This is a genomic window from Bradyrhizobium sp. 6(2017) (genome assembly GCF_011058295.2).
Taxonomy (GTDB): Bacteria; Pseudomonadota; Alphaproteobacteria; order Rhizobiales; family Xanthobacteraceae; genus Bradyrhizobium; species Bradyrhizobium septentrionale.
Window position 1 is genome coordinate 8,414,384 of sequence record NZ_CP049289.2, and the last position, 57,671, is coordinate 8,472,054.

50 protein-coding genes and 1 pseudogene (2 of these 51 running past the window's edge) are annotated in these 57,671 nt (G+C 65.7%); 35 read left to right on the plus strand and 16 right to left on the minus strand.

Features of this window, described 5'->3' with window-relative positions:
* Positions 1-2,021, plus strand: the 3' portion of a protein-coding gene (locus G6P99_RS39995) for a TonB-dependent receptor (RefSeq protein ID WP_165129172.1). It extends 169 nt beyond the left edge of the window; 2,021 of the gene's 2,190 nt are visible here — the last part of the coding sequence; the start codon falls outside the window, past its left edge; its stop codon occupies positions 2,019-2,021.
* 158 nt (positions 2,022-2,179) lie between these two features.
* Here G6P99_RS39995 and G6P99_RS40000 read toward each other — a convergent pair whose 3' ends face one another.
* The gene (locus G6P99_RS40000) at positions 2,180-2,953 is read right to left on the minus strand and encodes an SDR family NAD(P)-dependent oxidoreductase (RefSeq protein ID WP_029082776.1); all 774 of its coding nucleotides are present in this window, start codon (positions 2,951-2,953) and stop codon (positions 2,180-2,182) included.
* 88 nt (positions 2,954-3,041) lie between these two features.
* Positions 3,042-3,662, minus strand: a complete 621-nt coding sequence (locus G6P99_RS40005) for a hypothetical protein (RefSeq protein WP_029082775.1) — start codon at positions 3,660-3,662, stop codon at positions 3,042-3,044.
* Positions 3,663-4,024: 362 nt separating this feature from the next.
* Between G6P99_RS40005 and tuf the strand changes: the two genes are divergently transcribed.
* The 8 genes from tuf (at position 4,025) to G6P99_RS40045 (ending at position 14,888) form a co-directional block, all read left to right on the plus strand.
* A complete protein-coding gene (tuf, locus tag G6P99_RS40010) occupies positions 4,025-5,230 on the plus strand; it encodes an elongation factor Tu (protein WP_029082774.1) in 1,206 nt (401 codons plus the stop codon).
* A gap of 232 nt (positions 5,231-5,462) precedes the next feature.
* Positions 5,463-5,834: a DUF2946 family protein gene (locus G6P99_RS40015; protein WP_029082773.1), complete on the plus strand. Its 372-nt coding sequence runs from the start codon at positions 5,463-5,465 to the stop codon at positions 5,832-5,834.
* Between the two features lie 148 nt (positions 5,835-5,982).
* On the plus strand, positions 5,983-8,256 hold the full coding sequence (locus G6P99_RS40020; RefSeq protein WP_165126070.1) for a TonB-dependent receptor: 2,274 nt from the start codon (positions 5,983-5,985) through the stop codon (positions 8,254-8,256).
* Between the two features lie 166 nt (positions 8,257-8,422).
* Positions 8,423-9,358, plus strand: a complete 936-nt coding sequence (locus tag G6P99_RS40025; RefSeq protein WP_029082771.1) for a helix-turn-helix domain-containing protein — start codon at positions 8,423-8,425, stop codon at positions 9,356-9,358.
* 118 nt (positions 9,359-9,476) lie between these two features.
* The gene (locus G6P99_RS40030) at positions 9,477-10,721 is read left to right on the plus strand and encodes an acyl-CoA dehydrogenase family protein (RefSeq protein WP_029082770.1); all 1,245 of its coding nucleotides are present in this window, start codon (positions 9,477-9,479) and stop codon (positions 10,719-10,721) included.
* 108 nt (positions 10,722-10,829) lie between these two features.
* On the plus strand, positions 10,830-11,552 hold the full coding sequence (locus G6P99_RS40035; protein ID WP_029082769.1) for an SDR family NAD(P)-dependent oxidoreductase: 723 nt from the start codon (positions 10,830-10,832) through the stop codon (positions 11,550-11,552).
* A gap of 639 nt (positions 11,553-12,191) precedes the next feature.
* On the plus strand, positions 12,192-13,052 hold the full coding sequence (locus G6P99_RS40040) for a DUF427 domain-containing protein (protein WP_029082767.1): 861 nt from the start codon (positions 12,192-12,194) through the stop codon (positions 13,050-13,052).
* 72 nt (positions 13,053-13,124) lie between these two features.
* The gene (locus G6P99_RS40045; protein WP_165126073.1) at positions 13,125-14,888 is read left to right on the plus strand and encodes an MOSC and FAD-binding oxidoreductase domain-containing protein; all 1,764 of its coding nucleotides are present in this window, start codon (positions 13,125-13,127) and stop codon (positions 14,886-14,888) included.
* 75 nt (positions 14,889-14,963) lie between these two features.
* On the opposite strand, the gene G6P99_RS40050 is transcribed toward G6P99_RS40045, so the two are convergent.
* Positions 14,964-15,863, minus strand: coding sequence for a LysR family transcriptional regulator (locus G6P99_RS40050; RefSeq protein WP_029082765.1), 900 nt, complete (start codon positions 15,861-15,863; stop codon positions 14,964-14,966).
* Positions 15,864-15,973: 110 nt separating this feature from the next.
* On the opposite strand from G6P99_RS40050, the pseudogene G6P99_RS47850 reads away from it, so the two are divergent.
* Positions 15,974-16,231: pseudogene (locus G6P99_RS47850) on the plus strand (alcohol dehydrogenase catalytic domain-containing protein); the annotation flags it as partial.
* Here G6P99_RS47850 and G6P99_RS40055 read toward each other — a convergent pair.
* Positions 16,162-16,344, minus strand: coding sequence for a hypothetical protein (locus G6P99_RS40055; protein WP_198031202.1), 183 nt, complete (start codon positions 16,342-16,344; stop codon positions 16,162-16,164). The pseudogene G6P99_RS47850 and the gene G6P99_RS40055 overlap by 70 nt on opposite strands.
* Before the next feature lie 128 nt (positions 16,345-16,472).
* On the opposite strand from G6P99_RS40055, the gene G6P99_RS40060 reads away from it, so the two are divergent.
* The 22 genes from G6P99_RS40060 to G6P99_RS40165 all read left to right on the plus strand — a co-directional run bounded on the left by G6P99_RS40060 (position 16,473) and on the right by G6P99_RS40165 (position 39,975).
* Entirely contained in the window at positions 16,473-16,943 is a 471-nt protein-coding gene (locus G6P99_RS40060) for a zinc-binding dehydrogenase (RefSeq protein ID WP_198031201.1), read from the plus strand.
* Between the two features lie 10 nt (positions 16,944-16,953).
* Complete coding sequence (locus tag G6P99_RS40065) at positions 16,954-17,223, plus strand: DUF1427 family protein (RefSeq protein ID WP_165126076.1); 270 nt, start codon at positions 16,954-16,956, stop codon at positions 17,221-17,223.
* Positions 17,224-17,741: 518 nt separating this feature from the next.
* Positions 17,742-18,992, plus strand: a complete 1,251-nt coding sequence (locus tag G6P99_RS40070; protein ID WP_029082763.1) for an ABC transporter substrate-binding protein — start codon at positions 17,742-17,744, stop codon at positions 18,990-18,992.
* 136 nt (positions 18,993-19,128) lie between these two features.
* Positions 19,129-19,944, plus strand: coding sequence for a helix-turn-helix transcriptional regulator (locus G6P99_RS40075; RefSeq protein WP_029082762.1), 816 nt, complete (start codon positions 19,129-19,131; stop codon positions 19,942-19,944).
* A 125-nt stretch (positions 19,945-20,069) separates the two neighbouring features.
* Entirely contained in the window at positions 20,070-21,080 is a 1,011-nt protein-coding gene (locus G6P99_RS40080) for a branched-chain amino acid ABC transporter permease (protein WP_029082761.1), read from the plus strand.
* 1 nt (position 21,081) lies between these two features.
* Complete coding sequence (locus tag G6P99_RS40085; protein WP_029082760.1) at positions 21,082-22,167, plus strand: branched-chain amino acid ABC transporter permease; 1,086 nt, start codon at positions 21,082-21,084, stop codon at positions 22,165-22,167.
* Positions 22,160-22,942: an ABC transporter ATP-binding protein gene (locus tag G6P99_RS40090; protein WP_029082759.1), complete on the plus strand. Its 783-nt coding sequence runs from the start codon at positions 22,160-22,162 to the stop codon at positions 22,940-22,942. Before G6P99_RS40085 ends, G6P99_RS40090 begins: the two co-directional genes overlap by 8 nt.
* Positions 22,935-25,145: an ABC transporter permease gene (locus G6P99_RS40095; protein WP_165126079.1), complete on the plus strand. Its 2,211-nt coding sequence runs from the start codon at positions 22,935-22,937 to the stop codon at positions 25,143-25,145. The genes G6P99_RS40090 and G6P99_RS40095 overlap by 8 nt, the downstream gene beginning before the upstream one ends.
* Before the next feature lie 3 nt (positions 25,146-25,148).
* Positions 25,149-25,982: a phosphoenolpyruvate hydrolase family protein gene (locus G6P99_RS40100; protein WP_029082757.1), complete on the plus strand. Its 834-nt coding sequence runs from the start codon at positions 25,149-25,151 to the stop codon at positions 25,980-25,982.
* A gap of 25 nt (positions 25,983-26,007) precedes the next feature.
* Positions 26,008-28,902 (plus strand): flotillin family protein, encoded by a 2,895-nt coding sequence (locus tag G6P99_RS40105; RefSeq protein WP_165126082.1) that lies wholly within the window; start codon positions 26,008-26,010, stop codon positions 28,900-28,902.
* 9 nt (positions 28,903-28,911) lie between these two features.
* Positions 28,912-29,349: an SRPBCC family protein gene (locus G6P99_RS40110; RefSeq protein WP_029082755.1), complete on the plus strand. Its 438-nt coding sequence runs from the start codon at positions 28,912-28,914 to the stop codon at positions 29,347-29,349.
* 216 nt (positions 29,350-29,565) lie between these two features.
* On the plus strand, positions 29,566-30,009 hold the full coding sequence (locus G6P99_RS40115) for an SRPBCC family protein (protein ID WP_029082754.1): 444 nt from the start codon (positions 29,566-29,568) through the stop codon (positions 30,007-30,009).
* A 15-nt stretch (positions 30,010-30,024) separates the two neighbouring features.
* A complete protein-coding gene (locus G6P99_RS40120) occupies positions 30,025-30,843 on the plus strand; it encodes an FAD binding domain-containing protein (RefSeq protein ID WP_029082753.1) in 819 nt (272 codons plus the stop codon).
* Positions 30,844-30,849: 6 nt separating this feature from the next.
* Positions 30,850-31,329 (plus strand): (2Fe-2S)-binding protein, encoded by a 480-nt coding sequence (locus tag G6P99_RS40125; protein ID WP_029082752.1) that lies wholly within the window; start codon positions 30,850-30,852, stop codon positions 31,327-31,329.
* A gap of 12 nt (positions 31,330-31,341) precedes the next feature.
* Positions 31,342-32,928 carry a xanthine dehydrogenase family protein molybdopterin-binding subunit gene (locus tag G6P99_RS40130; protein ID WP_029082751.1) on the plus strand — a complete coding sequence of 529 codons (1,587 nt, stop codon included), beginning with the start codon at positions 31,342-31,344 and terminating at the stop codon, positions 32,926-32,928.
* A gap of 2 nt (positions 32,929-32,930) precedes the next feature.
* On the plus strand, positions 32,931-33,953 hold the full coding sequence (locus G6P99_RS40135) for a xanthine dehydrogenase family protein molybdopterin-binding subunit (protein WP_021075858.1): 1,023 nt from the start codon (positions 32,931-32,933) through the stop codon (positions 33,951-33,953).
* Positions 33,954-33,962: 9 nt separating this feature from the next.
* Positions 33,963-34,844 (plus strand): AAA family ATPase, encoded by an 882-nt coding sequence (locus tag G6P99_RS40140; protein ID WP_029082750.1) that lies wholly within the window; start codon positions 33,963-33,965, stop codon positions 34,842-34,844.
* Positions 34,841-35,959 carry a vWA domain-containing protein gene (locus tag G6P99_RS40145; protein WP_029082749.1) on the plus strand — a complete coding sequence of 373 codons (1,119 nt, stop codon included), beginning with the start codon at positions 34,841-34,843 and terminating at the stop codon, positions 35,957-35,959. The genes G6P99_RS40140 and G6P99_RS40145 overlap by 4 nt, the downstream gene beginning before the upstream one ends.
* Positions 35,956-36,846, plus strand: a complete 891-nt coding sequence (locus G6P99_RS40150; protein ID WP_165126085.1) for an amidohydrolase family protein — start codon at positions 35,956-35,958, stop codon at positions 36,844-36,846. The genes G6P99_RS40145 and G6P99_RS40150 overlap by 4 nt, the downstream gene beginning before the upstream one ends.
* 51 nt (positions 36,847-36,897) lie before the next feature.
* Positions 36,898-37,746: an MBL fold metallo-hydrolase gene (locus tag G6P99_RS40155; protein ID WP_165126088.1), complete on the plus strand. Its 849-nt coding sequence runs from the start codon at positions 36,898-36,900 to the stop codon at positions 37,744-37,746.
* A gap of 18 nt (positions 37,747-37,764) precedes the next feature.
* Complete coding sequence (locus tag G6P99_RS40160; RefSeq protein ID WP_165126091.1) at positions 37,765-39,339, plus strand: isochorismatase family protein; 1,575 nt, start codon at positions 37,765-37,767, stop codon at positions 39,337-39,339.
* Between the two features lie 9 nt (positions 39,340-39,348).
* Positions 39,349-39,975, plus strand: a complete 627-nt coding sequence (locus G6P99_RS40165; RefSeq protein ID WP_029082745.1) for an FMN-dependent NADH-azoreductase — start codon at positions 39,349-39,351, stop codon at positions 39,973-39,975.
* A 992-nt stretch (positions 39,976-40,967) separates the two neighbouring features.
* Here the strand turns inward: G6P99_RS40165 and G6P99_RS40170 are convergent.
* The 3 genes from G6P99_RS40170 to G6P99_RS40180 all read right to left on the minus strand — a co-directional run bounded on the left by G6P99_RS40170 (position 40,968) and on the right by G6P99_RS40180 (position 43,721).
* Positions 40,968-42,344, minus strand: coding sequence for a sensor histidine kinase (locus G6P99_RS40170; RefSeq protein WP_029082744.1), 1,377 nt, complete (start codon positions 42,342-42,344; stop codon positions 40,968-40,970).
* On the minus strand, positions 42,331-43,023 hold the full coding sequence (locus G6P99_RS40175) for a response regulator transcription factor (protein WP_029082743.1): 693 nt from the start codon (positions 43,021-43,023) through the stop codon (positions 42,331-42,333). The genes G6P99_RS40170 and G6P99_RS40175 overlap by 14 nt, the downstream gene beginning before the upstream one ends.
* 164 nt (positions 43,024-43,187) lie before the next feature.
* Positions 43,188-43,721: a hypothetical protein gene (locus tag G6P99_RS40180; RefSeq protein ID WP_029082742.1), complete on the minus strand. Its 534-nt coding sequence runs from the start codon at positions 43,719-43,721 to the stop codon at positions 43,188-43,190.
* Positions 43,722-44,194: 473 nt separating this feature from the next.
* Between G6P99_RS40180 and G6P99_RS40185 the strand changes: the two genes are divergently transcribed.
* Complete coding sequence (locus tag G6P99_RS40185; RefSeq protein WP_029082741.1) at positions 44,195-44,605, plus strand: DUF1127 domain-containing protein; 411 nt, start codon at positions 44,195-44,197, stop codon at positions 44,603-44,605.
* Positions 44,606-44,721: 116 nt separating this feature from the next.
* Here the strand turns inward: G6P99_RS40185 and G6P99_RS40190 are convergent, their stop codons facing one another.
* The 6 genes from G6P99_RS40190 to G6P99_RS40215 all read right to left on the minus strand — a co-directional run bounded on the left by G6P99_RS40190 (position 44,722) and on the right by G6P99_RS40215 (position 52,130).
* Positions 44,722-47,061, minus strand: coding sequence for a Tex family protein (locus G6P99_RS40190; protein ID WP_029082740.1), 2,340 nt, complete (start codon positions 47,059-47,061; stop codon positions 44,722-44,724).
* 110 nt (positions 47,062-47,171) lie between these two features.
* Positions 47,172-48,026: an amidohydrolase family protein gene (locus G6P99_RS40195; RefSeq protein WP_029082739.1), complete on the minus strand. Its 855-nt coding sequence runs from the start codon at positions 48,024-48,026 to the stop codon at positions 47,172-47,174.
* Positions 48,023-49,072, minus strand: a complete 1,050-nt coding sequence (locus G6P99_RS40200; protein WP_165126094.1) for an aldo/keto reductase — start codon at positions 49,070-49,072, stop codon at positions 48,023-48,025. The genes G6P99_RS40195 and G6P99_RS40200 overlap by 4 nt, the downstream gene beginning before the upstream one ends.
* Positions 49,073-49,235: 163 nt before the next feature.
* Positions 49,236-49,457, minus strand: a complete 222-nt coding sequence (locus G6P99_RS40205) for a hypothetical protein (RefSeq protein ID WP_165123010.1) — start codon at positions 49,455-49,457, stop codon at positions 49,236-49,238.
* Positions 49,458-49,599: 142 nt separating this feature from the next.
* Positions 49,600-50,718 (minus strand): branched-chain amino acid ABC transporter substrate-binding protein, encoded by a 1,119-nt coding sequence (locus G6P99_RS40210; protein WP_029082737.1) that lies wholly within the window; start codon positions 50,716-50,718, stop codon positions 49,600-49,602.
* A 437-nt stretch (positions 50,719-51,155) separates the two neighbouring features.
* The gene (locus tag G6P99_RS40215) at positions 51,156-52,130 is read right to left on the minus strand and encodes an AraC family transcriptional regulator (protein WP_029082736.1); all 975 of its coding nucleotides are present in this window, start codon (positions 52,128-52,130) and stop codon (positions 51,156-51,158) included.
* Between the two features lie 493 nt (positions 52,131-52,623).
* Between G6P99_RS40215 and paaG the strand changes: the two genes are divergently transcribed.
* Both paaG and paaZ read left to right on the plus strand, forming a co-directional pair.
* Entirely contained in the window at positions 52,624-53,415 is a 792-nt protein-coding gene (gene paaG, locus G6P99_RS40220) for a 2-(1,2-epoxy-1,2-dihydrophenyl)acetyl-CoA isomerase PaaG (RefSeq protein WP_165126097.1), read from the plus strand.
* A 218-nt stretch (positions 53,416-53,633) separates the two neighbouring features.
* Positions 53,634-55,661, plus strand: a complete 2,028-nt coding sequence (paaZ, locus tag G6P99_RS40225) for a phenylacetic acid degradation bifunctional protein PaaZ (protein WP_165126100.1) — start codon at positions 53,634-53,636, stop codon at positions 55,659-55,661.
* A 27-nt stretch (positions 55,662-55,688) separates the two neighbouring features.
* Here the strand turns inward: paaZ and G6P99_RS40230 are convergent, their stop codons facing one another.
* From G6P99_RS40230 to hyi, 3 genes are all read right to left on the minus strand, one after another.
* Complete coding sequence (locus G6P99_RS40230) at positions 55,689-56,348, minus strand: TetR/AcrR family transcriptional regulator (protein ID WP_029082733.1); 660 nt, start codon at positions 56,346-56,348, stop codon at positions 55,689-55,691.
* Positions 56,349-56,600: 252 nt separating this feature from the next.
* Entirely contained in the window at positions 56,601-57,488 is an 888-nt protein-coding gene (locus tag G6P99_RS40235; protein ID WP_029082732.1) for a 2-hydroxy-3-oxopropionate reductase, read from the minus strand.
* 124 nt (positions 57,489-57,612) lie between these two features.
* Positions 57,613-57,671: the 3' end of a hydroxypyruvate isomerase gene (gene hyi, locus G6P99_RS40240; protein WP_029082731.1), read on the minus strand. It continues 727 nt past the right edge of the window; only the last 59 of its 786 coding nucleotides appear in the window; its start codon lies off the right edge, out of view; the stop codon is at positions 57,613-57,615.

Here is a 57,671-nt window from a genome sequence, read left to right on the forward strand (position 1 = left end):
CGGTCTATCAGAACGGCGTCCGCATCAACGAATCCTGGGGCGACGTGGTCAATTGGGATTTCATCCCGGAAAAGGCCATCGACCGGTTGTCGTTGGTTCCTAACAGCCCCATATTCGGCCTCAACGCGATCGGCGGCGCGCTCAGCATCCAGATGAAGAACGGCTTCACCTATCAGGGTGTCGAGGGTGAAGCGTTCGGTGGCTCCTCCGGCCGTGTGCAGGGCAGCGTGCAGGCCGGCGGCCAGAAGGACAACATCTCCGCCTATGCGGCCTTCGAATCCGCCTATGACCGCGGCTGGCGCGACTACGCCAATTCGTCGCACGTCAACCGCATGTATGTCGACATCGGCGCGCGCAACGATGACACCGAATTCCACGTCAACTTCACCGGTGCCAACAATCTGCTCGGCAACGTCGCGGCCACGCCGGTCGAGATGCTCAATCAGCGCTGGTCGAGCGTCTACACCTGGCCGCAGTCGACGCATCTTCAGCTCGCCTTCGTCAACGCGACGTTGAACCACAATTTTTCGGACACCTGGTCGTTCCAGGGCAACGCCTACTTCCGCAGCTTCCGGCAGTCCCATGTCGACGGCAATGGCACCGACGTCGCGCCGTGCGACGATCCCACCAATCTGTGCATCGGCGACGGCCTTCCGATTTTCGGCCCGGCGGACGGTACTGTTCCGAACACGCTGGGCACCGCTTTCCTTGGCGAAATCGACCGCAACCGGGTCGCGACCAACAGCTTCGGCGGTACAGCCCAGCTCACCAATACGGACAGACTGTTCGGCCATGACAACCACGTCGTGATGGGCGTCAGCGTCGACCACGGCAATACAAAATTCACGGCGACCAGCGAACTCGGTACGGTCGACCAGAATCTGTTCGTGACGGGCACCGGTGTCTTCATCAACCAGCCCGACGCCGGTCTCAGCCCGGTCGACCTGCGCGCCACCAACACCTATACCGGCGTCTACCTCACCGACACATTCGATGTGACGAACAAGTTCTCGGTCACCGCCGGTGGACGATTCAACTATGCCCAGATCGACCTGCAGGACCAGACCGGCACAAACGACCTGCTCAACAGCAGCAACCGCTTCCAGCGATTCAACCCGGTGATCGGCGGCACCTACAAGATCACCCCGAATCTCACCGCCTATGCCGGCTATTCGGAAGCCAACCGCGCGCCGACGCCGCTGGAGCTCGGCTGCTCCGATCCGAACCATCCCTGCATGATCGACACATTCCTGGTGGCCGATCCTCCGCTCAAGCAGGTGGTGGCGCACACCGTCGAAGCCGGCCTGCGCGGCGGCTGGGGCCGCGACGTCAGGACCGGCGTGTTGAGTTGGGGCCTCGGCGTGTTCCGCACGCTGTCCGACGACGACATCATCCAGGTGGCGAGCCCGCTCGGTGTCAACAATTTCGGCTTCTTCCAGAATGCCGGCCAGACCCTGCGGCAGGGTATCGAGGCCAAGCTCGAATACCGCTACAACAGCTGGAATGCTTACGCCAACTACACCTATGTCGACGCGACCTATCGAAGCGCGATCACGCTGTTCTCGCCGAACAATCCGAACGCCCAGACCGACCCGAACAACGACGACGTCTCGTTTGTCAACGTCAAGCCGGGCGACCACATCCCGGGCATTCCCGCGCACCGCTTCAAGGCCGGCGTCGAGTACAACGTCACTGACGCGTGGAAGATCGGCGCCGACCTCAACGTCGTGGGCAGTCAGTGGATCATTCATGATGACACCAACCAGAGCCCGAAGGTGCCGGCCTATTCGGTCGTCAATCTGCACACCTCATATCAGATCACAAAGAACATCGAGGTGTTCGGCCTGATCAACAACGTGTTCAACCAGCACTACTATCTGAGTGGCGCGTTCTATCAGACCGGCGGCTTTGCCAGCGCCACGCCTGGAGTCACCAACCTGATGGCGCAACTGAGCGATCCCCGCACCTTCGTGCCCGGCATGCCGCTCGCCGCCTATGCCGGCATCAGGGCGAAGTTCTAGGGGGAATGCCCTTGAGAGCCTGACCCAGAGGGCGGCCAAGGAGCTTTCCACGAAACTCGTCATGCCCGGCCTTGTGCCGGGCATCCACGTCTTTATCTCCACGCGATCAGGCAAAGACCTGGATGGCCGGACAAGCCCGGCCATGACAATGCGGGATCCTACGCCAGCGTCCCGCCGTCGACCGGCATCGCGATGCCGGTGACGAACGACGCCTTGTCCGACAGCAGGAACACCGCGACCTCCGCGATCTCCTCGGGGCGCGCGGCGCGGCCCATCGGATTGCGAGTCACCGCGGCCTTGATCAGTTCCTCCGGATCGGCCTCGTTGTGCCCCGGCTGGTCCGGCCGGTTGACGAACACCCGCAGCATCGGCGTGTCGATCGCACCGGGGCAGATCGCATTGACGCGCACGCCGTCCTTGGCGTGGCGCTTGGCGAGCGCGCGTGCGAGGCCGATCACGCCGGCCTTCGCCGCCGAATAGGTCGGGCTCCACGGCGAGCCTGTCAGCCCCGAGGTCGATGCCGTGAACAGGATGCTGCCCTTGCGCCGCGCGGTCATGTGGCCGAGCGCCGCGTTGGTCGTGATCAGCTGCGAGCGCAGATTGAGATCGACGCTGAGGTCCCAGCCCTCCATGTCGTCGATCACGGACGGACCGGGAATGCCGAGATGGTTCCAGACGCAGTCGAGCGCGCCGAATTCCTTCACGGTCGCAGCGACGATCTCGCGCGAAAAGCCGTCGTCGCGGAGATCGCCGGTCAGCGCCAGCGCGCGGCCGCCGCCCTTCCTGATCTCGTCGACAACAGCCTTCGCGCCGGCCTCGTTCTGGTCGACCACCGCAACGGATGCACCCTCGCGCGCGAGGATGCGCGCCCCGGCGCGGCCGGCGCCCGACGCTGCGGCGGTGACGAGCGCGATCTTGCCCTGCATGTCCATGTTTTCGATCCCGGCTGTGCTCTTGACCTCGAGCCTTCTCGGCTCTGGTTGGATCAGGACCGCAGCGCGGCCGTCTTGCGCTGACGCGCTAGCGGCCGCCGAACAGAATCGGAGACTGGCCGGGCAGCAACTGCGAATGGATGTCGCTGTCCATCCGCTCCGTCCCTTGCTGGGTGAAACCGGCCCCGAACGACAGGGTGACATTCGAGGTCGGGCGGAACTCCAGGCCCGCGCGCGCCGAATAGCCGGCGTTGACGCCGGGATTGCCGCTGAACGGCGCCAACGGCCCGCCGGCGCCGGGCGGATTGTATTTCAACGTGTCGAAGCCGGCGAAGAACGTCACGGGTGTATTGCCGACGCCCTTGAAGTTGTAGCCGAACTGCGCGCCCTGATATTCGAGCGAGCCGAACGCCGCCGATTGGCCGAGCCCGCTCCAGCCGGCGCGTCCGCCTTCGCTGCCGATGAACCAGCCGTCCGGACGGCCATTCAGATACGCGAAGTCACCGCCCTGCGCGCCGGCGGCGTCGAAGCCAGGAAAGTTGCCGTAGGTGTCCGCCTTCTGGCCATCGGCCAGGCTGCCGCCGAAGCCGAACAGCGACCCCGGCGTCCAATAGCGCACCGGGCCGGCCTGAGCATGCGCCTGCTGGCTGCCGAGACACAGCACTGCCACGACGATTGCGAGACCGGTTTTGCTTGCGAGGATCGACATTGGGGAGACCGTCACCTGTGCCCGCAAACTATACGCTCCGGAGGCCGACAATGCCAGCGTACCGCTCCACGGCAACACAGCCGCCTCTTGCCAATCGCGCGGTCACGCCTTATGTACACGCCTCCTTTTTTGATAGCGAGCGACCCAGGTTTCCACATGCGGCGATCACAGCAAGCATCGATGCTGATGACGGGAGGGCTATTGCCCTCAGCCGCCGCTATTCTGCTTTGGACCTGACCTCACGTCACACCTGACATTGGAAGGCAGCCCGGAGCGGAAGCGGCTCCTGGCGCCGAACGAGCTCTCGCGGTGCCTCGAGTCGTGCAAACCCAGCACGGGAGCTCGAACACCACAGGTGTCCCATGGCCAAAGAGAAGTTCATCCGCCTCAAGCCCAACTGCAATGTTGGCACGATCGGCCACGTGGATCATGGCAAGACGACGCTGACGGCAGCGATGACGAAGGTTTCAGCCGATCACGGCTGGGGCGCGTTCGTCTCCTATCAGGACGTTGCCAGGGCGTCGGCAGCGCAAGGTACGCGTGACGACACGAAGATCCTGACCATTGCGACGAGCCACGTCGAGTTCTCGACGGCGGCGCGTCACTACTCGCACGTCGACTGTCCGGGCCACGCCGATTATGTGAAGAACATGATCACGGGCGCGGCGCAGATGGACGGCGCGATCCTGGTCGTCTCCGCCGTCGACGGACCGATGCCGCAGACGCGCGAGCACATCCTGCTCGCGCGCCAGATCGGCGTGCCGCGCATCGTGGTGTTCCTGAACAAGTGCGATGTCGCTGACGATCCGGAACTCGTCGATCTCGTTGAGATCGAGGTGCGCGATCTGCTGTCGAAGTACCAGTACGACGGCGACAACGCGCCGGTCGTGCGCGGTGCGGCGATGGCGGCGCTGCGCGGCGAGCGCGGTCCGCTGGCGGATCAGGCGATCCTGAAACTGTTCGAGGCGCTCGATAGCTACATCGAGCTGCCCGAGCGGCCGAAGGATCGCCCGTTCCTGATGCCGATCGAGGGCGTGCAGTCGATCGCCGGACGCGGCACGGTCGTGACCGGGCTCGTCGAGCGCGGCACGATCAGGCTCGGCGACGAGGTCGAGATCGTCGGCCTCGGCGAGACCCGCAAGTCGGTCGTGACCAGCATCGAGAGCTACCGGAAGATCCTCGATCAGGGGCAGGCCGGCGACAATGTCGGCTGCCTGCTGCGCGGGATCGACAAGGCTGTCGTGCAGCGCGGTCAGGTGCTGTCGCACCCGGGCGGTGCGTCGCCGCACCGGACCTTCCGGGCGGAAGTGTATGTGCTGACAAAGGACGAAGGCGGACGGCACACGCCGTTCTTCGCCAACTATCGTCCGCAGTTCTACTTCCGGACCGCCGACGTCACCGGCACCGTCCAGCTCGCCGATGGCGCCGAGATGGTGATGCCGGGCGACAGCGCCGAGTTCACGATCGAGCTCAACAAGCCGATCGCGCTCGAGGAGCGGTCGCGCTTTGCGATCCGTGAAGGCAACCGCACCGTCGGTGCCGGCGTCTTCACCGCGATCGTAGAGTAAGGGATGGGGGCCTGGCGCGAGCCGGGCCCCTATTTTCATGGGGAGTGCTTCACGGCCACCACGAAAAGGCACCGTAAGTCGCGACGTTGCCCAGTCGCCCCAGACGGCTGGAAATTGATCGCATTGCCCAGCAATGCGGATTGACAGGCTGGCACGTTTTCGAAAATGTGCGACACCGCGTCGCAGGCACCGTCCATCGGTGTTGTGACCATCGACGCGGAATGGCGTCGTCATGAAGTGGTTTCGTTCGAACATCAGGCACGGGGCTGGGCTGGCGCTTTTGGCGCTGGCGATCCAGTTCGTGCTGTCGTTCGGGCATTTTCATGCCATCGCATCGGCACAGGCGACGGCGGCGTTCGCGGCGCATGTCGAGAACACGTCGCGCGACGAGCCTCGTTCTACGCCTGATTCCGATCAGGCCGCGGACCTCTGCGCTATCTGCGCCGTCGTGGCAATGGTCAACACGGCGACGCCGGCACCGGCGCTGCCGCCGCTGCAGTTGCCCGATGCCGTCGGTCTGCTTCCTTGGCACATCGACAATTATGCGGCCCCGGTCGAATTCGGCAGGCCTCACTTTCAGCCGCGCGCACCTCCGATCTCCTGACATCCCACCACAACTGAACCTCAAACGCGGCCACGCATCGGCTGCCGTTTGATCAATGGGGAATCTGGCCGTCGCGCATCGACGGCAGGCACGACCGTGTCCTGTTCGGAAGGATCCGGATCGCGGCCTCGTGAGATCGGAAACGAACATGTCAGGGCATATCAGACGACACGCCGCCGCCGGCGCGGCATCGCTTTTGGTCTGCGGGATGAATGGCCCCGCGTGGGCGCAAACGACCGCGCCGACCACAGAACTTCCGGACATCACGGTGACGGCGCCGCTGCATCACAGCGCGCCGTCTGCGCCGAACAAGCCGAAGACACACGTTGCCGCCGGAGCCGGTCGACGCGCGCGAAGAACCGGCGCAGTATCGGCTGCGCCCGAATCCGCCGAGCAGGCTCAGGCCCGCGGGGTCGCAGGCCAGAACGCGCGGCTCGACCAGGCCCGCGCCGCGCTGCTGGCACCGACCGGCGCCAATACCTACGAGATGAGCCGGCAGTTCCTGGAGTCGCTGCCGCAGGGCACCAACACCACCCTGGACAAGGCGCTGCTGCAGGCGCCCGGGGTCTCGCAGGACTCTGCCGCGAGCGGCGAGTTGCACGTGCGCAACGAGCACGCCAATCTGCAATACCGCATCAACGGCATCATGCTGCCGGACGGCGTCGGCGCCTTCGGCCAGATCATCGACACTGGCATCGTCGGCAGCATGGCGCTGTTCACCGGCGCCCTGCCCGCACAATACGGCCTGCGCACCGCCGGCGTGCTCGACATCCAGACCAAGACCGATGCCTTCAACAATTCCGGCAGCGTCAGTGTCTATGGCGGCAGCCACGGCAATTTCACGACCAGCGTCGACTATGGCGGCACCATCGGACAGACGCAGTATTACGTCTCGGGACGCTATTTCGGCAGCGATGTCGGCATCGAGAATCCGACGCCGGCCTACAATGCCATCCACGACCGGACCGATCAGGAGAAGGGTTTTGCCTATGTCTCCACAGCGCTCGATCCGACCAGCCGGCTGACCTATATCGGCGGCGTCTCCAACGGCAATTATCAGATCCCCAACAATCCGGGCCAGTCGCCGGCCTTCACCGCCTTCGGCGTCTCCAATTTCGATTCCGCGCTGCTCAACGAGCGGCAGCGGGAGTTCAACCAGTTCAACGTCGTGGCCTATCAGAAATCGGCCGACGGCCTCGATTACCAAATCGCCTATTTCAACCGCTACAGTCAGTTGCATTTCACGCCGGATCCGGTCGGCGATCTCGTCTTCAACGGGGTCGCGTCCGACGTCTATCGGCAGAGCTTCATCAACGGCATCCAGGAAGACACGTCCTACCGAGTGGGCTTCGCGCACACGCTGAAGTTCGGCGTGTCGTTCAGCGCCGAGCGGTCGCTGGTCAACAACGGCTCGACCGTGCTGCCGCTGGACGATACCGGGAACCCCATCGACGCGCCGCTCTCGGTGTTCGATTCCAGCGCCAAGACCGGGTACCTGTTCTCCACCTACATCAGCGACGAGTGGAAGATCACCAACCAGCTGACGCTCAACGCCGGGCTGCGCTTCGACCAGATGTGGCAATATGTCGATGCCAACCAGCTCAGCCCCCGGATCAGCCTGACCTGGAAGCCTCTCGAAGGCACGACCTTCCATGCCGGCTATGCGCGCAACTTCACGCCGCCCGAGCAGGTGCTGGCGGCGCCGACCAACCTCTCGCTGGTGCAGAATACGACCGCGCAGCCCGCCGTCTCCGCCAACGATCCTGTCTTACCCGAGCGCTCGCACGTGTTCGACGTCGGCGTCACGCAGAAAGTCTATGCGATCCCCGGCCTCGAAGTCGGCATGGACGCCTATTACAAGATCGCGACCGACCTGCTCGACGACGGCCAGTTCGGCGCGGCCTACGTCCTGACCGCTTTCAACTACGCGAAAGGCACCAACGAAGGCGTCGAGCTGACGGCGAGATACGACCACGACAATTTGCACCTCTACGGCAACGTCGCCATCGCAAGACAGGTCGCGACCAACGTCGTGTCGAACCAGTATCTGTTCGATCCGGACGAACTCGCCTACATCGCCAACAATTACGTCAACACCGATCATGCCCAGACCCTGACCGCATCAGTGAGCGGCTGGTATCAGTGGCACGACACCAAGTTCAGCGCCTCGCTGATCTACGGTTCAGGCCTGCGCGACGGCTTTGCCAACATCGGCACAGTGCCGCCCTACACCCAGGTCAATCTCGGCGTCTCGCACGATTTCTACCTTGTCGCACCGAACAAGCCCACCACGCTGCGTCTCGACGTCGTCAATCTGTTCGATACCGTCTACCAGATCCGCGACGGCTCCGGCATCGGCGTGTTCGCGCCGCAATACGGACCGCGGCGCGGCGTCTATGCCGGCATCACCCAGAAGTTTTGACGAAAGGCCGACGTCAACCAGGGGATGGCGATGCCCACGGCATCGTCATTGCTCCGGTCCGCGGGTGTCCCGGGACCCGCGGGCTGGCACTATTTGACCGCCGGTTTGGCCGGCGATATCTTTCGACCGCTGGGCCCTTCGCAGTGACAGTCTATTCGAGGCGCACATGGAATGGTCGACCAGGCCGGCCCGTCCGGATCAGCCCTTCGGCAGTTGGGCTGATAACCTCGCGGCTGCCTTCGTGCGGTTGGAGCCGCGCCGGATTGCCGAAGAATCCTTTGTCGGCACGATCTGCAAGGTCGACGCCGCGCCGCTGCAGATCTCGCGGGTCACGGCGAGCGGGCACACCGTGCTGCGGCTGCCGTCGCACATCGTTGCGAGCACCGACGACCTTTGCTTCGTCAACCTGCAGCTCGAAGGGCTGGGACGTACCTCGCAGCGCGGCCACGAGCAGATCAGTGCGCCCGGCGACCTCGCGGTTGCCGATACGACGCAGCCGTTCGAGATCGCCCACCGCCACAACTTCAAGCTCTTTTGCTTTGCCGTGCCGCGACGTCTGTTGCCGGACGCGCTGTTCGACCGCCCGCGGCTCGGCCTGTCGGCGACCGAAACCGGCCGCGCGTTCTCGCGGACGCTGGCGAGCTACGCCGAGCTCTGCCTCAGCGGCCGTCAACTCGCCACGACCTCGGCGATGCTCGGCACGCATATCGCCGAGCTGATCGCGCACGCACCCGACATCCTCGCCCACATGTCGGCGGAGCGCGTGCATATGCCCGTGCTGCTGTCGATGATGCTTGACCACATCGCCCGTCACAGCGACGATCCCGAGCTCGGTGCCCCGGCGCTGGCCACGAGATTCCGCTGCTCCGAGCGCTATGTGCACCGCCTGTTTGCGACCACCGGCCGCTCCGTCGGCGAACACGTCAACGAGCAGCGGATCGCCGCGTGCACGCGCGCCCTGCTCGATCGCAGCTCTGCCCACAGGACCATTGCCGAGATCGCCTTTGCCGCGGGCTTCCGCGACATCTCGCATTTCAACCGCCTGTTCAAGCGCCACAATGGCCTCGCCCCGCGCGAGTTCCGCCGCTCAGCCGCGCATTGAAAGCGCGACGAGACCGGGTTCACGACCCGGTTCACCCCACGCCAAGAAATCAGGCGCTGCCGTCCAAGATTTCCTGACCATGCCGGGATAGCGATAGCCCGACACGGAGGACATTGGCATGGCGATCGATTTCACGCTCACGGCGCAGCAGCGCGAGTTGCAACTCGCCTCCCGCAAATTTGCCAGGGAGGTGCTGGCCGAGGCCAGGGCCGCCGAAAAGCTGGCAACGCCGGAGCAGCGCTTTCTCGCGACCAAACCGACCTACGAGGCGATGGTGGCGGCCGGCTATATGCGCAAGTGCATTCCGGCGCCGGCAGGCGGTGACAATGCCGGCATGATCGACATGGCGATCCTGGCCGAGGAATTCTACAGCGTGAATCCCAGCGTGACGCTCACGATGCTCGGCAGCGTGCTCGGCCTGCTGCCGCTGCTGCTCGGCGGCACGCCCGAGCAATGCCAGCGGTTGCTCGCGCCGTTCCTGAAGACCAGCGGCGCGCCGCTCGCGGCCTTCTGCTCCAGCGAACCGGGCGGCAGCGCCAACGCCGCCTCGCCGCCGCCCGGCGAGGGCGTCCGCACCACGGCCCGGCGCGAGGGCGACAATTGGGTGATCAACGGCCGCAAGAAATGGGTGTCCTCGGCCACCGGCTGGAATCGCGAGGGCGCCGATCTCCTGACCGTCGTGTGCCGAACCGATCCGGCGGCGGCACCCGACGCGGCCATCTCGATCATTGCCGTGCAAGGACCGGTGACCGGTCTGGTGTTCGAACGCGCGATCGACAGCATCGGCCATCGCGCGCACCTCGTCCCCCAGTTTGGCTTGCAGAATGTCACGGCGCCGCAGCGCAATCTGCTCGGACAGCAGGGCGCAGGTCTGGCGCTGACGGCGGCGGCGTTCACGGGCACCGCGGCGCTGGTCGGAATCTTCGGCGTCGCGCTGATGCGGGCGGCGTTCGCGTTCGCGCTTGATTTTGCCCGCACCGAAAAGCGCGGCGGCGTGCACCCCATCATCGAGCATCAGGCAGTCGGATACGCGCTGGCCGATGCCAAGACCACAATCGAAGCGGCGCGTTATCTGAGCTGGCGCGCCTGCCATGCCCTGGACACCCAGTCGCCGGCCGCCGAGGAGCTCTCGGTGCAAGCCAAGATCTTCGGCTCCGAGGCCGCCGTGCGCGTCATCACCGATCTGATGCGGGTGGTCGGTATCGACAGCTATGACTATGAAGCGCCATTCGGCGGCCTGCTGCAGGACGCGCTCGCGCTGCCGATCTTCGACGGCGGCAATCTGGGCATCCGCCGGCGGCAACTGCACACGATGTTCAAGAGCCACGACTACAGCCCGCTTGCTGCAAGCGGCGCGGCGTAGGCCAGAGCGTTTTCGAGCGAAGCCTGCCCGCACTTGATGCGGGGTGGATACCGGTTCACGCAAGGAAAACGCGTCAAAACAAGAATCGAGTTTTGAAGGAGTGCGATCATGAGCACAGAGCGGAAAGTGGCTGTTGTCACTGGCGCATCGCAGGGCATCGGCGCCGGCATCGTTCAGGCCTTCAGGGATCGCAACTACCGGGTGGTTGCGACGTCGCGCTCGATCAAGCCGGCCGACGATGCGGATTTTGTCACGGTGGCGGGCGACATCGGGGCGCCTGATACTGCGGAGCACGTGTTCAAGGCGGCGCTGGAGCGCTTCGGCCGCGTCGACACGCTGGTCAACAATGCCGGAATCTTCATGGCCAAACCGTTCACGGCCTACACGCAGGATGACTACGCCACCTACATCTCCACGAACGTCACGGGCTTTTTCAACATGACCCGGCGCGCGCTGGAGCTGATGAGCAAGCAGGGCCATGGTCACGTCGTCACGATCACGACAAGTCTCGTCGACCAGCCGATGAGCAGCGTTCCGGCCGCCCTCGCCTCGCTGACGAAGGGAGGCTTGAACGCCGCAACCCGCGCGCTCGCCATCGAATACGCAAGGACCGGAATCCGCGTCAACGCGGTGTCGCCCGGAATCATCAAGACCCCGATGCACCCGGCGGAGGCGCATCAGGCGCTGGCAGCCCTTCACCCGGTCGGCAGGATGGGAGAGATCTCCGACATCGTCGACGCGGTGCTTTATCTCGATGGCGCAGGCTTCGTCACCGGCGAAGTGCTCCACGTCGACGGCGGACAGGCGGCCGGCCACCATATGCCCGGCTGATGTAGGCAAGAGGCACTCCACGAGGAGCTGTCCGTCGTCTTTGACGACGAGGAACAGGCACTCACTCCGTAAAAACCCCGCTTGCACTCCGCTGCCGGCTGCGGGAAGCTTCTCCGGTCGATTTAGGGGAAGGAGCGGAAAGCATGGTGTGCGCACGCAAACTTCTTTTGAGCTGCTTTGCAGTCGCGGCATTCGCTGCCGCCTTCAGTCCCCGGACCGCCAACGCGGTGTTTTGGCGCGGCGTCACCGCCCCGACGAACATCGATATCCACGGATATCCGATCATCAAGGAGCCGCCTCCGAGCCCGTGCCAACTGATCCATGTGAATGGCTTTTGGGTCCGGCAGTGCCTGGATTTGTCGTATCGCCGATGGCGGTGAACGAGTAGCGCACTCGCTTGAGCTACGATTCCGCGATGCTCGCCTCGTCCTTCCGCGGGCATGAGCCTCCGCGCCGGCCGCGCATTGCGCGGAACCCGAGTGCGGCGGGCAAGCGCCAGACGGGCCCGAAAGTTGCCATCATTGTTGTGAGAAATTACTGTCGGATCCGCGTTATTGCTGTCGAATTCGCGTTCGGCGTAACAAATGCTCCGCGGATATCGTACCAGCCTCGATCGTCAAATCTTTGCGGGAGGCAACAATGGGACTGTCCTGGCAACAAGGTCCGCTCTCAGCGGGAGCACTCGGCCGGTTCCTCGTGCCCGAACCGCTGCCCAAGAGGTTGTTGTTCGTCGAGCGGCTGCGCCGGCGCATGCGCGTGCGCTTCGCCGAACGCTGGATCGCCGACAGCGAGCAGGTCCTCCTGCTGTTCGAACCGGCTCGCTATCCCGTCGCCTACTTTCCGGAAGCCGATGTTGCTCCGGGTGTCCTGGAACGCACCGAGCACGTCACCCAGCACGCCGATCTCGGATCCACGTCCTGGTACAGCGTCTGCGCCGACGAGCAGCACATCGCAGCGCGGGGCGCATGGCAGCACACCGGCCTGCCGGCCCACGCAAGCGAACTGCAGGGACGGGTCGCGTTCGCCTGGCGGGCGATGGATGCCTTCTACGAGGAGGACGAGCGGATCGTCGGCCACGCCGCCGACCCCTACCATCGCATCGACATCCGCCAGGCCTCCCGTCATCTCGTGGTCCGCCACGGCGAGCGCGTCGTCGCCGACACCAGGCGGCCGCTGGTGCTCTACGAGTCCGGCTTCGCGCCGCGCTGGTACGTTCCGCGCGCCGATATCGACGAGTCCGCCCTCGTTCCGGTCAAGCTCCAGACCTTCTGCCCCTACAAGGGATTATGCAGTTACTATGCGATCGGTGAGGCACGCCAGGCGGCGTGGTCCTATCCGGACGCCTATCCCGAGGTGCGCCGCATCTCCGGCCTGGTGTCGTTCGAACCCGATATCGTCACCGTCCATCTCGACGGCGTCCAGCTGCATCTCGAACCGGGCCAGACTGTCGTGCCGCACGGCCCGGATCGCAACCTCGACGTCGCCGAGATCGTCCGCTAGTCAGCCTCCGGCGGCTTGCTGCCATTGCGAGCCGCGGGAGGCCTCCGATTCTCGTTCAAGGCGGAGCAGAACATGGCGCGACTGCTATCCGTGAACGTCGGGCTTCCGCGCGACATTGAGTGGAAGGGCCGCACTGTTCACACCGCGGTCTGGAAAAGTCCGGTGCCCGGCCGGTGCCGGGTCGGCCGGCTCAATCTGGCCGGAGACGGCCAGGGCGACCTCGCGGGCCATGGCGGCGAGCATCGCGCCGTGTTCGTCTACCAGATCGAATCGTATCGCCACTGGCAGGAAGAGCTGAAGCGAAACGACTTCGTCCACGGCCAGTTGGGCGAGAACTTCACGATCGAGGGGTTGCCCGACGATACCGTGTGCATCGGCGACCGCTACCAGATCGGCAGCGCGCTGTTCGAGATCACCCAGCCTCGCGTGACGTGCTACCGCGTCGGCATTCGCGTCAACGAGCCGCTGATGCCGGCATTGCTGACCTCAAGCGGACGGCCGGGCTTCTACTTCCGCGTCCTCAGCGAAGGCGATGTCGGCGCCGGCGACGACATCCTGAAGGTGGGCGAGGCGAAGGAGCGAATGACCGTTGCGGAGATCAACGCGCTGCTCTATTCGCCGAACCATCCGCGTGATCGGCTGGAGCGCGCCTTGCGCATCGAGCAACTCTCGCCGGGATGGCGGGCGTCGTTCCAGGCTTTGCTGCAGAACCAGGCGAGTGGCGCGGGCACCGGCAACGCGGGGCTGGCGCCGGCAGCGGCTGCGCATCCCGCTGCACCGGGATTTCGTCCGCTCGTGGTCGCCGCCATCGATCACGAGGCGGCGGACGTCCTCTCGCTGTCGATGCAGGACCCGGACGGACAGCCGCTGCCTTCGGCCCTGCCCGGTCAGTACGTCGTGCTGCGCCTTCGGCCGGCCGGCAACGGGCCGCAACTGTTTCGCAGCTACTCGCTCTCGGGCCCGGCCTCGACGGAGCGCTATCGGATCAGCGTGAAGCTCGAACCGAACGGCGCTGCCGGAACCTACCTGCGGGAGCAGATCCGGCCCGGCAATCGTCTCGACGTCAGCTCGCCGCGCGGAAGCTTCGTGCTGCGGTCCGGAGAGCGGCCCGTCGTGTTGCTCAGCGCGGGAATTGGCGCAACACCGGTGCTGTCAATGCTGCACGCCTTGGCGAAGACCGGCTCGACACGACAGGTGTTGTGGCTGCACACGGCTCGCGACGGGCAACATCATCCGTTCGCAGCCGAAGTCCGCCGCCTGATGCCCGCTCTCACCCACGGTCGCAGCTACGTTTGTTACAGCAGGCCGGACTCGCGCGACCGGAAGGGCGTGGATTTCGACGGCAGCGGACATCTGTCGCGACAGGTGTTCGGCGAGGTCGGCATTCCCGGAGAGGCGGACGTCTACCTCTGCGGACCCGCGCGCTTCATGGCAGACATGAAAGACGGGCTGACGGCCTTCGGCGTGGCGCCGCAGCGAATTCATCTCGAAATCTTCAACGGCAGCGAGTCGATGACGCCGGGTGTCGTCGGCACCGCAGCCCGAGCTCCCCATCCGCCCGGCGACGATGCGGACACCGGTCCATTGATCTCGTTCGCCAGAAGCGGCGTTGCCGCACACTGGAAAGCGTCGGCCTACCAAAGCATCCTCGAGCTCGCCGAGGCATGCGATGTCCCGGTGCGCTGGGCGTGCCGGAGTGGCGTTTGTCACAACTGCGAAAGCGGCCTGGTTTCAGGCACGGTCGCTTATGGGCCAGAGCCGCTCGACAGGCCCGCGGACGGCAATCTTCTGATCTGCTGCTCACGACCGGTTGGTGATCTCGTCATCGATCTCTGAACTGCAAGCGCGGCACGTATCAGATCGAACAGGAACCATCCGCGCGCGGCTGAGATAACGGATCCGAGAGTCCAGCTACGACGACTGGTTCAAACGCGACGCTGCGATGAAATCAACGAACAGGCGGACGCGTGGCGGCACGGGATGGCCCGGCTGAAACGTGGCGAACAGCTCGATTTCATCGCACGCATGATCGGCAAGACAGGCCACCAGACGCCCGGCCTGCAGGTCCTCAGACACGTCCCATAGCGCTTCCGACGACAGGCCCCGGCCTTCAAGGGCCCAGCCGTGAAGCACGTCGCCGCTGCTGCTGGACAGGTGCCCCTTCACGACGATCTCCTCGACGCCGTGCTCCGTCCGGAACCGCCAGCGATCGTGCAGATGATGCCGGCGCGCCAGACGCAGGCATTCGTGATCGATCAGATCGGCTGGCCGCTCGGGCATCCCGCGTTTGGCGAAATAGGATGGCGCAGCGCAGAGCACGCGCGGTGTGGTCGCGATCTTGCGCGTCATGAGCGCCGGATTGTCGGGCCGGTCAACGCGAAGCGCAACGTCGATGCCGTCCTGTCCGACCTCGAGGCCGGCATCGGAGAGCACCAGATGGACGTCCAGTCCCGGATGCTGGTCGGCGAATTCCGCCAGCAACGGCGCGATCCGCCGCCGGCCGAGCTCCATCGGCGCGCCGACCTTCAATAGTCCACGCGCCGTCGCGCCCCGGGCCGACACCTCCGCTTCGACGTCGCGCATCGCCGCAAGCAGCTTTCGGCAGTGTTCGTAGAACAGCGCACCCTCTTCCGTCAGTCGAAACCGCCGCGCATTGCGCTCCGCAAGCTTCACACCGAGCCGCGCCTCGAGGGCTGCAAGCCGCCGACTGGTGGCGGGCGGCGACGAGCGCAGGGCCGCGGCACCGGCGGAGATTCCGCCCGCTTCAACGACGCCGCAGAAGAGCTCGATATCCCCGATGCTGTCCGGCAATTCAGCCTCCATGCTTCCATATAATGGAAGCATAGCATCCTTCCTGGCATCTTTCCGGTCCTCTCAGGCCGGTCCATTTTCCAGCCTAGGAAAGATGAGGAGCAAGATTCATGCGCGCAATCCGGTTCGAGACCTTCGGAGACCCTTCGGTACTGAAACTGACCGAGGTCCCAGCGCCGACCGTGGACGCGGCGACCGCGCTGGTGCGCGTCGTCGCCGCCTCCATCAACCCCAGCGACGTCAAGAACGTGGCTGGCGCGATGAGCCAGACCACGCTGCCGCGCATCCCCGGCCGGGATTACGCCGGCATCGTCGAGGCGGGACCGGTCGAATGGTGCGGCGCCGCGGTCTGGGGCACCGGCGGCGATACCGGCTTCACCCGCGACGGCACCCATGCCGAACTGCTCGCGGTGCCAGTCACGAGCCTGCGGCGGAAGCCGGACAATCTCAGCTTCGAGCAGGCGGCATCGGTCGGCGTCAACTATGTCGCCGCCTGGTGCGGCATCGAGGCCGCCGGTCTCAAGGCTGGCGAGACCATCGTCCTGATCGGCGCCGGCGGCGGGGTCGGCGGCGCCGCGGCCCAGATCGCCCCGGCGCATCGGCGCGCGGGTGATCGGCGTCGACCGCCACGCGCCGCATGCCGACGCGCCGATTCATGCGATTGCGGAGCATCTGATCATCGGAGCGGAGGACGTGCCGGCGGAAATCCGCGCGGTCACTCGCGGCAACGGCGCCGATATCGTGTTCGACCTCGTCGGCGGCGTCATGTTCCGCAGCGCTGTCAACAGCCTCGCGCTGCGCGGACGGCTGGTGGAAATTTCCGCGACCGGCCAGCGCGAGGTGAGCTTCGATCTCGCCGATTTCTACCACAATGAAAGCCGGCTGCTCGGCGTCGATACCTTGAAGCGCGATCTGGCGGCCTCGGCGGATGTGCTTGACGCGCTCACGCCCGGCTTCATCGCCGGCGATTATCGCGCGGCCCCGATCGCGGAAACCTGCGGGCTGGCTGACGCCGCGCAGGGCTATCGCAAGGTCGCAGCCGGTGCGACAGGTCGCATCGTGATCAAGCCGCAGCAATAGGAGGACGACGATGATCGGCTACATGCTGTCCCTGCTGATGGGCGTTGCCGCCGGGGTCGCTTACGGCCTCGTCCAGGTTCGCTCCCCAGCCCCGCCGCTGATCGCGCTGGTTGGCCTGTTGGGCATGGTGGTCGGAGAACAGATGATCAATACGGCGCGGCATCATCTCGCGCCCGCTTCAACACCGATCGCGCAGTCCGACGATGCACGTCCGGATCCACACGGCCTTACCGCGAGGCAAAGGCCGAACCGCATGAACGATGCGGCACGATCTCCGTGAGGGCGGAACGAAGAGCAAAAGCTCGGACGATTCATGTCGCGAGAACGCGGAAGTATGACTCACGGCTAATGCAACATTCGGTGTCGTCCTGGCGAAAGCCAGGACCCATTACCCCAAATGAGACTTGTTTCGCGATGCTGGGGCCACGATCCCGTTCATCATCAAGTGCGCTGGCTATGGGTCCTGGCTTTCGCCAGGACGACGGTCGTGTGTGTGGCGCCCACACTGTCATCGCCCGGCTCGACCGGGCGATCCAGTACGCCGCGGCCCCTCAGCTTAAGCACCGGCGCCTCTGGAATACTGGATCACCCGCCTGCGCGGGTGATGACATCGAGCAAGTAACCGCGACATTGCGCCGCGAACCTCGTTGCGGCGCAACAATCAAAATGAGACTGCCCGTTAAGCGATTGCGCGGCGACGACATCCGCGCTGTGCCCGCCTTCGGCTAGCTTTATCAGCAACAACCGGACGCCCTTGCGCGATGTGGACGCCGGCGACAACACAGAGGGAGGAGAGCAATGTTGAAAGGCAGTTTGGGACTGATAGCGTTGAGCAGCCTGTTGCTTTCGGGCACGGCGTTCGCTCAGGAGAAGATCAAGGTCGGCGTCACCGCGACGCTCGAGGGCACCTACACCGTGCTCGGCGAGGATGGCATGCGCGGCCACCAGACCGCGCTCAACGTGCTCGGCAAGAAGATCGGCGACAAGGAACTCGAATTCGTCGTCGCCTCGACCGACGCGACGCCGGACTCCGCGGTGCGCGCGGTGCGCAAGCTGATCGAGCAGGACAAGGTGCAGATCCTACTGTCGCCGCTGTCGGGCGACGAAGGCATTGCGGTGAAGAACTTTGCAAAAACCCATCCGGAGCTGACCTTCGTCAACGCCGCCTCCGGCGCGCAGGAGACGACCTATGTCGACCCGGCGCCAAACTTCTTCCGCTTCAACATGGACGGCGCGCAATGGCAGGTCGGCCTCGGCAAATACGCCTATGAGACCAAGGGCTATCGCAAGATCGCGACCGTCGGCGAGGACTACTCCTTCATCTACACCCAGGTGTTCGGCCTGGTTCTCGAATTCTGCGGCGCCGGCGGCCAGGTCACCAACCGGCAATGGGTGCCGCTCGGCACCAAGGACTTTGCCTCCGTGATCGCCGCATTGCCCGACGATGTCGATGCGATCTATCTCGGCCTCGGCGGCGCCGACGCGGTCAACTTCCTCAACCAGTATCAGCAGGCCGGCGGCAAGGCGCATCTGATGGGCGGCTCGATCATGATCGACCAGACCATCCTGTCGTCGAAGGGCAGCGCCAAGAACGCGCTGGTCGGCACCATCGCCGCCAGCGGCCAGGCCGATACCTGGGAGGATCCGGGCTGGCAGAAATTCGTCAAGGCCTACCAGGACGCCTTCCCGCCGGCCAAACGCTTCCCGAGCCCGTCGCTGCTCGCCACCAATTATTACGGCTCGACTATGGCGCTGATCCTGGCGCTGCGCCAGGTCAACGGCGATCTCTCCAACAACCAGGCCAAGCTCAAGGAGGCGCTGGCGAAGATCGAGATCGACGCGCCGAACGGCAAGATCAAGCTCGATTCCAACCGCCAGGCGATCGGCACCAATTTCGTCACCGAGGTGGTCGATGACGGCAAGGGCGCGCTGTTCTCCAAGGTCGTGAAGGTGATCCCGAACGTCAACCAGACGCTGGGCTACGATCCGGCGGTGTTCGCCAAGATCGGCCTGCCCGGCCGCACGATCCCGGAGTGCAAGAAGTACTGACGTATTTGTTGCAGTGCAGGCAGAGCGGCCGCGGCATGGCGCGCGGTTGCACCAACAGCCCTGCTCGCCCTTGCTTTCCGCGGGCGGATGATGAACGCTTGTCGAAAAGACAAGAACATCCCGCGGGAGGGGAGGCATGAGCAGGGCGCTTGCCGTCTTCCACGGCCGGTTCGGTCGCGCGACGGTCTATCAGTTGAACCGTCCCTTCAACGTGCATGCGCACCGCGAAGGGCATCTGATCTTTCATGTCGGCGGAACGCCGGCGCAGATCGATGTCTCCGAGCAGCGCCTGCTGCTCAAGGACGACACCGTCGTCGCGGTCAACCCGTGGGAACCGCACAATTTTCTGCCGACCGACATGGACCACGGCGCGATCTTCTTCGTGCTCTATGTCAACGCCGAATGGTTCGCGCCGACGGCGAATGCGCAGGGCCTGCGGTTCGGCCGCACCTTCTTTCCCCGCACCGAGACGCTCGACCGGCTGATCCGCCGCACCGCAGCACTGGTGTGCGGCGCGCCGTCGCTGCGCACCCTCGATTGCGAACTCCGGCAATTGATCGATTCCTGCTACGAGGAGAGCTGGCAGGCGGCGCAGGACGCGCCCGCGGCGGCCGCGGTGACCGATTTCCGGGTCCGCAAGTCGATCAAGCTGATGTCGGAAAGCCCCGGCGCCGAGATCGAGCTCGATGCGATCGCGCGCGAGGCGGGCCTGTCGCGGCCGCATTTCTACCGGCTGTTCCGGACGCAAACCGGCGTCACCCCTCACCTCTACATGAACACGCTGATCATGGAGCAGGCGCTGGACGCGCTGGTCGCGACCGAGACGCCGATCGCCGATATCGGCTTCGATCTCGGCTTCTCCTCGCAGAGCGGCTTCACCCGCTTCTTCGCCGCCAATGTCGGCATGGCCCCGACCGACTATCGCCGCGCCGCCAAGGTGTTGCGGCCGTGAACGAGTTCCGGAAAGGAAAACGATAAAAGATACTCTGGATCAAATCCCTAGCTTTCGCCCTCGATAGGATGACAGGACACGCGGCCCGGCAGACGGTCGCGGCCAGCTGAGGGAACGCGACGGAGATGGCCAGGTTCATCGAACGCCATCCGGCCTGGGCGCTGATCGCAATCATCGCGGTCGCGGTGCTTGCGTGGCTGGTGTTCGCGATCTGGCCGCCGGGACTGGAGGCCGCGATCGGCCGCAAGCGCGTGTTCCTCAATGCCGTGCTGAACGGCATCACGCTCGGCGGGCTGTATTTCCTGGTGGCGAGCGGCTTCACGCTGATCTTCGGCCTGATGCGCAACGTCAACCTCGCGCACGGCTCGCTCTATCTGTTCGGCGGCTACATCGGCTACGCCGTCAGCACCTGGACCGGGTCGTGGATCCTCAGCTTCATCGTCGCCTTCATCGCGGTGGCGCTGGTCGGGGTGATCCTGCAGCTCGCCGTGTTCCGCCGCATGGAGGGGCAGGACCTCAGGCAGACCATGGTGACGATCGGGCTCTCGATCGTGTTCGCCGATTTGATGCTCTGGGTGTTCGGCGGCGACTTCTATCAGGTCCAGACCCCGAGCTGGCTGATCGGCCCGGTGCAGCTGCCGCTGCTGACCGCGATCAAATCGTCGGGCGAGCCGGTCTATCTGCAATACCCGCTGGTGCGGCTCGTGATCTTCGCAGCGTCCGTCGTGATCGGGATCGCGATGTGGCTGGCGCTGAATCGTACGCGGATCGGCATGATCGTTCGTGCCGGCGTCGACGACCGCGATATCCTGGCCGCGACCGGAGTGCGGATCCAGCTCGTGTTCGTGCTGGTGTTCGCGTTCGGCGCAGGCCTTGCCGGCATCGCCGGGGTGGTCGGCGGCACCTTCCAGTCGCTGTCGCCGGGCGAGGACACCCGCTTCCTGCTCGCTTCCCTCGTCGTCGTGATCGTCGGCGGCATGGGCTCGATCCCGGGGGCTGCGCTCGGCGCCGTCATCATCGGGCTCGCCGAGCAGCTCGGCTCGGTCTACATCCCGACCTACGCCATCGTCGTCACCTTCCTGATCATGGTCGTGGTGCTGGCGCTGCGGCCGCAGGGCCTGCTCGCGAGGCGATGAAATGTCGTTGCTCCAGAGCACCCAGTTCCGCCCCGACCCGTCCGCGAACGCGACGCGACGCGCCTTGATCCGCGCCTGGCCCGAATTGCAGAACCCGGCAGCGTGGCTGGTCGCGCTGATCCTCGTGATCATGCCGTTGATCGCCAACGGCTTCTTCCTGATCGAGATCTTCGCCACCACGCTGATCCTCGGCATCATCGCGCTCAGCCTGATGTTCCTGGCCGGCTATGGCGGCATGGTCAGCCTGATGCAGCTGACGATCGCGGGCTTCGCCGGCTACATGGTCGCGGTGTTCGGCATAAGCGGCAACGCCAATATCAGCCTGGGCTGGCCGTGGTGGCTGGCAACGCCGATGGCGCTGGCGCTGGCGACGCTGTTCGGCACGCTCGGCGGCGCGCTCGCGGTGCGCACCGAGGGCATCTACACCATCATGATCACGCTGGCGATCGGTGCTGCCTTCTACTACTTCACCAACCAGAACTGGGCGATCTTCAACGGCCACACCGGCATCAACACCGTCGCGACGCCGCATTTCTGGGGCGTCGACTGGCGCGCCGACATCGCGTTCTACTATGTGACGCTCGGCGTCGCCGCGATCTGCTACTTCGCCGTCCAGTATGTCTCGCGCGCGCCGTTCGGCCTCGCGCTGCAGGGCGTGCGCGACAATTCCCGCCGCATGGCCGCACTCGGCTTCAATCCCAATGCCCACCGCATCGCGGCCTACGCCTTCGCCGCCTTCATCGCGGCGCTCGGCGGCGTGCTGCAGGTCTGGAACTACCGGCAAATCTCGCCCGGCTCAGTCAGCGTCGGCGCCTGCATCGACGTCTTGATCATCGCCATAGTCGGCGGCATCACGCGGCCGATCGGCCCGTTCATCGGTGCGCTGATCTTCGTGCTGCTGCGCACCTTCGCGCTCGACGTGCTGATCAAGTTCGGGCTCGACGGCAATCGCTTCCGGCTGCTGATCGGGCTCGGCTTCCTCGCCATCGTGTTCTGGTCGTCCGACGGCGTGATCGGCCTCTGGGAGCGCTGGCGGCGCCGCACCAACTCCTCGACGCAACGTCCAGGCGGAGGCCGCCATGGATAGCGTCGCGCAGCGGCTGTCCGTGGTCGGCGCCGGTGCTGCGCTGGAACTGCGCGGCGTGACGCGGCTGTTCGGCGCGCTGGCGGCGCTGACCGACGTCACCATCACCGTGCGTCCTGGCGAACGTCGCGCGGTACTCGGCTCGAACGGCGCCGGCAAGACGACGCTGTTCAACTGCATCACCGGCGACTTCCCGCCGTCCTCCGGCACGATCCGCTTCTTCGGCGAGGATATTACCCAGTTCCCGCCCTACGAGCGCATCCGCCGGGGCTTGCGCCGCACCTACCAGATTTCGGCGCTGTTCCCCGGCCTCACGGTGCAGGACAACGTCTACCTCGCCTGCCGCGGCGTCTCGCGCGGCCGATTCTCGTTGCTTCGCCCGGGGCAGAACGATGCGCTGATGCATTCGACCGAAACGCTGGTGCAGGCGGTGCACCTCGCCAGCGTCAAGGACCAGCGCGTCGCCGAGCTCGCGCATGGCCAGCAGCGCCAGCTCGAGATCGCGCTGGCGCTGGCGGGCGCGCCGCGCTTCATCCTGTTCGACGAGCCGGCGGCGGGACTGTCGCCGACCGAACGGCGCGAGCTGATCGAGATCCTGACCTCGTTGCCGGCCCATATCGGCTACATCATCATCGAGCACGACATGGACGTCGCGCTGCGCGTCGTCGAAAGCGTGACGATGATGCACAACGGCCGTATCTTCAAGGAAGGCCTGCCGCGCGAGATCGAGTCCGATCCCGAGGTGCAGCAGCTTTATCTCGGAGGCGGCCATGAGTGACCGCCGCGCCGTCCCCGCCCTCGAGGTCAAGGGCCTCGACGTCTATTACGGCCATTCGCATGCGCTGCAAGGCGTCGATCTCACGCTCGATACCGGTGTGTTCTCGGTGGTCGGCCGCAACGGCATGGGCAAGACCACGCTGTGCAAGGCCATCATGGGCCTGGTGCGCGCCAGCGCCGGCTCGATCCGGATTCGCGGCGAGGAGGTCACGCGGCTCAATCCGGCGCGGATCGCCCGGCTCGGCGTCGGCTATGTGCCGCAGGGCCGGCGGCTGTGGCGCTCGCTGACCGTCGACGAACACCTCGCGCTGGCTGGCGGCCTGCGGCGCGGCGCGTGGACGATCGAGCGCATCTACGACACCTTCCCCCGCCTCGCGGAGCGCAAGAACAACGGCGGCAACCAGCTCTCCGGCGGCGAGCAACAGATGCTCGCGATTGCGCGCGCACTGCTGACCAATCCGCAACTTCTGATCATGGACGAGCCGACCGAAGGCCTCGCGCCGGTCATCGTGGCGCAGGTCGAGGACATGCTGCTGCGCCTCGGCGATAAAGGCGACATCTCCGTCCTGGTCATCGAGCAGAATATCGGCGTGGCGACGGCGGTGTCGCGCAACGTCGCCATCATGGTCAACGGCCGGATCAACCGCATCATCGACTCCGCGCGCCTCGCCACCGATCGCGAGCTGCAGCAACGGCTGCTCGGCGTCGGCACCCACGGCGCGGATGTGACTGAGGCCGAGACCGCGCCGGCAAAGGCCGATGCCGCCGGCGCGCCGCCGCCGGAACGCAAGGGGCCGGCTCGTATCTACGTCTCCAATCCCGTGCTGCCGACGCGCTGGTCGCAACCGGTGCCGATCGCCCGCATCGAGGCAGCCGCACGGACGCAGTCCTCCGCCGTCACGAGGCTCGAGGAGACGGCGCGCACGCGGCGCGAGCCAGTGACATCCAGGCCCTCGGGGCCACCGGTCGTGCTGGTCGTCGGCACGCTCGACACCAAGGGTGCGGAGCTGCGGTTCATTCGCGACATCATTGCCGGCAGTGGCCTGCGGACGCGGCTTGTCGACGTCTCGACCAGCGGCAAGGCGGCGAGCTGCGACGTCACCGCGCAGGAGATCGCGCTGAACCACGGCCGCGGCGGCGCGAGCGTATTCGGCGCCGACCGCGGCGCCTCGGTGACGGCGATGGCCGAGGCGTTCGAGCGCTGGCTGCGCCGCCAGGGCAATATCGCCGGCATCATTTCGGCCGGCGGCTCGGGCGGTGCCTCGCTGGTTGCCCCCGGCATGCGCGCGCTTCCGGTCGGCGTGCCGAAGCTGATCATCTCCTCGGTCGCCTCGGGCGACGTCGGCCCCTATGTCGGTCCCGCCGACATCACCATGATGTATTCGGTGACCGACGTGCAGGGTCTCAATTCGATCTCGCGCGCGGTACTCGGCAACGGCGCCAATGCGCTGGTCGGCATGGTCAAGGCGCGGCTCGACCAGCAGAACACCAAGCAGCGCGACACCGCTGCCAATCTCCCCGCGATCGGCATCACCATGTTCGGGGTCACCACGCCGGCGGTGCAGAAGATCGCGGCCGACCTGCGCGAGGATTTCGAGTGCCTGGTCTTCCACGCCACCGGGGTCGGCGGCCGTTCGATGGAGAAGCTGGTCGAGTCCGGTCAGCTCGCCGGCGTCATCGACCTCACCACGACCGAGGTCTGCGACCTGCTGATGGGCGGCGTGTTCCCGGCGACGGACGATCGCTTCGGCGCCATCATCCGCAGCCGCGTGCCCTATGTCGGCTCGGTCGGCGCGCTCGATATGGTGAACTTCGGCGCGCCCGACACGATTCCGGAACGCTACCGGCAGCGCAAGTTCCACATCCACAATCCGCAAGTCACCTTGATGCGGACCACGCCGGAAGAGAACGAGCGCATGGGCCGCTGGATCGGCGAACGCCTCAACCAGATGGACGGACCGGTGCGCTTCTTCCTGCCCGAGGGCGGCGTCTCCGCGCTCGATGCACCGGGCCAGCCGTTCTGGGATCCCGACGCCGACGCTGCGCTGTTTGGCGCGCTGGAGCGCACCGTGCGCCAGACCGGCAACCGGCAGATCATTCGCATCAAGCGCAACATCAACGATCCCGAGTTCACCGCCGCCATCGTCAGCGCATTCCGTCCGCTGCTCGGACGCGCCGGTAGCAGGCGGAGAGTGGCGAGGTGACCCATGCCCAGGTTTGAACGCACGGCGCTGTTGAAGAAGTTCCACGCCATGATCGCGCGCGGCGAGCCGATCGTCGGCGGCGGCGCCGGCACCGGACTGTCCGCGAAATGCGAGGAGGCCGGCGGCGTCGACCTGATCGTGATCTACAATTCGGGCCGCTATCGCATGGCGGGTCGCGGCTCGCTCGCCGGACTGATGCCCTATGGCGATGCCAACGCCATCGTCGTCGAGATGGCCGGCGAGGTGCTGCCGGTCGTGACCAGGACGCCGGTGCTCGCCGGCGTCAACGGCACCGATCCGTTCCGCGACATGGACGTGTTCCTCGACCAGCTCAAGGCTATCGGCTTTGCCGGCGTGCAGAATTTTCCGACCGTCGGCCTGATCGACGGCACGTTCCGCGCCAATCTCGAAGAGACCGGGATGTCCTACGCGCTCGAGATCGACATGATCTCGAAGGCGCATGAGAAGGACATGCTGACCACGCCCTATGTCTTCAGCGAGCAGGAGGCCGCCGCGATGGCGATCGCGGGCGCCGACATCATCGTCTGCCATATGGGCCTGACCACGGGCGGCACGATCGGCGCACAGACCGCGCCAAAACTTGCCGACTGCCCTGCCCGCATCGAGGCCTGGGCCGAAGCCGCGCTCAGCGTCAATTCGGACATCATCGTGCTCGCGCATGGCGGTCCGATCGCGGACCCCGCGGATGCCGATTTCATCATGAAGCAGACCCGCAACTGCCACGGCTTCTACGGCGCCTCCTCGATGGAGCGCCTGCCGGTCGAGCGGGCGTTGACGGATCAGGTTCGCAAATTCAAGGCGATCGGCGCGCGCTAACGCGCCGTGACCAAGGGAGGAAGATATGTCGGGGATGCTAGCAGGTGAATTGATCCTCTGGCTCATCGTCGCAATCGTCGCGATCGTCATCATCGTCTATGTGGTGAACTGGCTGTACCACCGCTCGTCGAAGGAAACCTCCTTCGTCCGGACCGGCTTCCTCGGCGAACGGGTGGTGATTAATGGCGGCGCTTTCGTGCTGCCGTTCATCCACGACTACACGCCGGTCAACATGAACGTGCTGCCGATGGGGATCGTGCGCTCCAGGCAGGACGCCGTGATCACCCGCGACCGGATGCGCGTCGATATCGAGGCCGACTTCTACGTCCGGGTGCAGGCGACCCGCGAGGCGGTCTCGATCGCCGCCGCCACGCTCGGCCGCCGCACCATGGAGCCGGAGCAGCTCCACACTTTGCTTTCCGGCAAGTTCATCTCCGCGATCCGCTCGGTCGCCTCCGAAATGACGATGGAGCAGATGCATGAGCAGCGCGGCGACTATGTCGCCCGCGTCAAGGCCAATGCCGCCGAAGCGCTGGCGCAGAACGGCCTCGAACTGGAGTCGGTCGCGATCACCGATCTCGACCAGACCGACCTCGAATATTTCAACCCTTCGAACCGCTTCGACGCCGAAGGCCTGACCCGCCTGATGGAGGATATCGAAGCCAAGCGCAAGCTGCGCAACGACATCGAGCAGGACTCGATGATCAAGATCCGCTCGCGCAATCTCGAAGCCGAGCGGCAGGCGCTGGAGATCGAGCGCGAGAGCGAGACCGCCCGCCTCGAGCAGGAGCGTGATATCGAGATGCGCCGCGCCCTGCAGCGCACCGAAGTCGCCCGCGAGCGCGCGCTGCGCGAGACCGAAGCCGAACAGGCCCAGATCACCGCACGCGAAACCATCGAGAAGGCGCGCATCGCCAACGAGCAGGCCATCACCGAAGCCCGTATCGCCTCCGAGCGCGAGACCCGGCACCGGGAGATCGAGCGCACCCGCGCGGTGGAAGAGCGGGAATTGCTGGCACGCGAGGAGATCGAGAAGGCCAGGATCGCCAACCAGCGCTCCGTCGACACCACCCGCATCGCCTCCGAACGCGAGGTCCGCCAGCGCGAGATCGAGCGGATGCGCACGGTCGAGGAGGCCGAGATTGCCGCCCGCGAGTCGATCGAAAAGGCCCGCATCCAGCAGGACCGCGTCGTCACCGATGCCCGCATCGCCAATGAGGAAGAGACTCGCCGCCGCGAGATCGAGCGGACCCGCGCGGTCGAGGAGGCCGAGATCGCGGCCCGCGAGGCCACCGAGAAGGCGCGCATCGCCCAGACCATGACGGTCAATGTCGAGCGCATCTCCTCGGACGAACGCACCCGCGCACTGGAGATCCAGCAGGTCCGCACCATCCAGGAGGCCGAGATCGAGGCGCAAAAGTCGGTCGAGGCCGCCCGCATCATCAGAGAGAAGACGCTGGCCGCCGAGCGCATCGCCGCCGATCACACCACGCGCAAGCTCGAGATCGAGCGCAACCAGGCGATCGAAATCGCCGGGATCACGGCGCGCGACGCCACCGAGGCGTCGCGGATCGCGCAGGAGGAACATGTCCGGGCGCTGGAAATCGCGCGCACCCGCGCAATCGAGGAGGCCGACATTGCCTCGCGCGAATCGATCGAGGCGGCGCGCATTTCGCAGGAGAAGTCGGTCGCCGCACAGCGCATCCGTGCCGAACGCGAGACCCGCGCGCTCGAGATCGAGCGCACCGGGGCGATCGAGGCCGCCGAGCTGAAGCGCCGCGACGCGGTCGAGCGGCAGCGGATCGATGTCGAGCTGGCGCTGGAGAGCGAACGGATCACGTCCTCCCGGACCCGCGAGGTGCTCAATATCGATCAGAAGAGGGCGATCGAGCTCGCCGACGAGGAGCGCGTGATCGCGCTCGCCGCCAAGCGATCGGAGCGCATCGATGCCGACCGGCAGGTCAAGCAGGCCGAGATCACGGCCCGCAAGGAGGTCGAGACCACCGACGTGACCCGCGAGCAGGCGCTGGAGGCTGCGCGGATCGCTCGGCGCCGCTCCATCGAGCAGCTCGAAGTCGCCCGCAACCAGTCGCTGCAGGAGGCCGAGATTGCCGCACGCGAGGAGGTCGAACGCGCGCGGATTGCGTCGGACCGCGGCCTCGACGAGGCCCGGATCGGCCGCGAGCGCGAGCTGCGCAAGCTCGAGGTGAACCGTGAGAAGGACGTCGAGACCGCGCTGATGGAGAAGGCGATCGCGCTGCATCAGAAGTCGCTGGAGGAATCCGCGGCGCGCGCGGCGGCTGAGGACGCGAGGGTACACGCCACCGAGGCGGCCGAGCGCGTGGTCACCGCGCGCGAGAGCGAAATCGCCAAACGGCGCAAGACCATCGAGGTGCTGCTGGCCGAGAAGCAGGCCGAGGAAACCAGGATCGCGGCCGGGGCCGAACGGGTTCGCGCCACGGTGGAGGCCGAGGCGCAGCGCCTGCTCAACGAGGCCGAAAATGTGCTGACCGATCAGGCACGCTACTCGCTGTTCCGTCGCAAGCTGCTCGACCGGATCGAGGGCATCGTGCGCGAGAGCGTCAAGCCGATGGAGAAGATCGAGGGCATCCGCATCCTCCAGGTAGACGGCCTCAACGGCAACGGTAATGGCGGCGGCGGTGGCCGCAGCGCCACCGACGAGGTGATCGATTCGGCGCTGCGCTATCGCGTGCAGGCGCCGCTGATCGACTCGATCCTGTCGGATATCGGCGTCGAGGGCGGCAGCCTGGCAAAAATGCCCGGCCTGATCCGCGAGGCGCGCGACATGCAGGGCATCAAGGAGTCCGCGCGGAAAAGCAGCGGCGAGGCCAAGCCGGCAGCGCCCGGGGGCGGCGGCGAGCCACCGCGTCCTGAGCGCACGCCACGCAAGAAGGACTGAGCTCACGCCATGGCACGAGTTTATGTCTCCACCGTCGTCAACGCCCGCAACGACCGGGTCTGGGCCCGGGTGCGCGATTTCAACGGGCTGCCGAACTGGCACCCCGCGATTGCGGAGAGCCGGATCGAGGGTGGCGAGCCCTCCGACAAGATCGGCTGCGTCAGGGATTTTCGCCTGCGCAATGGCGACCGGATCAGGGAGAAGCTTCTGGGCCTGTCCGACTACGACATGTTCTGCATCTACTCGATCCTGGAATCGCCGATGGGCGTCGAGAACTATGTCGCGACCTTGCGGCTCACGCCGGTCACCGACGGCGACCAGACGTTCATGGAGTGGACTGCCGAGTTCGACTGCGCCCCGGAACGTGAAGCAGAGCTCGTCAACAATATCGGTGGCGGCGTGTTCCAGGGCGGATTCGACGCCCTGAAGCGGGCGTTCGGGGGATAGCGGAATGCATAGGTCAGATATCGCCGAGCAGACGGTCCACCTCTCGCCCTGTGGGAGAGGTCGGATCGCATCGCATGATGCGATCCGGGTGAGGGGTTGCGGTCCCTCGTGGGACCTGAGCCCCCTCACCCGGCGCTGCGCGCCGACCTCTCCCCGTTGGGGAGAGGTGATGCGCGCGGCAACATCGATGCAAAAGATAGACATTGGACGCTGACCGTGCCGCACATCGTCAAAAGCACGATCCTGGATGCACCGACCGATACGGTCTGGGCCGTGCTGCGCGATTTCAATGGCCACGACCGCTGGCACCCTGCGGTCGCGACCAGCGGCATCGAGCGCGCGCAGCCTTCCGACAAGATCGGCTGCGTCAGGCGCTTCAAGCTGAAGGACGGCGCCGAGCTGCGCGAGCAGCTGCTGGCGCTGTCCGACCTCGAACAATCGTTCAGCTACTGCCTGCTCGATACACCGATCCCGATGTTCAACTACGTGGCGCATGTCCGCCTGCTGCCGGTCACCGACGGCGACCGCACCTTCTGGCACTGGGAATCGCGCTTCACGACGCGGACCGACGACCGGGATCGCATTACGCATATGGTTTCGGAAGACATCTACCAGGCCGGCTTCGAAGCCATCCGCCGGCATCTGAAGGAGGCCGCGTAAGCGGAAAGGGACATCATGCCAGTCACGGTGAAGACCTTCACCAGCACCCATGACGCGGCGGCCGCGCTGTCGTCGGATCGCAGCGCGCGTTACCTCGGCGGCGGCACGCTGGTGATGCGGGCGTTGAACGAAGGTGACATCTCGATCTCGACTGTTATCCGCGCCAGCGACCAGGCGATGACCCGGATTGATACTTCGGGCGCGCGTATCGTGCTCGGCGCCGGCGTCACCTTTGCGCGTATCCTGGCCGAGCGCGAGCTTGCCTTCCTGCACGCCCCGGCCCGCTCGATCGGCGGACCGGCGGTGCGCAACATGGGCACGGTCGGCGGCAATTTGTTCGCGCCGGTGCCGTATGGCGACTTCACTGTCGCGATGCTTGCGCTCGATGCTGTCGTGTCGGTGCAGGGCGGCCTCGGCGGCCGTGAGATCGAAATCGAGGAATTCCTGCAATCGCGCGACCGGCAGACCGGCACGCTGGTGCTGGCGATCTCTTTCGCCAAGCCCGGCAGCACTGAGGCCTTCCGCTACCGCAAGATCGCGCGGATCAAGCCCAAGGGCGGCGCGGTGATCACGCTCGCAGCACATCTGCCGGTCAACGGCAGCCGCATCGTCGGCGCCCGCGTCGCGCTCGGTTCGATGGCGCCGACGCCGATCCGCGCCCGCGCCGCCGAGCGTGCGCTGGAAGGCCGCTCGCTCGACGCCTCCACGATCAATGCGGCCGCCGCGGCTGCCGTCGAAGGAACTTCGCCTGGCGACAATGCGCTCGCCAGCGCCTGGTACCGCCGCGAGATCGTCGGCGTGCATCTCCGGCGCCTGTTGTCCGGTCAGGAATAGATCGTCATGGCCAAGACCCCTCTGCAATTTCAGCACAACGGCCGTGACGTCGCGATCTTCGTCGACGGCGGCACCAATCTGCTGGTGGCTTTGCGCGAGCTGATCGGCGACATGACGCCGAAATTCGGCTGCGGCCAGGGCGGCTGCGGCACCTGCAGCGTGCTGATCGATGGCGAACTGCACCTCTCCTGCCTGACGCTCGCCGAGACCGTCGCCGGCCGCTCCGTCGAGACGCTCGACGGCATCAAGGACGGCCCCAATCTGCACCCGCTGCAGCGCGCCTTCGCCGACAATTTCGCCGCGCAGTGCGGCTACTGCACACCGGGCATGCTGATGGCCGCGAAGGCGCTGCTCGACCGCAATCCGCAGCCGAGCCGCGCCGAGGTGGTCGAGGCGATCTCTGGCAATATCTGCCGCTGCACCGGCTATGAGCCGATCATCAACGCCGTGCTCGCCGCCGCATCCGGCGGCCGCGCACGCGCGTAAGGGAACAGTGCCATGCTGGAATTGCGCAAGGACCTCTTCGCCGACGAGCGCGACGACAATCTGAAGGAAATCGGCAAGGGCACGCAGCGTCAGGACATGCTCGGCCATGTCACCGGCACCTCGCCCTATTTTGACGACCACAAGCTGCAGGGCATGCTGCATCTGAAGGTGGTGCGCAGCGAACATTCGCACGCCCGGCTGCGGCGCATCGACACCTCGGAGGCCGAGCGGTCGCAGGGGGTGCGGCGCGTGATCCGCGCCTCCGACGTGCCGCGCAATTTGAACACGCTGCTCAGCCTGATCAATTTCGGCAAGGACGACGAGCCGTCGCTCGCGGTCGACAAGGTGCGCTACAAGGGAGAGCCCATCGTCGCCATCGTCGCCGACAGCCCGCGCGAGGCGTTTGAGGCGATCGCCAAGGTCAAGATCGACTATGAGCCGCTGCCGGCGGTGTTCGATGTCGAGGACGCGCTGAAGCCGGGCGCGCCCGTGGTCAACGAGGTTTATCCGAAGAACACCTTCACCTATCACGAGACCTACGATCGCCAGCAGCTGCGCTTCGGCGATGCCGACCGTGCGCTTGCCTCGGCCGACCATGTGCTGGAACAGCGCTACCAGATGTCGCCGATCGAGCATGCGCCGACCGAGACCAACGGCTCGATCGCCGCGCCCGACACCAACGGCCGCTACATCGTCTACACCTCGACGCAGGCGCTATTTTTCTCGGTCGACACCTGCGCAAAGATCCTCGACGTGCCCTCCAACACCTTCCACTTCATCGGCGGCACGGTGGGCGGCGGCTTCGGCGGCAAGGTCGATACCCTGACCGAACCGCTCTGCATCCTCGGCGCGATGCTGACCGGACGCCCGGTGCGCTACGTGTTCGGGCGCGAGGAGGAGATGCAATACGGCCCGCCGCGCGGCGCCGAGCGCATCTACATCAAGGATGGCGTGATGCGCGACGGCCGCGTCGTTGCGCGCAAGGTGCGCGCCTATTTCGACAGCGGCGCCTATACGCGACTGTCGAGCTATGCGGCGGTGAAATGCGCGGCGCATCTGCCCGGCCCCTATACGATCCCAAACGTCCATGGCGACGTCTACTGCGTCTTCACCAACCGCACGCCGGCGACCGCGATGCGCGGCTTCGGCGTCACGGCGATGGACTTCGCCATCGAATGCCAGATGGACAAGCTCGCCCATCTCGTCGGCATGGACCCGATGGAGTTCCGGATCCTCAACGCGTATCGCGACGGCGACATGAAGGCGCACCGTCGCGAGGCCAAGAACACGGCACTGATCGAATGCGTGCAGGTCGCCGCGGAGAAGACCAAATGGCCGCTCCGCGAAGAATTCAAGCGCATGTCGTCGCGCAAGGATGGTGGTGGCATCCGTGCTGCTGTGACGCTGACGCCACGTGAACCGCATGCGCCGGCGCCCGCACCGTCGCAGCAGCGCACGACGTATGATCGCGCCCCGGCTGCAACCCGCGAGCCGCCGCCGCCCTCTCCGACGCCACCATCACCTCCGCCGCCGCGGCCGACCGCGCCGTCGCATGGCGCCACCCGCTTCTCTTCCGTCTTCGGCACCAGGAGGCGCTGACCATGACCAGGCATCGCGGACGCGGCATCGCGTCGGTCAATTATCCCATCGGCATGAATCTCGGCGGCGATCCGAGCCAGGCGCTGGTGCATTCCAACCCGAGCGGCAAGTTCACGGTCGCGCTGTCCTCGATCGACCTCGGCCAGGGCATGAAGTCCGTGACGCGGCAGATCTGTGCCGAGACGCTGGGCGTACCGGTCGAGGACGTCTATGTCGACACCGCGGATTCCGACACCGGTCCGCACTGCATGGGCTCGTTCGCCTCGCGCGGCACGCATCGCGTCGGCAACGCCGTGATGGCGGCAGCGCGCGAGGCGCGCGGCGTGATGATGGAGGCGGCCGCCGAGGAGCTCGAGGTAAACGCCGCCGACCTCGAGACCGACGGCCGCGGCAACATCCACGTCAAGGGCGCGCCGCATCGCTCGATCTCGACTAAGGACGTCGCGATCGCCGCGCAGTTCAAGCAGGGAAAGACGATCTCCGGCCGCGGCATCTTCCTGGTGCCGCTGTCCGACGTCGACCCTGAAACCGGCGAGATGTCGCCGGCGACGTGCTATGCGCATGCCTGCCTCGTCGCCGAGGTCGAAGTCGACGACGAGACCGGCGAAGTCGATATGGTCCGGATGGACAGTGCCTATGAGCTCGGTCGCGCGCTCAATCCGCGGCTGGTCGAGCAGCAGCTGGTCGGCGGCGCCTGGATGGGCGTCAGCCACGCACTCTACGAGACGCCGGAACCGTATTATCCGGAGCCGGTGCATGGCCCGCGCGACTTCGTCGAATATCTGATGCCGGGACCCGGCGACATCTGCCCGCACGACATCGCGGTGCTCGAACGCCCGGCCCCGGACGGCCCGTTCGGCGCCAAGGGACCGGGCGAGATGTGCGCCAATCCGGTGCTGCCTGCCGTGGCGAACGCAATCTTCAACGCGGTCGGGGTGCGGATCGACGATCTGCCGATCACGCCGGAGAAGGTGCTGCGCGCGATCAGGGCGCAAGGCGGCGCGCGGCCGCAGCCGCGGCGCTGAGGTCTCTCCATGCCGGTCCGCAGCAACATCGTCGGCATCGATAGCCCCGAGGCGCTCGAGAAGGCGCTGCGCGCGGCCTATTACCTCGCCGACGACGGCATCGCGACGGCCGCCTATCTCTCGCTCGCGCTCGGCAAACCGCTGCTGCTTGAGGGCGCGCCGGGCGTCGGCAAGACCGAGGCTGCGAAAGCGATCGCCGCGGTGCTCGGCCGCAGGCTGATCCGCCTGCAATGCTATGAGGGCATCGACGCCGCTGCTGCGCTCTATGAGTGGAACTATCCGCGCCAGATGCTGGCGATCCGGCAGGCCGGCGAAGAGAGCATCGACATCTATGGCGACGCCTTCCTGATCGAGCGTCCGATGCTCGCCGCATTGCGGGCGCCCGACGCGACCGTGCTCTTGATCGACGAGATCGATCGCGCCGACCAGGAGTTCGAGGCCTTCCTGCTCGAATTCCTCTCCGACTTCCAGATCTCGATCCCCGAGCGCGGCACCGTGCGTGCCGCCGAGCACCCCGTCGTGGTGCTGACCTCGAACCGGACGCGCGACCTGCACGAGGCGCTGCGGCGGCGCTGCGTCTATCACTGGATCGACTATCCGAACGCCGAGCGCGAGGCCCGGATCGTGATGATGCGCGCCTCCAGCGTCGCCGAAGCCACCGCCCGCGCGGTGGTCGCCGCCGTCGGCCGGCTGCGCCGCGAGCCGCTCAGCAAAGCGCCGGGGATTGCGGAAGCCGTCGACTGGGCGGAGGCCGCGACCCTCCTTCATAAGGGCGGCGCGCGCTGGCCGGATGCCTTCAAGCGTTCGATCGGCGTCGCGCTGAAGGACGAGGAGGATCTGCATTTCATCTCACCCCGGCTCGATGCATTGATCGCGGAGGCAGCCGCGTGAGCGACGATCTCAAGCTGCCGCGCGCCGCGCAGATCTTCGTGACCTTTGTCGCGCTGCTGCGCGCCAACGGCTTCCTGGTCGCACCGGAGCAGACAACGAGTTTCCTCGCCGCGATCGAATTGCTCGGGCCGCAGAGCCTCGAGCACATCCGCCAGGCCGGGCTCGCGACGCTGGCGCCGCCGCCGGAGCGCTGCGCGACATATGACCGGCTGTTCGACATCCACTTCCGTGGCGGCGAGGCGATCGAGCAGGCCGAGGGCGAGGACGAGGAGACCGTCCGCCTGCAGGAGGAGGGCCGCGGCGAGGACGAGCCGCCGCTCGCCGACGAGGCCAATGAGTCAGGCCTTGCCGCGGCACGCGCCGAGGCGCTGGTCGAGCGCCGCTTTGCCCAGGCCGCGATCAGCGATCCGCTGCGAAAACTGTCGCGCGAGGCAGCAAAGCGGCTGCCGCGGCGGCGTGGCCACAGGCGACGCCGCGCCCGCAGTGGCCCGTTCGCCGATCTGCGCCGCACTCTACGTGACAGCGTGCGCAATGACGGCGAGGTGCTGCGGCTCGGCCGCATGCGCCGCCGCCAGCGTCCGCGGAAAATCCTGTTGCTGATCGACGTCTCCGGCTCGATGAAGGCCCGCACCGAGGAGAACATGAGGCTCGCGCATGCGCTGGTGCAGGCGGCCGGCAATGTCGAGGTCTTCACCTTCGGCACGCGACTGACCCGCGTGACATCGGCGCTGCGGCTGAAGCGCCGCGAGCAGGCGCTGAGCGCGGCCTCGTTCCTGGTCAGCGACTGGGATGGCGGCACCCGCATCGGCGACGCGCTGCAGGCCTTCCTCGCCGTGCCGCGGTTCGGCGGATATGCCCGCGGCGCCGCGGTCGTGATCGTCTCCGACGGGCTTGAGCGCGGCGATCCGGCCGCGCTGCGCGACGCCGTCGCAAAGCTGTCGCGCCGGGCCTGGCGCGTCAGCTGGCTGACGCCGCTCGCAACCTCGTCCGGCTTCAAGCCGCAAACAGAGGCGCTGATCGCGATCCAGCGCTTTGTCGACGATCTCGTGGACGGCGGATCGAGCGCGGCGGTGGTCGCGCATCTGCTGTCGCTCGGAGCAAGGAGAGCTGCGTGACTGGCATTGTCGACGGACATCATCACATCTGGCGTCAGGCCGATCTCGCCTGGCTGTCCGGCCCGATGCAGCCGCGCATCTTCGGCCCCTACGAGCCAATCCGCCGCGACTATCCGATCGAGGAATATCTCGACGACCTCAAGGGCACCGACGTCACCCGCTCGGTCTACGTCCAGACCAACTGGCCGAACGGCCAGTTCGAGGATGAAGCAGCCTGGGTGCAGCAGACCGCTGACCAGCACGGCTGGCCGCACGCCCTCGTCGCCTATGCCGATCTCTCCGTCGACGACGTCCGCCCGCAGCTCGATCGCCTGAAGCGCTATCCGCTGGTGCGCGGCGTGCGCATGCAGCTGCACTGGCACGACAACCCGCTCTATCGGTTCGCGGCGCGCCCCGATCTCTGCACCGATACCGCGATCCGGCGCAACGTCGCGCACCTCGCCGACTATGGCTGGAGTTTTGACCTGCAGGTGTTCGCGTCGCAGATGGCCGATGCCGCCGGCCTCGCCGAGGCCTGCCCTGACGTGACGTTCATCCTGCAGCACGCCGGCATGCTGGAGGATCTGTCGCCGCAGGGACGCGCCGCCTGGCGCGCCGGCATGGCGCGGCTGGCGCGCTGCCCGAACGTGGTTTCGAAACTGTCGGGGCTCGGCACCTTCATCCATCGCAACGATGCCGCGCATATCGCCGGCATCGTGATCGACACCGTCGCGATCTTCGGCGCGGACCGTTGCCTGTTCGGCTCGAACTTTCCGATCGAGAAGCTGTGGTCCAGCTACCGCGATCTCGTCGACGCCTTCAAGGCGGCGGCCGCACGGCTCAGCGACGAGCAGCGCGAGGCGATCTTCAGCACAACGGCGGCGCGGGTCTATCGGCTGGGGCCATAGGCGCGCCGCGAACACGGACACAACAACGAACACGAATTGGGAGAGGGACAGATGCCGTTGGAGATCAAGATTCTGGACTATGGCGATATCGAGCTGGAATCGAGCTTCCTCGTGCTCGGGCACAATTGCGGCCGGACCCGCCGCGTGCTGACGCTCGGCTTTTTGATCCTCGGCGGCCCCTACCCTGTGCTGGTCGACACCGGCTACCGTTCCAACCAGATCATGGAGACGCTCGGCATGCGCGGCCTCCAGTTCCACGAGAACATGATCGAGAACCAGCTCGCCCGCCACGGCGTGCGAATGGGCGACGTCCGCTTCGTCTGCCACACCCATCTGCACATCGATCACGCCGGCAAGGACGATCTGTTCTCGATGAACACCACCGTCGTCGTCAACCGCAAGGAGCTGGAATATTCCGTCTCCGGCCTGATGCACCCGCAATATCCGGCGCCCGACATCAAGCATCTGATCGACCGCCTGCACACCAAGAGCGCGCTGCGCTTCCTCGACCTCGAGATCACCGGTCCGGTCGAGCTGATGCCGGGCGTCTATTGCGACGCCGCCAACGCCCACACCGAAGGCTCGATGAACATCCACGTCCACACCGCCGACGGCATCGCGACAATCTGCGGCGACGTGATCTATGACTTCAACGACCAGATCGTCGCCCCCTTCAACGAAATCCATGACGCCGAGCCGCGCACCACCGGCAACCACGGCACCAGCAAGCGCGCCGAGAAGGCTGCGATCAAGAAGCTGCTGAGTAGCTCGCGCTATTTGCTGCCGGTGCATGATCGCCCGGCCAAGATCGAGGGCGGCGCGGTGGTCGGCCGGCTGCACGACCAGGTGCCCGGACCTGTGGTGCAGAGCCTGCCGCAGCGCAATTGGTTTCCGGCATAACCAAGAAGGCCTGTCACGATGACGCATGTCACGCTGCGCGCCGAGTTCGAGGATCTGATCGATCCCTATGCGCCGGTCGGCCAGGTCGGCACCGGCTTCGATTTCACCGAGGGACCGATCTGGCATCCGCTGGATCACTTCCTGCTGTTCTCCGACATGCCCGGCGACGTGCGCAGGCGCTGGGATGCGCGGCGCGGCGTCGTCGAGGTCAAGCGTCCGTCGAACAAATGCAACGGCATGACCTATGACGCCGAGCTCAACCTGATCGTCTGCGAGCATGCGACGTCGTCGCTGATCCGCGAGCGGCCGGACGGGCGGCGCGAGGTGCTGGCCTCGCATTACGAGAACCAGGAGCTCAACAGTCCGAACGACGTCTGCGTGCATTCCTCGGGCGCCATCTATTTCTCCGATCCATGGTACGGCCGGATGCCGGTCTATGGAGTCGAACGACCGCGCCAGCTCGGCTTCCAGGCCGTCTACCGCGTGCCGCCGGGCGGTGGTGCGCCCAAACTGCTGGTCGACCGCTATTTGTTCGAGCAGCCGAACGGACTGTGCTTCTCGCCCGACGAACGCATCCTTTATGTCAACGACACCGTGCAGGCGCTGGTCCGTGCCTTCGACGTCCAGGCCGACGGCTCGCTCGCCAATCCGCGCATGTTCGCGAGCGGCATCCGCTCCGAGCTCGAGCCCGGCCTGCCCGACGGCATGAAGTGCGACCAGCGCGGCAATGTCTGGGTCACCGCGCCCGGCGGCGTCTGGGTCTATTCGGCTGACGGCAATCTGCTCGGCAAGGTCCGCCTGCCCGAACTGGTCGCCAATCTTGCCTGGGGCGGCGCCGACTTCCGCACGCTGTATCTGACCGCGACCCATTCGGTCTATGCGATCCCGACCAAGGTCGGGCCGCGACAGGAGCCCTATATGAGCAGCAAGCGTGGCGGCGCCGGCGCGGCATCGTCCTCTACGCCCGCGCCCAATCTCGCCGCCGGCGACATGCAGCTCGATCCGAAGCGCTGCGCGATGATCATCCAGGACATGCAGAACGACGTCATCATGGACGGCGGCGCGTTCGCCGAGTCCGGCGCGCCCGTGCATGCGCGCCAACAGCATGTCGTCGAGAATGTCCGCCGCGTCGCCGAGGCTGCACGCGCCCGCGGCGTCGCCATCATCCATGTCTGGTTTGTCGTCGAGCCGGGCGCACCCGGCGTGACCTTGAACGCGCCGCTGTTCGAGGGACTGGTCGACAGCAAGGCGATGGTGCGCGGCAGCTGGGGGGCAGCGCCGGTCTCGGGGCTCGAGCCGCGTCCCGGCGACTTCGTGGTCGAGAAGATGCGGATGAGTGCCTGGGAAGGCACGCGGCTCGAGACCATCCTGAAGGCCACCGGCCGCGACATGATCATCAACACCGGAGCCTGGACCAACATGTCGGTCGAGCACACCGCGCGCACCGGCGCCGACAAGGGCTATTTCATGATCGTACCAGAGGATTGCTGCTCGACCATGAATGCCGATTGGCACAACGCCGCGATCAACTTCGCGCTGCAGAACGTTTCCGTGGTGACCAACGCCGACGCCGTCATCAAGGCGCTCGGTTAGGGAGGCGCGGTGCCAAAACTGCTGCACCTCGCCTGCTCTCCTCGCGCCGATTCGGAATCGGCTGATGGTGCGCGCGTCTTTCTCGACCATTTCAGCCAGGCGCGGCCGGACTGGGAGATCGACGCGATGAACCTCTGGCGCGAGCCGCTGCCGGAGTTCGAGGGTTATCTGCTCGAGGCCAAATACGCCCGGATCGGCGGCAAGAGCTTCACCAATTCGCAGCACGACGCCTTCGCCGTCGCCGAGCGCCTCGCGCTGCGGCTGTCGCTGGCCGATCGCGTGCTGATCTCGACCCCGATGTGGAATTTCGGCGTTCCCTACAAGCTCAAGCAATGGCTCGACGTCATCATCCAGCCCGGGCTGACCTTCCGCTTCGATCCGGCGTTAGGTTATCTGCCGCTGCTCAAGGACCGGCCGACCATCGTGATCATCGCCAGCGGCAGCGACTTCGTCACCGGCATGAACCGCGGCCGCATCGACATGGCGACGCCCTATCTGCGCGAGGCGCTGCGCTTCATCGGCGTCAGTGACGTGCGCTTCGTGCCGATCGGCCCGACCACCGGACCCACCGAGCCGATCCGCGTGGCCCGTGAGGCCGCGCACCGCAGACCCGCGGAGATGGCGGGGCGGTTTTGATCAACGAGACCGATCGCACCGTCAATCCGACGAATGCGGCAATGACGCCGGCGTGATTATCCGATTCACTATCAAGCATCGCGGTGTCATCACCCGCGAAAGCGGGTGATCCAGTACTCCAGAGACGCCGGGGCTTGAGCCGAGAGGCCGCGGCGTACGGGATCGCCCGGTCGAGCCGGGCGATTACAGATGTGGTGGGGACGCGCCTTCGCGTTCTCGCGACATGATCCGCCCGAGCTTTGCTCTTCGTTCCGCCCTCCTCGATCAGAGGGCGCAGGGAAAGCCGGGTGCCGATCGCACCCATGGGCCCCGAGCAAAAGGTAGAAAGCTCGGGGGTAGGACCACAGGTGTAACCGGAGCAGTCCGGCTTTCCCTGCGCGATGGGTTACGGCTTATTTCGTGCTCTCCCCGGCGAGACTTGGCTTTTTTGTCACCGCCTTCGCAAGACGCAATTGCGTCTCGCAAGGGGACACCAGCCACTAGGGCGTCAGGACCACACGACTTCACCGTCCGCCTTGTGTGCACTCGTCTCTCGCACGCTCGGCGTCCACCGCATCCCACACCTCGTTCGTGACGACCGCGAAGCGCCCCTCGATCGGGCGGGACGAACAATTCATACACTGAGTTGTATTTCTGATAAAGCGAAATATTTTGCTGCGGGGGCTTGCGCCGTCGGGCAACTCAGTGATTGCCGCGTCAGGGAGGCACCGGCGGAAGGGTTCCCTCCCCCCTTGCGGGGGAGGGTTAGGGAGAGGGGTGCCACACGGCGCGCGCTCTCCGAATCCGTCACGGCAACAAGCGAACAGGTTACGAAAGCGTTGCACTCATCGATCAGTTCGCCCGGGGCCACCCCTCTCCCCACCCTCTCCAGCCGCAAGTCGGGCCTGCCCGACTTGCGAAAATTTACAATGCGCAACCGGGGTAGACCCCGGTTGCGTGGAGAGGGAGCCTTGGGGGCGTGCTCACCTCACGTACGATACTCCGCACTCACCCTACGTTTCTGCAGCGGCAAAACACAGCCTGCACAACAATCCCGGTCCGTTGTCGCGCAATTCAATTCGCGCGCCGTGCAGGCTGGCGACCGCCGCGACCAGGCTGAGGCCGAGGCCGTTGCCCGGCGTGTAGCGGCTCTGTTCGAGCCGGTAGAAGCGCTTGAAGACGCGGTCGTGCTGGCCGGGTGGAATGCCGGGGCCGTCATCGGCCACCGCAATCACCGCGTCGCCCTCGTCGTTGTCGCAGGTCACGGTCACCCGCCCGCCGGGGCGGCCATGCTTGATGGCGTTGTCGACGAGATTGGCGATCGCGTCGAACAGCAAATCGCGGTCGCCGGTGACCAGCACCGCGGCATCGCCGGCAAGCTCGAGATGCGTGGTGACCTCCTCAGCCGCGGCATCGTAGAGTTCGACCACTTCGCCTGCGATCTCGACGAGATTGACGGTGCGGAAGGCGTCCTTGCGGGCCCGCGTCTCGATCTCGGAAATCCGCGTGATCGACGCGAACATTCCGAGCACCGCATCGAGATCTGCGATGGTGTTGCCGATCAGCGCTGCATCGCCCTCGCCGTTGCGCGGGGCGTGGTAGGCCTTTTCGAGCCGGCCGCGCATCCGGGTCAGCGGCGTGCGAAGGTCGTGGGCGATGTTCTCCCCGACCTGCTTGACGTCTCCCATCAGGGTCTGGATCCGATCCAGCATCAGATTGAGATTTTCGGCGACGCGATCCCATTCGTCGTGGCTGCCATGCAGCGGGATGCGCTGGTCGAGCCCGGAGAGCATGATGGCGCGGCTGGTCGCATTGATCGACTCGATCCGGCCGACCGTTCGCCGCGTCACCCCGATGCTGGCGACGGCTGCAAGCACGATGATGAGTAGGACAACGGCGATGCCGGCGGCCCTGATCTGGGCCATGAAGCCGTCGAGATCACCGATGTCGCGGCCGACCAGCAGGCGATCGCCGTTTGGCAAGGTTTCCGTCACGGCTCGCACCAGCGTGGTTCCCGCAGCGAGCGACGGCGGCGGCGGCGCGCGAAATTCCACCCATCCCCGCTGCGCAGTGCCTTCGGGCCATTGGCTGAGATTTCCGGCGAGCACCGCCGAGCCGGGACCGGCCAGCAGGTAGACGTGATCGGCAAAACCCTTGTCCGCTATCCGCTGTGCGATCAACGCGGCCAGGCCGTCGCGGCCGGATCGCACATAGGCATCGTGCAGGCTGGCCCGTTCGACGGTGATGGCGCGATCGGCCCGATCGCGCGCATAGGACAGCGTCGACCAGTAGACATAGGCAAAGATCGCCGAGACGATCAGGCCGAACGCGCCGATCGCGATCAGCGCCAGGCGGAAGGTCGACGACTTGAGGGTTTTAGCCAGGAGCACGGAGGCAGTACCCGATGCCGCGGATCGTGTGAATCAGCGGATAGGCTTGCTGATCGTCGACCTTGCGGCGCACCCGTCCGACATAGACGTCGATGATGTTGGTCGAGGGATCGAAGTGAAGGTCCCAGACATGCTGCAGCAGCATCGCGCGCGACACCACGCGGCCTTCGTTGCGCACGAGATATTCGAGCAGCTGGAATTCCTTCGGCAGCAGCGGAATCTTGCGGCCGCGCCGGCTCGCCGTCCGCGCGATCAGATCGACCGCGAGGTCGCCGACCCGCAGGATGGTCTCCTTGGCAACGGTCTCGCTGCGGCGGCCCAGCGCCTCCAGCCGCGCCAGCAACTCGACAAAGGAGAACGGCTTGACCAGATAGTCGTCGCCGCCGGCGCGCAAGCCCCGCACGCGGTCGTCGACCTCGCCCAGCGCGCTGATGATCAGGAACGGCACCGCGATGCCGTCGTCGCGCATCTGGCGCATCACCGTGATGCCATCGATGTCTGGCAGCATGCGATCGATCGTGATCACGGCATAGTCGCGCGCCGCACCCTGGCTCAGCGCTTCGCGGCCGTTCGCCGCCAGGTCGACATCGTAGCCGCTGGTGGTGAGCTCCTCGACGAGCTGACCGGCGGTCTCAGGATCGTCCTCGACGACGAGAATGCGGCGGTGTGCTCCGGTCATTATCTTGAACTCCGAGTTGTCTTGAACTCCGAGTCTTCTTGAACTCTTGGAGTTCTCAACTCTCCGGGCGCCCGCCCCGCGACGGCCGCCGCCAGACTATCCCATTCCGGGGCTGGATGGAACGCCTGGCGACGACCGCGACAACGGTGCGGTTGGTTGGGCGATCACCAATAGTCCCCGCACACATTGACCCATTGCAATCCGTACGGCGTCCACGACCTGCGCCAGCAGCCATCGTAATAGCCGCCGGCGTAAACGTAGGGCGCGCCGAAGACCGCGAAGCGATGGAAGCGGTGGTGGCGGAAGCCGCCATGATGGAAGAAGCGCGCGCCGTGGACTCCGGCGCCGGCAAATCGCGGGCCGATTGCGGGCGCACCGACGAAGCGGGGGCCACCAACGCGCCCGCCGGCAAAATGCCCGCCGCCGCCCATCGCGGCGAACGCCGCGCCGCTGCTACCACGCATACCGCCGCCGAAACCACCGCCACGCATTCCGCCCATTCCGCCGCCATGCATGCCGCCGCCCATGGCGCCAGTAAAGCCACCGCCATGCCCGCCACCGAAGCCACCGCCGTGACCACCGCCGCCACCGCCATGTCCACCGCCACCACCGCCGCCTCTGGCGAAGGCTACGGGTGCAAGCGCAACGCTGGCAGCGAGCGTCGCCGCCGTGAGAAACGTGAACAGCCTGTTCTTCATCAAATCCTCCCTGATTGGGACCGCGGCGAACCTCTCGTCGCCGCAAGCAGAGGACGCTCAGAAGACGCAAGCCGATGCCCGACTTCAACTGACAAATGCGCCAGATTCTGACGCCGGATTTAGGATTTGGCGCGCGAGCTCTGTGCGCAAGGCGACCTTCAAGTGTCCGAATCAAACCACCAGACGATCTCGGAGCCTGGGCAGACTTCGCGTCACGTCACGAGCGCTCGCCTTGAGGATACGCGCCGCACCGGCACACCCCTTGATCATGCGCGATCTCCGTGGTAACTGGGCTTCATGATCAACGTCGTGCGCATCGCGAACCGCAAAAACATGACCCACTCTCGCTGGGCCGTGGAAGGAGTCGTGCGCTAGGAATTCGACGACGCGATCTTTTCACCAGGCCCCGCCGGCATCGGACGGGGCCTTTTGTTTGGCCATGCTCCCTGCCGGCACAACAGCAGGAGCATCCGATGCCACCCCAACAGACGAACCTCAGCCCCTCGACCGGGCGCGATGCCGCAGGGCTGCGCCTCGACCCCGCCATCGCACTGGTGAAAGGCACCACCGGCGATGCCTTGGCCGAGGCATGCCCCGATGCCTCCATCGCAGCGCTAAGAGACGCTTTCTCGGAAAAGGAAGCGGCTGGACCACCAGTCGCATCGATGCAGTGCCTCCTGGGTTTGCTCCAGGGATATTGGCGCGCCTTCCGAAATTGGCGCCAACGCGCGAGGTCGCGAGCCAGTTTGCGCGACCTCAGCGACAGGGAGCTGAGGGATATCGGCCTGACACAAGGTGACATCGACTGCATCGTTGCCGGCCGAGCCATTGAAAGGCTCAGAGAAGGCACGACGTATCTATGGCTGTCTCGTGGTGTGATGTAACTGATGGCAAGTCACCACCAGCTCTGCACATTGAGCGGCTAGCCGCCGGGCGGATCAACGAAGCGTGATCCGCCCCTTTTCTATCGCCGTGACGTGGCGGATGACGCCAACGCGGCTCAGGTCGGCTTGCCGCGCCCGCTCTTCTCGGCGGCGCGGCGCAGCGCTTCGGCGAGCGCGCCGCCGCCGGACTGCTCGGCCGGCTTGCGCGGAGCCGCCGACGTCATCTTGGCCGAGCCGCGCGAAAAATCGCGGGACGGTCCTGCATTGTCCTTCTTCGGTCCGATCTCGTCGTCGAGCCGCAGCGTCAGCGCGATGCGCTTGCGCGCGACCTCGACGTCCAGGACCTTGACCTTGACGATGTCGCCGGGCTTCACCACCTCGCGCGGGTCCTTGATGAAGGTCTTCGACATCGCCGAGATGTGCACCAGCCCGTCCTGGTGCACGCCGATGTCGACGAAGGCGCCGAAGGCCGCGACGTTGGTCACGGTGCCTTCGAGGATCATGCCCTTCTTGAGGTCCTTGACCTCCTCGACGCCTTCCTTGAACACCGCCGCCTTGAACGCCGGGCGCGGGTCGCGGCCGGGCTTTTCCAGTTCGCGCAGAATGTCGGTGACGGTCGGCAGACCAAACGTGTCGTCGACGAAGGATTGCGGCCTGAGCCCACGCATCATGTCGGCGTTGCCGATCAGCGCCTTGATGTCGCTCTTGGTCGCCTCAAGGATGCGGCGTACCACCGGATAGGCTTCCGGATGCACGCCGGAGGAATCGAGCGGGTCCTCGCCATTGCTGATGCGCAGGAAGCCCGCGCACTGCTCGAATGCCTTCGGCCCGAGCCGCGGCACGTCCTTCAGCGCCTTGCGCGACTTGAACGGACCGTTGGCGTCGCGGTGCTGCACGATGCTTTGCGCCAGCCCCGCGCCGATGCCCGACACCCGCGAGAGCAACGGCACCGAGGCGGTGTTGGCATCGACGCCGACCGCGTTCACGCAGTCTTCCACCACGGCATCGAGCGAGCGCGCGAGCTTGGCTTCGCCGAGATCGTGCTGGTACTGGCCGACACCGATCGCCTTCGGATCGATCTTGACCAGTTCGGCCAGCGGATCCTGCAGCCGCCGCGCGATCGAGACCGCGCCGCGAATGGTGACGTCGAGATCGGGCAATTCGTTCGAGGCGAAGGCAGAGGCCGAATAGACCGATGCGCCAGCCTCGGAGACCACGATCTTGGTCATCTTGCGCTCGGGCAGCCGCTTCACGAGCTCTGTGGCAAGCTTGTCGGTCTCGCGCGAGGCGGTGCCGTTGCCGATCGCGATCAGCTCGACGCCGTGCTCGATCGCGAGCTTGCCGAGAATGGCGAGCGCCTCGTCCCAGCGCCGCTGCGGCTCGTGCGGAAAGATCGCCGTATGCGCCACTACCTTGCCGGTCGCATCGATCACCGCGACCTTGACGCCGGTGCGATAGCCGGGGTCGAGCCCCATGGTGGCGCGCGCGCCAGCCGGTGCCGCGAGCAGCAGATCGCGCAAATTCGAGGCGAACACGCGCACCGCCTCGGTTTCGGCTGCGGCCCACAGCCGCATCCGCAGATCGATGTTGAGATGGATCTGGATCTTGGTGCGCCAAGCCCAGCGCACCGTCTCCGTCAACCACTTGTCGCCCTTGCGGCCTTGGTTGGAGACCGCGAAGCGGTTCATGATCTTCAGCTCATAGATGCCGGGCACGCCGACCGCCGGCGCCTCGGCTTCCGGCTTGATCGCGAGGTCGAGGATCTCCTCCTTCTCGCCGCGGAACAGCGCCAGGATACGGTGCGACGGCAGTTTCGGCAGCGGCTCGGAGAAATCGAAATAGTCCTTGAACTTCTCGCCCTCGGTCTTTTTGCCGGTGCGGACGGTCGAAGCCATGATGCCGTTCGACCACATCTCCTCGCGCAACGCGCCGATCAGATCGGCGTCCTCGGCGAAGCGCTCGACCAGGATGGCGCGCGCGCCGTCCAGCGCGGCGGCGACGTCGGCGACCTGCTTCTCGGCATCGACGAAGGGAGAAGCGGCCTCGTTGGGATCGTTTTGCGGCTGCGTCAGCAGGAGATCGGCGAGCGGCTCGAGCCCGGCCTCCTTGGCGATCTCGGCCTTGGTGCGGCGCTTCGGCTTGTACGGCAGATAGATGTCTTCCAGACGGCCCTTGCTGTCGGCGGCCATGATCTGGGCTTCGAGTGCGGCGTCGAGCTTGCCCTGCTCGCGGATCGAGTTAAGCACCGCGGTGCGGCGCTCCTCGAGCTCGCGCAGATAGGTCAGCCGCTCTTCCAGCGTGCGCAGCTGCGTGTCATCGAGCGCGCCGGTAAGCTCCTTGCGGTATCGCGCGATGAACGGCACCGTGGCGCCGCCGTCGAGCAGCGTCACCGCCGCCTCGACCTGCTCGTCGCGAACCCCCAGCTCCTGCGCAATCTGATGATGAATCTTTGCCACGCTCGTCTCTCTGAATCGTCACGCCACTGATGGCGCGGACGCCGCTTATGAACTATCCCGGAATGATTCATCAAGGCGCGCTGTGGATCAAATTTGGCACCTCGCGCAATCTATTTCCAGGATGTGCGCCGCCCACGGCTTGACAAATAGACCCGCGCCGCATTGCCGCCGAAAATCGCAGCTCTTGCCTCACTTGACAAATCAGCCAGCAGGCTCTCGGCAGCAGCGAACCAGCGCGCATAGCCGCCGGCGAGATTGACGACCGGCCAGTCGCTGCCCCACAGCATGCGCTGCGGCCCGAAACATGCGAGCGCATGGTCCACGGCCTCGCGGAGATCGGCGACCTGCCAGTTCGGCGCCGCCTCGGTCGCGAGGCCCGACAGCTTGCAGACGACGTTGGCGCGCGCCGCAAGGCTCGCGATATCGTCCTTCCAGGCCGCGATGTCGCCGGTTGCGAGATTTGGCTTGCCGAAATGATCGAGCACGAATTGCAGGTCCGGATGGCGATCGACCACCTGGACGAGCCTTGGCAGATGGCGCGGCAGCACCAGCGCGTCGAACACCAAGCCGTACTGCGCCATGGCCTCGAGCGGCGCGGCCAGTTCCGGCCGCAGCAGCCAGTCGTCATCGGCGATGTCCTGCACCATTGGCCGCAGGCCGACCAGCAGCTCGCGCCCGGCAATCGCATCGATCCGCGTCGCCGCGTCGTCGGCATCGAAGTCGATCCAGCCCACCACGCCCCGCACCAGATCGGAGCCTTTGGCAACGTCGAGCATAAACGCAGTTTCAGCCTCGGTCGGCGCGGCCTGCACCAGGATGGTGCCATCGATCCCGGCTGCGGCGAGATGCGGCATCAGATCTGATAGCCCGAAGTCGCGGTAAATCGGTCCGCGTTCGGGTGTCAGCCAGCCGTAATCGGCGCGTGCCAGGGTCCAGACATGATGATGGGCGTCGATCCGGATCATGTCGGCACCGGCGCATTCGGATCGAGCAACCTCTCGGCTTTCAAGTCACGCCACAACGCGGCCGGGACGGAGGCCGACAGCGCGGCGACATTGCGCTCGACCTCCTGCGGTGTCTGCGCGCCGAGCACGAGGCTCGCGACCGCCGGATGACCCAGCGCGAAATGCAGCGCGGCGGTCGCCAGCGCAACGCCGTGGACGCGGCAGACGCGCTCGATTGCGGCGACCTTCTGCAGCACGTCGGGTGGCGCGTCCTTGTAATTATACTTGGCGCCGGCAACCGCGCCGGTCGCCAGGATGCCGGAGTTGAACACGCCGCCGAGCATCATGCCGATGCCCTGCTTCTCCGCCAGCGGCAGGAACTCGGCGAGCGCCGGCTGCTCCAGCAGCGAGTAGCGGCCGGCGAGCAGCATGGTGTCGAACGTACCCGCCTTGGCGAAGCGCACGCACATCTCGGCCTCGTTGACGCCGATCCCGATGCCCTTGACCACGCGCTCGGCGCGCAATTTGTCGAGCGCGACATAGGCGCCTTCCATCGCCTCGCGAAACCGCACCTCGATCGCGTCAGCGCCATGGGTCCAGACGTCGACGTCATGGATCAAGAGCAGGTCGATGCGATCGGTCCCAAGCCGCAGCAACGATTGCTCGACCGAGCGCATCGTGCCGTCATAGGAATAATCGACCACCGCGCGATGCGGCTGGCCGCCGGCGAAATTCGAGCCGTCGCCGCGGCCGTGGAACGGGTCCATCCAGCGTCCGACCTTGGTGCAGACGACGACGTCGTCACGCGCCACCCGGCGCAGCGCGGTGCCGCAGCGATGCTCGGCGAGGCCATGCCCATACAGCGGCGAGGAATCCAGCAAATTGACGCCGAGCGCAAACGCCCGCCCCGCCGCTGCGATCGCGGTCGTGTCATCGAGCCGCGCAAAGAGATCGCCGAGCGGCGCGGTGCCGAAACCGAGGATGGAGACCTCGAGCCCGGTGCGGCCGAGCCTGCGGCGCGGCAGTGCTGACGCAGGGGCCGTATGTGAGGATTGAGGTTGGTTCATCGCGAGGGCTCCCTGCAGTCTTCTTGCTTGCAGGCAGACTAGCCCTGCGGCCGTGCTGAACACAAGCCGACGCGCATGGCGACTGGCACGCGGACAATGCGCAGCCGATCCGACAATCCAGGGTTCCGATCAGCGGAGAGGCCGACGATTGTGGCGCCCTTCGCTACGCGTCGGAAAGCACCTGCTGCGCGACATTGTCGACCACGACGGGGCTCTCGAAATAGGTGACCGTCGGATCGGCGCCATATTTCTCGCGGGCGCGGGCGCGCCACGACGTCGGTACGTCGGTTGCTTTTGCGGGATCAGCTCGACGCGTCGGTGCTCGGATTCTTGGGTTCTTGGCGCGGCCGTCATCGGTGGCGTTGCTGCCGATCGGCGCGAGCAAGTCGGTGCATTCCGGCCGGGCATCACAGCGCCAACACCCCGGGGCTGGCAGAGGTTGGTGAGTTGGCGCTGTGAGCCGGCGCAGCCGGACAGGCTCTGCCGCGACATCGGTCAGGGAGGAGTGCCGATGTCGCGGCTTGCGATCATCGACCAGCCGCCAGTTCGGCGTAGTTACCGTCCTTGTCGCGGCGGTACACGACATAGTCGATCAGCGTAATGTCACCCTTCGGCGTGTAGCTGATGTTGCCGAGCACGGTGTCCCAGCTTCCCGCCTTGATGGTCGTGGCGACCTTCTTGGCGTCCGTGGTCTGGGCGCGCGCCACGGCCTGGCTCCAGATCTGGAACGCGGCATAGCTGTAGAGGGTGTAACCGTCGGGATCGATGCCCTTGTCCTTGAACTTCTTCAGGGTCGCGGCCGCGGTCAGCTTCTTGCGCGGATCGGGCGAGAAGGTGAACAGCGAGCCCTCGGCAAGCGGACCCGCGATCGCCGCGAACTGCTTGTCGACCAGGGCGTCGCCGCCCATCAGCACGGCATTGACGCCCTGCTCGCGCATCTGGCGCAGGATCAATGCGGCCTCCGCGTAGTACCCGCCGACATAGACGAAATCGATTCCCTCCTTCTTGAAGCGGGACACCAGCGCGGCAAAGTCCTTGTCGCCCTTGGTGTAGGCCTCATAGAGCTTTTCCTTCACGCCCGCGGCGTTGATGGCGTTGCGCGTCTCGTCGGCCAGGCCTTTGCCGTAAGTCGTCTTGTCGTGGATGATCGCGACGTTCTTGGTCTTGTAGTTCTTGATGATATAGGCGGCCGCGACCATGCCTTGCTGGTCATCCCGGCCGCAGACGCGGAACGTGTTCCACAACCCGCGCTCGGTGAACAGCGGGTTGGTCGAGCCGGGCGTGATCTCCAGCACGTTGCCCTCGGCATAGGCATCCGACGCGGGGATCGAGGTCGACGAGCAGAAGTGCCCAACGACGAACGGAATCTTCGCGCCTGCCATCTTCTCGGCAACCGACACCGCCTGCTTCGGATCGCAGGCGTCATCGCCGACCTCCAGCTTCAGCTTCTTGCCGAGCACACCGCCCGCCGCATTGATATCGGCAATGGCGAGATCAGCGCCGTTCTTGAACTGCTGGCCGAAGCTCGCCTCCGAACCGGTCATCGGGCCGACCACAGCAACACTGATATCCTGCGCCATGGCCGTGCCGGACAAAGCCAGGCTCGCGCCGAGCGCAAGAAAATATCCTCGAAGTGCAAACTTCATCACATTCTCCTCGATGGTCTTAAGTCGCCTCAATGCATCGCACTCGACGAATCTTGCCGGCTGCGACGATCACCGGGGGCTGCCTTTTAGGCGCGAGATGGTTGGCAGGCTCGGACTGGGGCGACGGGGGATTGGACATATGCGACATCCCGCAACAATGTGAAAACACGTTGCCGTGCATTGCTGCTAAAATCATCTGCGCAGCTGACGCGAGCGAACGCGATCTTGTGTGCGCGACAGCACACAGCCAATGCATCGGCGGTATCGCGCGGCACCGCGACAACGCAGCGCCTGCGATCCTGCGTGCTGGCGGGATAGGCGGTCATCGCGACTGCCGCGACGACAGCATCAACGAACTCCATCCGTTGAGCCGCGAGGTATGCTTATCTCAAATGCGACGGCACCGTCGTCTGGCCCTCGGGACCGGAGACACTCGGTCAGGACCGCCGCGGTACCGCGCGGATGTCCGACGGCGTCGCGCCGTAGTGCCGGCGGAAGGTGCGATTGAAGTAGGAGAGATCGCCGAACTCGACCTCAAAGGCAATCGTGCCGATGGTGCTGCTGCTGTGGCGCGGATCGGTCAGCAAATGATGCGCGCGCGCCAGGCGCTGGCCGAGCACGAATTCCGAGAATGTCGAACCGGCGCTTTCAAACATCCGCTGGATATGACGCGGCGTCAGCTTCAGCCGGGCAGCCACCGCGGACAGGCTGAGGTCGCCGTAGCTCAGATTGTCACTGATGTCGGCCTTGACCGCGGTGAGCCGCGCGACCGCAAGCCCGCCGTCTTCCGCGGCCACCGCCGCATCCCGGTTCGCGCCGATGATCAACGCGCCGAGATCCATCAGGTGCCTGACGACGGCGCCGCGCAACTCGGGGGTCGCAAGCTGGTAGCTGTCGTTGAGCTCCCTGATGTAGAGCGCAAGCAGCCGTATCGCTTCCGTGTTGGCCGACAGCGGACGGATCAGCATGTCTTCGGGATCGTGAACCAGCGATGCGAGGGCCTTGCGCGGCAGCCTGAGACCGACGAAGCGGCTTGGCGACACCGGGACCACCATGTTGCCGGCTTCGGCGCTCGACTGCAGCACGGCCTGCCCCGGGCCGAGCTCGATGCTGCGGCCGCGCTGCGAGGCGCGCGTGTTGCCGCTGGTGATGATCGTCAGCACCAGATCGTCATTGCCATCGAGCAGTTCGCGGGGACGCGCGATCTTGAGATTGCTGCACGCCCAGGATCCGATGCCGAGCCCGGGCAGTTCGCGCACATTGGCCTCGGCATGGAATGCGCCGTCGTCGAGCGGCTCAGGATCGAGCTTCACGATCATCCGCCCGATCTGTTCGCGGAAGATCAGCAGCCGGTCGCGCTCGCCGAAATGCGCGGTCGAGAACCGGAACTCGGTGATATCCGGCGACGGCATCGTCTTCGGCGCATCCTCTTGGCGGCGGGAGGTCGCCGGTCATATACGGCTGATTTGTGGCTGCGTACACCGAGTCATGGGGGCCATGCGGCCGTGCGCGAACGTGAACCTTTCGGAGGATTCAGCGAAGGCTCATTCTGACAAGTGTCAAGCATCGCCGCATAAGCTTTGCAAATATGCGCGCGAGTACAGCGGCGCGTAGCCCATCGGATCGTGATATCTATGTCGTGCCCGAAATCGCGACCGAGACCGGAATTGCCCTCGCTCGATGAGCACGAGACGCCGCGCCTTTTGAGCAGATGCAGCGCGTGACGCGCACATGCAACGGCGCAGCGCGATCCGACTTGCTGGTGTCCTGCCAAGTGCCGATCGTCGGCACGTCGCATTCCCTGCCGTTGCGCGGATAATTATAATTGACCAACCGGTTGGTCAATAGTAATCCAGTGGCAGGTCATGCGACCTTCGGCCGTAGAAGCCGCACCGGGAGGCAATCATGGTCAACGATCTCGTGTTGACCGATATCCGCGACGGGTATCGCGTCCTGACGCTCAACAGGCCCGACCGCCTGAATTCCTTCAGCGCCGAGCTGCACGCCGCATTGCTGGCGGCATTGACGGACGCCGAGCAGGACAAGTCCTGCCGCGCGCTGATCCTGACCGGCGCAGGCCGCGGGTTCTGCGCCGGCCAGGATCTTTCGGATGGCGTGTTCACGCCGGGCGAAACGCCGGATCTCTCCGCGCCAATTGAAAAATTCTACAACCCGCTGGTGCGCAAGCTGCGCAGCATCCCGATGCCGGTCGTGTGTGCGGTCAACGGCGTGGCTGCAGGCGCCGGCGCCAACGTCGCCTTTGCCTGCGACATCGTGCTCGCCGCGCGCTCGGCCAAGTTCATCCAGGCCTTCGCGAAGCTGGGGCTTGTTCCGGATTCCGGTGGCACCTGGTTCCTGCCGCGGCTGGTCGGGCCCGCCCGGGCGCGCGCCTTGGCCCTGCTGGCGGAGCCCGTCACCGCGGAGCGGGCGGAATCATGGGGCATGATCTGGAAGATGGTCGAGGATGCGGAGCTGATGACCGAGGCGCATGCGCTGGCCGCCAATCTCGCGACGCAGCCGACCGACGGCCTCGCGCTGATCGAGCAGGCACTTGATGCCTCCGAGACCAACACGCTCGACGCGCAACTCACGCTCGAGCGCGACCTGCAGGGACGCGCAGGCCGATCGGCGGACTATGCCGAAGGCGTCACCGCGTTCCTCGAGAAGCGCGCGCCGCGGTTCGCCGGCAGAGCCTAGAGCGGGATGAAGATCCTTCGAATCATCATCCCGCTCCAGCTCTTTGTTTTTGAGCATGATCTTTTCGGAAAACCGCTCCACACTTTTCCGGATCATGCTCTAGGTGCAAATTGAACGTTCCGCCGGCAACGCGAGACGCATCACTTGATCACAGTTCAGAGGAATCAACTTCGATGACACAGCCTCAATCCAGTGGCGCGCAGAGCGCGGATACCATCATGAAACTCAGCAGCTTCGTCCGCGGAAAATGGACTGGCTCCGGCGAACCCGCGGCCGAGATTCACAGTGCCGTGACCGGCGATGTGGTCGCGCTCACGTCCAGGAGCGACCTCGACATGCGCGAGATCCTCGCCTATGGCCGCACGGTCGGCGGCAACAATCTCCGCAAGCTGACGTTCCACCAGCGCGCGGGCCTGCTGAAGGCGCTGGCCGACTATCTGAGCCAGCACAAGGACCGGCTCTACAAATTGTCGTTCCAGGCGGGTTGCACACGCACCGACGCGATGATTGACGTCGATGGCGGCATCGGCACCTTGTTCGCCTATGCCAGCAAGGGCCGCCGCGAGCTTCCGAACACCAGATTCCTGCTCGACGGCAATGTCGAAGGGCTTTCAAAGGGCGGCGCATTCGCCGGCCAGCATATCGTGACGCCGTTGCACGGCGTCGCGGTGCATATCAACGCGTTCAACTTCCCGTGCTGGGGCATGCTGGAGAAGCTGGCACCGGCGCTGCTCGCCGGCGTTCCCGTCGTCACCAAGCCGGCAGCCGTCACCTCCTATGTCGCCTACGAACTGGCCCGGCTGATCGCCGAATCCAAGGCGCTGCCGGAAGGCGCGCTGCAGTTCATCGTCGGATCGACCGGCGACCTGTTCGACCACCTGACCTGCCAGGACGTGGTGTCCTTCACCGGCTCGGCCGACACGTCCGAGAAGCTGCAACGCCATCCGGTGATCGCGCGCGAAGCCGTCAGGTTCATCGCGGAACGTGATTCGCTGAACGCCGCGATCCTCGCACCCGATGCCGTGCAGGGAAGCCCGGAGTTCGACCTCTTCATCAAGGAAGTGGCCAAGGAGATGACGGTGAAAGCCGGGCAGAAATGCACGGCGATCCGCCGCGCATTGGCGCCGTCGGCGCAGATCGATGCGGTCATCACGGCGCTGCGCGACCGTCTCGCCAAAGTCACGATCGGCAATCCCGAAAACGAGAAGGTCAGGATGGGGCCGCTGGTTGGCCTCGGCCAGCGCAGCGATGTGCTTGCCCATGTGGCCAGGCTTCGCACTGAGGCCGAACTGGTGGCCGGCGATCCCGGCAATTTCCCGCTGGTCGACGCCGACGCCAAGCGCGGCGCCTTCGTCCCGCCGCTGCTGCTGCACTGCGCCAACCCGGTTGCCGCAACAGCCGTACACGAGATCGAGGCGTTCGGACCTGTCAGCACCGTGATGGGTTATGACGATCTCGACCAGGCCATCGCGCTCACCAACCGCGGCGGCGGCAGCCTCGTCGCATCGGTCTACACGCATGATATCCCGACCGCGACCGAGCTCGCCTTCGGCATCGGCAGTTTTCACGGCCGCGTTGCGATCATCGACCGCGACTGCGCGACGGAACATACCGGCCACGGCTCGCCGATGCCGCAGATGGTTCACGGCGGCCCGGGCCGCGCCGGCGGCGGCGAAGAACTCGGCGGCGTCCGCAGCCTGCAGCACTACATGCAGCGCACCGCGCTGCAGGGCTCCCCTCGCCTGCTGTCAGGCGCCACCGGCCGCTGGTTCAAGGGCAGCCCGGTGCTCGAGGGTGACCTTCACCCGTTCCGCTATCACTATGACGATCTCGAGATCGGTCGCACGCTGGTCTCGAAGGCTCGGCAGATCACACTCGACGACATCGAGCATTTCGCGCATTTCACCGGCGACACCTTCTACGCCCACATGGATGAGGAAGCGACCAAGGGACATCCGTTCTTCCCGGGCCGCGTCGCGCATGGCTATCTGCTGCTGTCGTTCGCAGCCGGCCTGTTCGTCGATCCCGACTACGGCCCGGTGCTGGCGAATTACGGGCTGGACTCGCTGCGCTTCGTGAAACCCGTCCAACCGGGTGAACAGATCCAGGTGCGGCTGACCGCGAAAGAGAAGACGCCGCGCAACAAGCAATATGGCGAAGTGCGTTGGGACGTCGAGATCACGACCGAGACCGGCGAGACCGCGGCGACCTATGAGCTTCTGACCATGAATGCGATGCGAACCTAGGATCCGCATGGATCCTAGTGCACCGCATCAGAGCAACGCGGCCTGCCGGCTCCGGCCGGCGGGCTTCGCCTTGCTGCGCGGCCGGGCAACGGCGGCAGCCGCCTCCTCCGCACCGGTCAGCACCAGCTGCACGACGAAGTCGGCATAGTCGGCGCGGGTCATCGGCCCGCCCTCGCGAAACCACATATAATGCCAGTTCAGCATGCCGAACACGCTCATCGTCAGCGGCTTGAGCACGCGCTTCTGCTTCGCCGCCGGCACGGCGGCGGCCAGCGCATCCGACATGATCCCGACCAGGATCCGCTCGCTTGCGAGCAGCGGCCGCTGCTTTTCCTCCGGCAGCAGCCTGAGGCTTGCGATCTGGACCTGATGCTCGGCGTCGGCGTGCCGGTAGAGCTCGAGCAGGGTCGTGACGATCGTCCCGAGGCGCTCAACCGGATCGCCGGCCGAGGCGCTCGCCTTGCGAACCGACGCCACCAGCCTATCGAGATGCAACGACAGGATATCGAAGAGGATCGCCTCCTTGTCGGGATAATAGTGATAGAGCAGCGCCTTCGAGACACCGCAGGCGTCGGCGATGGTATTCATCGACGTGCCGACATATCCCGATGCGGCAAACAGCTCGGCCGCTCGATGCAGCATCGAGAGGCGCTTGTCGTCATAGTCCTTGGCACGCGATCGGGCCATGTATCGTCCGTTCCACCAGCCGGCCGTTCAGCCGTCGTCGTCAGACGTGAATCAACAACGGCAAATTTCTCAGACCAGTTCGGCCCTGTCCATTGCCAGGGCGGGTCTGAGCGCCATTTATTGACCATCCGGTCGGACAATTCCATGACCTATATGGAATGGACCCCTGCGTTGCAATGCTCTGCGCAGGGCCCCGGCAGAATCCGGCGCCAGCCGGGCCTACGATGCCTCATCCATTGCTTCGCATGAAGCTCAGGCGGCTGTGACCTCGTGGCCGGCCATCACTTCCAGCGCTCTCAGAATGCCGGAATGGTCCCAGGCCTTGCCGCCGAGCGCGGTGCAGGCGTTGAACAGCTGCTGGGCTGCGGCAGTGCCCGGCAGCGACAGCCCGAGGGCCCGCGCGCCTTCCAGCGCGAGGTTGAGATCCTTCTGATGCAGCTCGACGCGGAAGCCCGGATCGAAATTGCGCTTCAGCATGCGCTCGCCGTGCACTTCAAGGATCCGGGACGACGCGAAGCCACCCATCAGCGCCTGGCGCACCAGCGCAGGATCGGCGCCGGCCTTGGACGCGAACAGCAGCGCCTCGCTCACCGCCTCGATGGTCAGCGCCACGATGATCTGGTTGGCAACCTTGGTGGTCTGGCCGTCGCCGTTGGCGCCGACATGGGTGATGTTCTTGCCCATGGTATCAAACACGGGCTTCATCGCATTGAACGCCCGCTCGCGCCCGCCAACCATGATGGTCAGGCTTGCCGCCTTTGCGCCAACCTCGCCGCCGGAGACCGGCGCGTCGAGATAGTCGGCCCCGAGTGCATCGATCTTCTGCGCGAACTCCTTGGTCGCGAGCGGCGAGATCGAGCTCATATCCACCACGATCATGCCCTTGGAGACGCCCTCGGCGACGCCACCTTTGCCGAACAGCACGGCTTCCACATGCGGCGTGTCCGGCACCATGATGATGACGGCATCGGCTTCCTGCGCCACCTGCTTGCCGGACTCGCACGCGACCGCGCCGTTCGCGATCAGGTCCGGCGGCAGAGGCGCGACGTCGTGCAAGAACAGGCGATAGCCGGCAGCCAGGAGATGGCCGGCCATCGGACGTCCCATGGTGCCCAGCCCGATGAATCCAATGTCTTTCATTGTCGTCGCTCCTGTCGGCCCGATGAGAGCGTTTTCCAGCGAAGCGGATATCCCTTCGCGTGAAGAAAACGCGTCAAAACAAAAATTGAGAGCTCCGTTCCGGTTCAATCGGAACAGAAAAGCTCTAGGTCACGAAAGTCCGCGCGGCGTGCCACGCCAGGCTCTCGAGCGTGGTCGTCCGCG

Excerpts from the sequence above, each read along its gene's own strand:
- G6P99_RS40000 (WP_029082776.1), bottom strand. The coding sequence starts at position 2,953 with ATGGACATGCAGGGCAAGATCGCGCTCGTCACCGCCGCAGCGTCGGGC.
- G6P99_RS40005 (WP_029082775.1), bottom strand. The coding sequence starts at position 3,662 with ATGTCGATCCTCGCAAGCAAAACCGGTCTCGCAATCGTCGTGGCAGTG.
- tuf (WP_029082774.1), top strand. The coding sequence starts at position 4,025 with ATGGCCAAAGAGAAGTTCATCCGCCTCAAGCCCAACTGCAATGTTGGC.
- G6P99_RS40015 (WP_029082773.1), top strand. The coding sequence starts at position 5,463 with ATGAAGTGGTTTCGTTCGAACATCAGGCACGGGGCTGGGCTGGCGCTT.
- G6P99_RS40020 (WP_165126070.1), top strand. The coding sequence starts at position 5,983 with ATGTCAGGGCATATCAGACGACACGCCGCCGCCGGCGCGGCATCGCTT.
- G6P99_RS40025 (WP_029082771.1), top strand. The coding sequence starts at position 8,423 with ATGGAATGGTCGACCAGGCCGGCCCGTCCGGATCAGCCCTTCGGCAGT.
- G6P99_RS40030 (WP_029082770.1), top strand. The coding sequence starts at position 9,477 with ATGGCGATCGATTTCACGCTCACGGCGCAGCAGCGCGAGTTGCAACTC.
- G6P99_RS40035 (WP_029082769.1), top strand. The coding sequence starts at position 10,830 with ATGAGCACAGAGCGGAAAGTGGCTGTTGTCACTGGCGCATCGCAGGGC.
- G6P99_RS40040 (WP_029082767.1), top strand. The coding sequence starts at position 12,192 with ATGGGACTGTCCTGGCAACAAGGTCCGCTCTCAGCGGGAGCACTCGGC.
- G6P99_RS40045 (WP_165126073.1), top strand. The coding sequence starts at position 13,125 with ATGGCGCGACTGCTATCCGTGAACGTCGGGCTTCCGCGCGACATTGAG.
- G6P99_RS40065 (WP_165126076.1), top strand. The coding sequence starts at position 16,954 with ATGATCGGCTACATGCTGTCCCTGCTGATGGGCGTTGCCGCCGGGGTC.
- G6P99_RS40070 (WP_029082763.1), top strand. The coding sequence starts at position 17,742 with ATGTTGAAAGGCAGTTTGGGACTGATAGCGTTGAGCAGCCTGTTGCTT.
- G6P99_RS40075 (WP_029082762.1), top strand. The coding sequence starts at position 19,129 with ATGAGCAGGGCGCTTGCCGTCTTCCACGGCCGGTTCGGTCGCGCGACG.
- G6P99_RS40080 (WP_029082761.1), top strand. The coding sequence starts at position 20,070 with ATGGCCAGGTTCATCGAACGCCATCCGGCCTGGGCGCTGATCGCAATC.
- G6P99_RS40085 (WP_029082760.1), top strand. The coding sequence starts at position 21,082 with ATGTCGTTGCTCCAGAGCACCCAGTTCCGCCCCGACCCGTCCGCGAAC.
- G6P99_RS40090 (WP_029082759.1), top strand. The coding sequence starts at position 22,160 with ATGGATAGCGTCGCGCAGCGGCTGTCCGTGGTCGGCGCCGGTGCTGCG.
- G6P99_RS40095 (WP_165126079.1), top strand. The coding sequence starts at position 22,935 with ATGAGTGACCGCCGCGCCGTCCCCGCCCTCGAGGTCAAGGGCCTCGAC.
- G6P99_RS40100 (WP_029082757.1), top strand. The coding sequence starts at position 25,149 with ATGCCCAGGTTTGAACGCACGGCGCTGTTGAAGAAGTTCCACGCCATG.
- G6P99_RS40105 (WP_165126082.1), top strand. The coding sequence starts at position 26,008 with ATGTCGGGGATGCTAGCAGGTGAATTGATCCTCTGGCTCATCGTCGCA.
- G6P99_RS40110 (WP_029082755.1), top strand. The coding sequence starts at position 28,912 with ATGGCACGAGTTTATGTCTCCACCGTCGTCAACGCCCGCAACGACCGG.
- G6P99_RS40120 (WP_029082753.1), top strand. The coding sequence starts at position 30,025 with ATGCCAGTCACGGTGAAGACCTTCACCAGCACCCATGACGCGGCGGCC.
- G6P99_RS40125 (WP_029082752.1), top strand. The coding sequence starts at position 30,850 with ATGGCCAAGACCCCTCTGCAATTTCAGCACAACGGCCGTGACGTCGCG.
- G6P99_RS40130 (WP_029082751.1), top strand. The coding sequence starts at position 31,342 with ATGCTGGAATTGCGCAAGGACCTCTTCGCCGACGAGCGCGACGACAAT.
- G6P99_RS40135 (WP_021075858.1), top strand. The coding sequence starts at position 32,931 with ATGACCAGGCATCGCGGACGCGGCATCGCGTCGGTCAATTATCCCATC.
- G6P99_RS40140 (WP_029082750.1), top strand. The coding sequence starts at position 33,963 with ATGCCGGTCCGCAGCAACATCGTCGGCATCGATAGCCCCGAGGCGCTC.
- G6P99_RS40155 (WP_165126088.1), top strand. The coding sequence starts at position 36,898 with ATGCCGTTGGAGATCAAGATTCTGGACTATGGCGATATCGAGCTGGAA.
- G6P99_RS40160 (WP_165126091.1), top strand. The coding sequence starts at position 37,765 with ATGACGCATGTCACGCTGCGCGCCGAGTTCGAGGATCTGATCGATCCC.
- G6P99_RS40175 (WP_029082743.1), bottom strand. The coding sequence starts at position 43,023 with ATGACCGGAGCACACCGCCGCATTCTCGTCGTCGAGGACGATCCTGAG.
- G6P99_RS40180 (WP_029082742.1), bottom strand. The coding sequence starts at position 43,721 with ATGAAGAACAGGCTGTTCACGTTTCTCACGGCGGCGACGCTCGCTGCC.
- G6P99_RS40185 (WP_029082741.1), top strand. The coding sequence starts at position 44,195 with ATGCCACCCCAACAGACGAACCTCAGCCCCTCGACCGGGCGCGATGCC.
- G6P99_RS40195 (WP_029082739.1), bottom strand. The coding sequence starts at position 48,026 with ATGATCCGGATCGACGCCCATCATCATGTCTGGACCCTGGCACGCGCC.
- G6P99_RS40200 (WP_165126094.1), bottom strand. The coding sequence starts at position 49,072 with ATGAACCAACCTCAATCCTCACATACGGCCCCTGCGTCAGCACTGCCG.
- G6P99_RS40210 (WP_029082737.1), bottom strand. The coding sequence starts at position 50,718 with ATGAAGTTTGCACTTCGAGGATATTTTCTTGCGCTCGGCGCGAGCCTG.
- G6P99_RS40215 (WP_029082736.1), bottom strand. The coding sequence starts at position 52,130 with ATGCCGTCGCCGGATATCACCGAGTTCCGGTTCTCGACCGCGCATTTC.
- paaG (WP_165126097.1), top strand. The coding sequence starts at position 52,624 with ATGGTCAACGATCTCGTGTTGACCGATATCCGCGACGGGTATCGCGTC.
- paaZ (WP_165126100.1), top strand. The coding sequence starts at position 53,634 with ATGAAACTCAGCAGCTTCGTCCGCGGAAAATGGACTGGCTCCGGCGAA.
- G6P99_RS40230 (WP_029082733.1), bottom strand. The coding sequence starts at position 56,348 with ATGGCCCGATCGCGTGCCAAGGACTATGACGACAAGCGCCTCTCGATG.
- G6P99_RS40235 (WP_029082732.1), bottom strand. The coding sequence starts at position 57,488 with ATGAAAGACATTGGATTCATCGGGCTGGGCACCATGGGACGTCCGATG.